The sequence below is a fragment of the Nonomuraea sp. NPDC049624 genome, from assembly GCF_040675255.1.
Taxonomy (GTDB): Bacteria; Actinomycetota; Actinomycetes; order Streptosporangiales; family Streptosporangiaceae; genus Nonomuraea.
The window spans coordinates 281,191-338,861 of record NZ_JBFAOR010000002.1; the positions used below are offsets into that span (position 1 = coordinate 281,191).

At 70.9% G+C, this 57,671-nt stretch carries 50 protein-coding genes (1 of these 50 running past the window's edge); 17 read left to right on the forward strand and 33 right to left on the reverse strand.

The features are described 5' to 3' along the window. The 19 genes from AB0J76_RS07605 to rpmE all read right to left on the reverse strand — a co-directional run. A protein-coding gene (locus tag AB0J76_RS07605) for a DUF2550 family protein (protein WP_364389097.1) crosses the window boundary here: on the reverse strand, positions 1–71 show its 5' end (the start). Its footprint begins 310 nt before the window's first position; the window shows 71 of its 381 coding nt (coding positions 1–71); its start codon is at positions 69–71; its stop codon lies beyond the left edge, outside the window. A 29-nt stretch (positions 72–100) separates the two neighbouring features. Further along, positions 101–502 carry a F0F1 ATP synthase subunit epsilon gene (locus tag AB0J76_RS07610; RefSeq protein ID WP_080042501.1) on the reverse strand — a complete coding sequence of 134 codons (402 nt, stop codon included), beginning with the start codon at positions 500–502 and terminating at the stop codon, positions 101–103. 68 nt (positions 503–570) lie between these two features. Next, on the reverse strand, positions 571–2,019 hold the full coding sequence (gene atpD / locus AB0J76_RS07615; protein WP_352320423.1) for a F0F1 ATP synthase subunit beta: 1,449 nt from the start codon (positions 2,017–2,019) through the stop codon (positions 571–573). 1 nt (position 2,020) lies between these two features. After that, complete coding sequence (locus AB0J76_RS07620; RefSeq protein WP_352320421.1) at positions 2,021–2,923, reverse strand: F0F1 ATP synthase subunit gamma; 903 nt, start codon at positions 2,921–2,923, stop codon at positions 2,021–2,023. Positions 2,924–2,926: 3 nt separating this feature from the next. Then, positions 2,927–4,576, reverse strand: a complete 1,650-nt coding sequence (atpA, locus tag AB0J76_RS07625; protein WP_352320419.1) for a F0F1 ATP synthase subunit alpha — start codon at positions 4,574–4,576, stop codon at positions 2,927–2,929. A 40-nt stretch (positions 4,577–4,616) separates the two neighbouring features. Continuing rightward, positions 4,617–5,426, reverse strand: coding sequence for a F0F1 ATP synthase subunit delta (locus tag AB0J76_RS07630; protein ID WP_352320417.1), 810 nt, complete (start codon positions 5,424–5,426; stop codon positions 4,617–4,619). Then, complete coding sequence (locus AB0J76_RS07635; RefSeq protein ID WP_352320415.1) at positions 5,426–5,977, reverse strand: F0F1 ATP synthase subunit B; 552 nt, start codon at positions 5,975–5,977, stop codon at positions 5,426–5,428. The genes AB0J76_RS07630 and AB0J76_RS07635 overlap by 1 nt, the downstream gene beginning before the upstream one ends. Before the next feature lie 32 nt (positions 5,978–6,009). Further along, positions 6,010–6,240: an ATP synthase F0 subunit C gene (gene atpE, locus AB0J76_RS07640; RefSeq protein WP_138666586.1), complete on the reverse strand. Its 231-nt coding sequence runs from the start codon at positions 6,238–6,240 to the stop codon at positions 6,010–6,012. 69 nt (positions 6,241–6,309) lie between these two features. After that, entirely contained in the window at positions 6,310–7,107 is a 798-nt protein-coding gene (gene atpB, locus AB0J76_RS07645; protein WP_352320413.1) for a F0F1 ATP synthase subunit A, read from the reverse strand. A 67-nt stretch (positions 7,108–7,174) separates the two neighbouring features. Then, entirely contained in the window at positions 7,175–7,390 is a 216-nt protein-coding gene (locus AB0J76_RS07650) for an AtpZ/AtpI family protein (protein ID WP_229824207.1), read from the reverse strand. Positions 7,391–7,455: 65 nt separating this feature from the next. Next, on the reverse strand, positions 7,456–7,878 hold the full coding sequence (locus tag AB0J76_RS07655) for a hypothetical protein (protein ID WP_352320410.1): 423 nt from the start codon (positions 7,876–7,878) through the stop codon (positions 7,456–7,458). Between the two features lie 131 nt (positions 7,879–8,009). Next, entirely contained in the window at positions 8,010–9,299 is a 1,290-nt protein-coding gene (locus AB0J76_RS07660) for an MraY family glycosyltransferase (RefSeq protein WP_352320408.1), read from the reverse strand. A 57-nt stretch (positions 9,300–9,356) separates the two neighbouring features. Next, positions 9,357–10,622, reverse strand: coding sequence for a serine hydroxymethyltransferase (gene glyA, locus AB0J76_RS07665; protein WP_352320407.1), 1,266 nt, complete (start codon positions 10,620–10,622; stop codon positions 9,357–9,359). Positions 10,623–10,809: 187 nt separating this feature from the next. Then, positions 10,810–11,184, reverse strand: a complete 375-nt coding sequence (locus AB0J76_RS07670) for a hypothetical protein (RefSeq protein ID WP_352320405.1) — start codon at positions 11,182–11,184, stop codon at positions 10,810–10,812. Further along, complete coding sequence (locus AB0J76_RS07675; RefSeq protein ID WP_352320403.1) at positions 11,184–13,505, reverse strand: hypothetical protein; 2,322 nt, start codon at positions 13,503–13,505, stop codon at positions 11,184–11,186. The genes AB0J76_RS07670 and AB0J76_RS07675 overlap by 1 nt, the downstream gene beginning before the upstream one ends. Before the next feature lie 88 nt (positions 13,506–13,593). Then, positions 13,594–14,241 (reverse strand): L-threonylcarbamoyladenylate synthase, encoded by a 648-nt coding sequence (locus AB0J76_RS07680; RefSeq protein WP_364389101.1) that lies wholly within the window; start codon positions 14,239–14,241, stop codon positions 13,594–13,596. 10 nt (positions 14,242–14,251) lie between these two features. Further along, positions 14,252–15,106: a peptide chain release factor N(5)-glutamine methyltransferase gene (prmC, locus tag AB0J76_RS07685; RefSeq protein WP_352320399.1), complete on the reverse strand. Its 855-nt coding sequence runs from the start codon at positions 15,104–15,106 to the stop codon at positions 14,252–14,254. Beyond that, complete coding sequence (gene prfA / locus AB0J76_RS07690) at positions 15,103–16,155, reverse strand: peptide chain release factor 1 (RefSeq protein WP_352320398.1); 1,053 nt, start codon at positions 16,153–16,155, stop codon at positions 15,103–15,105. The genes prmC and prfA overlap by 4 nt, the downstream gene beginning before the upstream one ends. Positions 16,156–16,240: 85 nt before the next feature. Next, positions 16,241–16,459: a 50S ribosomal protein L31 gene (gene rpmE / locus AB0J76_RS07695; protein ID WP_352320396.1), complete on the reverse strand. Its 219-nt coding sequence runs from the start codon at positions 16,457–16,459 to the stop codon at positions 16,241–16,243. Positions 16,460–16,680: 221 nt separating this feature from the next. Here rpmE and AB0J76_RS07700 point away from each other — a divergent pair, with 221 nt between their 5' ends. Further along, positions 16,681–17,751, forward strand: a complete 1,071-nt coding sequence (locus AB0J76_RS07700; RefSeq protein WP_352320394.1) for a hypothetical protein — start codon at positions 16,681–16,683, stop codon at positions 17,749–17,751. Between the two features lie 40 nt (positions 17,752–17,791). Here the strand turns inward: AB0J76_RS07700 and AB0J76_RS07705 are convergent, their stop codons facing one another. From AB0J76_RS07705 to thrC, 5 genes are all read right to left on the reverse strand, one after another. Then, positions 17,792–18,427 carry a response regulator transcription factor gene (locus tag AB0J76_RS07705; protein ID WP_352320392.1) on the reverse strand — a complete coding sequence of 212 codons (636 nt, stop codon included), beginning with the start codon at positions 18,425–18,427 and terminating at the stop codon, positions 17,792–17,794. Between the two features lie 10 nt (positions 18,428–18,437). Beyond that, positions 18,438–19,703 carry a sensor domain-containing protein gene (locus AB0J76_RS07710; RefSeq protein ID WP_352320390.1) on the reverse strand — a complete coding sequence of 422 codons (1,266 nt, stop codon included), beginning with the start codon at positions 19,701–19,703 and terminating at the stop codon, positions 18,438–18,440. A gap of 141 nt (positions 19,704–19,844) precedes the next feature. After that, on the reverse strand, positions 19,845–21,833 hold the full coding sequence (gene rho / locus AB0J76_RS07715) for a transcription termination factor Rho (protein WP_352320389.1): 1,989 nt from the start codon (positions 21,831–21,833) through the stop codon (positions 19,845–19,847). A gap of 454 nt (positions 21,834–22,287) precedes the next feature. Beyond that, positions 22,288–23,193, reverse strand: a complete 906-nt coding sequence (gene thrB, locus AB0J76_RS07720) for a homoserine kinase (protein ID WP_352320388.1) — start codon at positions 23,191–23,193, stop codon at positions 22,288–22,290. A gap of 44 nt (positions 23,194–23,237) precedes the next feature. Next, positions 23,238–24,296, reverse strand: coding sequence for a threonine synthase (thrC, locus tag AB0J76_RS07725; protein WP_352320386.1), 1,059 nt, complete (start codon positions 24,294–24,296; stop codon positions 23,238–23,240). A gap of 248 nt (positions 24,297–24,544) precedes the next feature. On the opposite strand from thrC, the gene AB0J76_RS07730 reads away from it, so the two are divergent. Continuing rightward, positions 24,545–25,933 carry a glycosyltransferase gene (locus tag AB0J76_RS07730; RefSeq protein ID WP_352320384.1) on the forward strand — a complete coding sequence of 463 codons (1,389 nt, stop codon included), beginning with the start codon at positions 24,545–24,547 and terminating at the stop codon, positions 25,931–25,933. 20 nt (positions 25,934–25,953) lie between these two features. Here the strand turns inward: AB0J76_RS07730 and AB0J76_RS07735 are convergent, their stop codons facing one another. Together AB0J76_RS07735 and AB0J76_RS07740 are read right to left on the reverse strand one after the other, a co-directional pair. Beyond that, positions 25,954–27,621, reverse strand: coding sequence for a glycosyltransferase (locus AB0J76_RS07735; RefSeq protein ID WP_352320383.1), 1,668 nt, complete (start codon positions 27,619–27,621; stop codon positions 25,954–25,956). Next, entirely contained in the window at positions 27,618–28,688 is a 1,071-nt protein-coding gene (locus tag AB0J76_RS07740) for a family 2 glycosyl transferase (protein WP_352320381.1), read from the reverse strand. Before AB0J76_RS07740 ends, AB0J76_RS07735 begins: the two co-directional genes overlap by 4 nt. A gap of 235 nt (positions 28,689–28,923) precedes the next feature. Here AB0J76_RS07740 and AB0J76_RS07745 point away from each other — a divergent pair, with 235 nt between their 5' ends. From AB0J76_RS07745 to AB0J76_RS07760, 4 genes are read left to right on the forward strand one after another with little or no spacing between them, the layout of a single operon-like run. Next, positions 28,924–29,361, forward strand: coding sequence for a hypothetical protein (locus AB0J76_RS07745; protein WP_352320379.1), 438 nt, complete (start codon positions 28,924–28,926; stop codon positions 29,359–29,361). Continuing rightward, the gene (locus tag AB0J76_RS07750; RefSeq protein WP_352320378.1) at positions 29,358–30,854 is read left to right on the forward strand and encodes a glycosyltransferase family 2 protein; all 1,497 of its coding nucleotides are present in this window, start codon (positions 29,358–29,360) and stop codon (positions 30,852–30,854) included. The genes AB0J76_RS07745 and AB0J76_RS07750 overlap by 4 nt, the downstream gene beginning before the upstream one ends. Beyond that, the gene (locus tag AB0J76_RS07755; protein ID WP_352320376.1) at positions 30,851–32,890 is read left to right on the forward strand and encodes a glycosyltransferase family 2 protein; all 2,040 of its coding nucleotides are present in this window, start codon (positions 30,851–30,853) and stop codon (positions 32,888–32,890) included. The genes AB0J76_RS07750 and AB0J76_RS07755 overlap by 4 nt, the downstream gene beginning before the upstream one ends. After that, positions 32,887–34,575 (forward strand): glycosyltransferase, encoded by a 1,689-nt coding sequence (locus tag AB0J76_RS07760; RefSeq protein ID WP_352320374.1) that lies wholly within the window; start codon positions 32,887–32,889, stop codon positions 34,573–34,575. The genes AB0J76_RS07755 and AB0J76_RS07760 overlap by 4 nt, the downstream gene beginning before the upstream one ends. A 16-nt stretch (positions 34,576–34,591) precedes the next feature. Here AB0J76_RS07760 and AB0J76_RS07765 read toward each other — a convergent pair whose 3' ends face one another. The 4 genes from AB0J76_RS07765 to AB0J76_RS07780 form a co-directional block, all read right to left on the reverse strand. Further along, complete coding sequence (locus AB0J76_RS07765) at positions 34,592–35,881, reverse strand: homoserine dehydrogenase (protein ID WP_352320372.1); 1,290 nt, start codon at positions 35,879–35,881, stop codon at positions 34,592–34,594. Further along, complete coding sequence (lysA, locus tag AB0J76_RS07770) at positions 35,878–37,218, reverse strand: diaminopimelate decarboxylase (protein WP_352320428.1); 1,341 nt, start codon at positions 37,216–37,218, stop codon at positions 35,878–35,880. Before lysA ends, AB0J76_RS07765 begins: the two co-directional genes overlap by 4 nt. Positions 37,219–37,381: 163 nt before the next feature. Further along, positions 37,382–38,014 (reverse strand): anticodon-binding protein, encoded by a 633-nt coding sequence (locus AB0J76_RS07775; RefSeq protein WP_352320370.1) that lies wholly within the window; start codon positions 38,012–38,014, stop codon positions 37,382–37,384. Positions 38,015–38,030: 16 nt separating this feature from the next. Next, entirely contained in the window at positions 38,031–39,875 is a 1,845-nt protein-coding gene (locus tag AB0J76_RS07780) for a hypothetical protein (RefSeq protein WP_352320369.1), read from the reverse strand. Positions 39,876–39,958: 83 nt separating this feature from the next. On the opposite strand from AB0J76_RS07780, the gene AB0J76_RS07785 reads away from it, so the two are divergent. Beyond that, entirely contained in the window at positions 39,959–41,581 is a 1,623-nt protein-coding gene (locus AB0J76_RS07785; protein ID WP_352320367.1) for an asparagine synthetase B family protein, read from the forward strand. Positions 41,582–41,845: 264 nt separating this feature from the next. Continuing rightward, positions 41,846–43,540, forward strand: a complete 1,695-nt coding sequence (gene treS, locus AB0J76_RS07790) for a maltose alpha-D-glucosyltransferase (protein WP_352320365.1) — start codon at positions 41,846–41,848, stop codon at positions 43,538–43,540. An 18-nt stretch (positions 43,541–43,558) separates the two neighbouring features. Here the strand turns inward: treS and AB0J76_RS07795 are convergent, their stop codons facing one another. The 3 genes from AB0J76_RS07795 to AB0J76_RS07805 are packed head-to-tail and all read right to left on the reverse strand — an operon-like array spanning position 43,559 to position 47,057. Beyond that, positions 43,559–45,829, reverse strand: coding sequence for an FtsX-like permease family protein (locus AB0J76_RS07795; protein ID WP_352320363.1), 2,271 nt, complete (start codon positions 45,827–45,829; stop codon positions 43,559–43,561). After that, complete coding sequence (locus AB0J76_RS07800; RefSeq protein ID WP_352320362.1) at positions 45,826–46,554, reverse strand: ABC transporter ATP-binding protein; 729 nt, start codon at positions 46,552–46,554, stop codon at positions 45,826–45,828. The genes AB0J76_RS07795 and AB0J76_RS07800 overlap by 4 nt, the downstream gene beginning before the upstream one ends. After that, a complete protein-coding gene (locus AB0J76_RS07805; protein ID WP_352320361.1) occupies positions 46,551–47,057 on the reverse strand; it encodes a PadR family transcriptional regulator in 507 nt (168 codons plus the stop codon). The genes AB0J76_RS07800 and AB0J76_RS07805 overlap by 4 nt, the downstream gene beginning before the upstream one ends. Before the next feature lie 130 nt (positions 47,058–47,187). On the opposite strand from AB0J76_RS07805, the gene AB0J76_RS07810 reads away from it, so the two are divergent. The 9 genes from AB0J76_RS07810 (at position 47,188) to AB0J76_RS07850 (ending at position 57,624) form a co-directional block, all read left to right on the forward strand. Then, positions 47,188–48,435: an ABC transporter substrate-binding protein gene (locus AB0J76_RS07810; RefSeq protein WP_352320359.1), complete on the forward strand. Its 1,248-nt coding sequence runs from the start codon at positions 47,188–47,190 to the stop codon at positions 48,433–48,435. 8 nt (positions 48,436–48,443) lie between these two features. After that, a complete protein-coding gene (locus AB0J76_RS07815) occupies positions 48,444–49,772 on the forward strand; it encodes an ABC transporter substrate-binding protein (protein WP_352320357.1) in 1,329 nt (442 codons plus the stop codon). A gap of 12 nt (positions 49,773–49,784) precedes the next feature. Continuing rightward, complete coding sequence (locus AB0J76_RS07820; RefSeq protein WP_352320355.1) at positions 49,785–51,158, forward strand: ABC transporter permease subunit; 1,374 nt, start codon at positions 49,785–49,787, stop codon at positions 51,156–51,158. After that, positions 51,155–52,054, forward strand: a complete 900-nt coding sequence (locus AB0J76_RS07825) for a carbohydrate ABC transporter permease (RefSeq protein WP_352320353.1) — start codon at positions 51,155–51,157, stop codon at positions 52,052–52,054. Before AB0J76_RS07820 ends, AB0J76_RS07825 begins: the two co-directional genes overlap by 4 nt. An 82-nt stretch (positions 52,055–52,136) precedes the next feature. Further along, positions 52,137–53,510 carry a M1 family metallopeptidase gene (locus tag AB0J76_RS07830; RefSeq protein WP_352320351.1) on the forward strand — a complete coding sequence of 458 codons (1,374 nt, stop codon included), beginning with the start codon at positions 52,137–52,139 and terminating at the stop codon, positions 53,508–53,510. Positions 53,511–53,579: 69 nt separating this feature from the next. Next, complete coding sequence (locus AB0J76_RS07835) at positions 53,580–54,257, forward strand: uracil-DNA glycosylase (protein ID WP_352320349.1); 678 nt, start codon at positions 53,580–53,582, stop codon at positions 54,255–54,257. A 10-nt stretch (positions 54,258–54,267) separates the two neighbouring features. Beyond that, a complete protein-coding gene (locus tag AB0J76_RS07840) occupies positions 54,268–54,597 on the forward strand; it encodes a hypothetical protein (protein ID WP_352320347.1) in 330 nt (109 codons plus the stop codon). A gap of 126 nt (positions 54,598–54,723) precedes the next feature. After that, complete coding sequence (locus tag AB0J76_RS07845; protein WP_352320345.1) at positions 54,724–55,014, forward strand: MTH1187 family thiamine-binding protein; 291 nt, start codon at positions 54,724–54,726, stop codon at positions 55,012–55,014. 1,008 nt (positions 55,015–56,022) lie between these two features. After that, complete coding sequence (locus tag AB0J76_RS07850) at positions 56,023–57,624, forward strand: FAD-dependent monooxygenase (RefSeq protein ID WP_352320343.1); 1,602 nt, start codon at positions 56,023–56,025, stop codon at positions 57,622–57,624. Positions 57,625–57,671: the final 47 nt, after the last annotated feature.

Genomic DNA, 57,671 nt, shown 5'->3' on the forward strand with positions numbered 1-57,671 from the left:
GCGAGCGTCACCCCTCGCAGGACCACGAGGACGACCAGCAGCAACAACAAAACCGAAACCGTCGCCACCATGGCCGCCCCCCTGAATCCCGTTGTATGTATTAAACCTCTTCGCCCGCCGCGCGCAGCCGGGCCCTGGCCCGCTTGGCCTCGATCGCCGCGTCGGCGTCCTCCTGGTTGGCCTCGATCGAGGCCTGAGCCCGGTCGAGAGCGTCTCGGGCGGCCGCGACGTCGACCTCGGAACCGAGCTCGGCGACCTCGGCGAGCACCGACACCTCATCATCGGCCACGGAGATGAACCCCCCGTGAACGGCCGCGACGAGCTCGGGCTCACCTTCCCGCTTGACGCGCAGCACGCCGCCCTCGACGAGGACGCCGAGCACGGGTGCGTGTTGCGGCATAATACCGATCTCGCCGTCAACGGTCTTGGCAATCACCATGTCGGCCTCGCCCGACCAGATCTCACGCTCGGGTGAGACAACCCCTACGCGTAGCTTCGCCACTTCAGCAGGTTCCTTTCCGATCAGGTAGCGGCACGGGTTCTCCCACCCGTGCCACTACCGTAGGGCGATCAGCGACGCTCGAGTTCCTTGGCCTTGGCCACGGCCTGGTCGATGCCGCCGACCATGAAGAACGCCTGCTCGGGCAGGTGGTCGTACTCGCCGGCGCACAGGCCCTTGAAGGAGGCGATCGTCTCGTCCAGCGGGACGTTCTCGCCCGGCTGGCCGGTGAACGCCTCGGCGGCGTACATCGGGTGCGACAGGAACCGCTCGATGCGGCGGGCCCGCTGCACGGTGACCTTGTCCTCTTCGGACAGCTCGTCGATACCGAGGATCGCGATGATGTCCTGGAGCTCGCGGTACTTCTGCAGGATCCGCTTGGTCTCCTGGGCCACCCGGTAGTGCTCCTCGCCCACGACCTGCGGGTCGAGGATCCGGGAGGTGGAGTCGAGCGGGTCCACCGCGGGGTAGATGCCCTTCTCCGAGATCGGCCGGGACAGCACGGTCTGCGCGTCGAGGTGCGCGAACGCGTTGTGCGGGGCCGGGTCGGTGATGTCGTCGGCGGGCACGTAGATCGCCTGCATGGAGGTGATCGAGTGACCGCGCGTCGAGGTGATGCGCTCCTGGAGCACACCCATCTCGTCGGCCAGCGTCGGCTGGTAACCCACCGCGGACGGCATGCGGCCGAGGAGGGTGGAGACCTCCGAGCCCGCCTGCGTGAAGCGGAAGATGTTGTCGATGAACAGCAGCACGTCCTGCTTCTGCACGTCGCGGAAGTACTCCGCCATCGTCAGCGCGGACAGGGCCACCCGCAGACGGGTGCCCGGCGGCTCGTCCATCTGGCCGAAGACGAGCGCGGTGTCCTTGAGGACGTCCGCCTCCTCCATCTCCAGCCAGAGGTCGTTGCCCTCACGGGTGCGCTCGCCGACGCCGGCGAACACCGAGGTGCCACCGAAGTTGCGGGCGACACGGCGGATCATCTCCTGGATGAGAACCGTCTTGCCCACACCGGCGCCACCGAACAGGCCGATCTTGCCACCCTGCACGTACGGGGTGAGCAGGTCGATGACCTTGATACCCGTGACCAGCATCTCGGTACGGGACTCGAGCTGGTCGAAGGGCGGGGACGGCCGGTGGATGCCCCACTTCTCGGTGACCTGGAGCGAAGCGGTCGGCACGTCGAGCGACTCGCCGAGCGCGTTCCACACGTGACCCTTGACGACGTCGCCGACGGGCACCGAGATCGGGTGGCCGGAGTCGGTGACGGCCGTACCGCGGACCAGGCCGTCGGTGGGCTGCATGGAGATGGCGCGAACCAGGTTGTCACCCAGGTGCTGGGCGACCTCCATGGTCAGGGTCTTGGTCTCGCCGCCGAGGGTCACCTCGACGTTGAGCGCGTTGTAGATCTCGGGCATCGCCTCGACGGGGAACTCCACGTCGACGACGGGCCCCTTGACGCTGGCCACACGACCGGCACCGGCCGACGTGGGCTCAACAGTCTCAACAGCCTCTGCAGTCATTTCACTCTTTCCCCGCTGCGGCGTCAGCCAGCGCGTTGGCGCCTCCGACGATCTCGCTGATTTCCTGGGTGATCTCGGCCTGGCGAGCCTGGTTCATCTGCATGGTGAACACGCGGATCAGCTCGTTGGCGTTGTCCGTGGCGGACTTCATGGCGCGGCGGCGCGCGGCCTCCTCCGAAGCAGCCGACTGCAGCAGCGCCGTGAAGATGCGGGACTCCACATAGCGCGGCAGCAGCGTCTCGAGCACGTCGCCCGCGGTGGGCTCGAACTCGAAGTACGGCGGGATCGTCTCGGTGGCCGTCGCCTCGGTCTCCTCGACCTCCAGCGGCAGCACGCGCTTGACCACGACGTTCTGGGTCAGCATCGAGACGAACTCGGTCGAGACGATGTGGATCTCGTCGATCCCCGCCTCTTCCTTGAAGGAGTCGATCAGCGTCTGCGCGATCTCCTTGGCGTCGGCGTAGGCCGGCTTCCTGGAGAAGCCGACCCACTGGCCGCCCATCGTACGGTTGCGGAAGCTGTGCCAGGTGACACCCTTCCGGCCGGTGACGAACGGCACCACCGTCAGGCCGCGGCTCTCCAGCAGCCCGCGCAAGGCCTCGGCCTCGCGCAGGACGTTGGCGTTGAAGCCGCCACAGAACCCGCTGTCGCTGGTGACGATGAGGACGCCCGCCTTGGCGGGGTTCTCCTTCGCCACGGTCAACGGATGGTCGACGCTGGCCGCGTTGCTGACGACGCCGGTGACGGCGCGAGTGATCTCACGCTCGTACGGCAGCGCCGCCTGCATCCGCATCTGCGCCTTCACGATCCGCGAGGAGGCGATGAGCTCCTGGGCGCGCGTGATCTTGGCGGTCGACTTGACCGACCTGATCCGCCGCCGCAGCAGCCTTAGCTGGGCACCCATGAGCTACTTCTCCGTCGCCGGACGGACGACCTTCTTGATCTTCTCCTGGCCGACCTCGTCGGCCTCGAGCGGCGCCACCGGCTCGTCCTTGACCAGGAGCTCGCCCGAAGAGGTGGTGAAGCCCTTCTTGAACTCCGTGACGGCGTCCTTGAGGCTGGTCACCGCGTCGTCGGACAGCTCGTTGGTCTCGCGGATGCTGTCGAAGATGCCCTTGTGGCTGCTCTGCAGGTAGTCGAGGAACTCCTGCTCGAAGCGGCGGATGTCCTCGATCGGAACCTCGTCGAGCTCACCCGTCGTGCCCGCCCACACCGACACGACCTGACGCTCCACGGAGAACGGCGAGTACTGCGGCTGGATGAGCAGCTCGGTCAGGCGCTGACCGCGCTCCAGCTGGGCGCGGGAGGCCGCGTCCAGGTCGGAGGCGAAGGCCGCGAAGGCCTCCAGGTCGCGGTACTGCGACAGCGACAGACGCAGCGTGCCGGCCACCTTGCGCATCGCCTTGATCTGCGCCGAGCCACCGACTCGGGAGACCGAGATACCGACGTTGATGGCGGGACGGATACCGGCGTTGAAGTAGTCGGTCTCCAGGAAGATCTGGCCGTCGGTGATGGAGATGACGTTGGTCGGGATGAACGCCGACACGTCGTTGCCCTTGGTCTCGATGATCGGAAGACCGGTCATCGAACCGCCGCCCATGTCGGCGGAGAGCTTGGCGCAGCGCTCCAGCAGACGGGAGTGGAGGTAGAAGACGTCACCGGGGAACGCCTCGCGGCCCGGCGGGCGGCGAAGCAGCAGCGAGACGGCGCGGTAGGCGTCGGCCTGCTTGGTGAGGTCGTCGAAGATGATGAGGACGTGCTTGCCCTGGTACATCCAGTGCTGGCCGATGGCCGAACCGGTGTAGGGGGCGATGTACTTGTAACCGGCCGGGTCGGAGGCCGGGGCGGCGACGATCGTGGTGTACTCCAGGGCGCCGGCCTCTTCGAGACGGGAGCGCACCTGGGCGATCGTCGAGCCCTTCTGGCCGACCGCGACGTAGACGCAGCGCACCTGCTTCTCGGGGTCGCCCGACAGCCAGTTGTCGCGCTGGTTGAGGATGGTGTCGACGGCCACGGCGGTCTTGCCCGTGCCACGGTCACCGATGATCAGCTGGCGCTGGCCGCGGCCGATCGGCGTCATGGCGTCGATCGCCTTGATGCCGGTCTGCAGCGGCTGCTTCACCGGCTGCCGCTGGACGACCGAGGGGGCCTGCAGTTCGAGGGCGCGCAGGCCCTCGGACTCGATCGCGCCCTTGCCGTCGAGGGGGTTGCCGAGCGGGTCGACCACACGGCCGAGGAAGTTGTCGCCGACCGGCACGGACAGGACCTCGCCCGTCCGGCGGACCGTCTGGCCTTCCTCGATCTTGCTGAAGTCGCCCAGGACCACGACGCCGATCTCTCGGGGGTCGAGGTTCAGGGCCAGGCCGCGCGTGCCGTCCTCGAACTCGAGCAGCTCGTTCGCCATCGCCGAGGGAAGGCCGGAGACATGGGCAATGCCGTCGCCGGCGTCGACGACGGTCCCGATCTCCTCGCGCGCGGCGCCTTCCGGTTCGTACGCCTGGACGAAGCGCTCAAGCGCGTCCCGGATCTCGTCCGGCCGGATCGTAAGCTCCGCCATCTCTACTCTGTCTCCCTATTCATTCGGCGCTCACTGCGCCTCAGCCGGCCAACCGGCGGCGGACTTCTTCAATTCGTCCCACGATCGTGGTGTCGATGATCTCGTCGCCGATGCGGACCGAGAACCCACCGAGCACTCGCTTGTCCACCTCGACGTTCAGGTGCACGTCGCGACCGTAGGAGGTGCGCAGCCAGTCGGCCAGTCGCTGCTTCTGCGCGTCGGACAGCTCGACCGCGCTGCGCACGACCGCCACCAGGCGCCGGCGCTGCTGGGCCACGAGCTGGCCGAACTCCTCCAAGCCCGTCTCCAGGCTACGCCCTCGCGGGTGCACCGCCAGCTGCGTGATCAGGCGCTGGCTGGTGGGGGCGACCTTGCCGCCGAGCAGGTCGCCCAGCAGCTGCCGCTTGCCCTCCGCGGGCGCGGCCGCGTCGGCGAGCGCGCGTCGGAGGTCGGGGTTGGCGGCGACGATGCGGCCGAAGCGGAAGAGCTCGTCCTCCACGTCGTCGAGCCTGGACTGGCCCTCCGCCTCGGCGGCCGCGGCGACGACGCCGAGCCGTTCGAGCGAGTCGGCCAGGTCACCGGCGCGCGACCACCGGACCGAGACCGCGGCCTCGGTCGTGGCGATGGCCGCCTCGGAGACCTTGCCGCCGAGCAGGGCGCGGATGGTGCCCGCCTTCTGCTCGGCGGGCCTGGCCGGGTCGGACAGCGCCCGGCGCAGGCCGTGCTCGCGGTCGAGCAGATCCGCGACGGCGAACAACTCGTCGGAGAGCGCGCCGAGGTCGGCGCTGCCCGCGACCGCGTTGAAGCGCTCCTCGACCTCTGCCAACGAGGTCCTGCTCAGACCTCTCATTAGCGCACCGCCTGCGCGTTGCTGCTCTCGAGCTCGTCGAGGAACCTGTCCACGATCCGGCTCTGGCGGACCTCGTCCTCGAGGGACTCGCCGACGATGCGGCCGGCCAGCTCGGTGGACAGGCGGCCGATCTCCGTGCGGAGCTGCGCGAACGCGGCGGCGCGGTCGGCCTCGATCTGGGCGTGCGCGGCCTCGACGAGACGACGGGCCTCGGCCTGCGCCTCCTCGCGGAGCTCCGCCTTGATCTGCGCGGCCTGCTCGCGAGCCTCTTCGCGGAGCCGGCCGGCCTCGCGGCGGGCCTCCTCGAGCTGCTGCGCGTACTGCCGCTGGAGGTTCTGCGCCTCGGCCTGGGCCTCCTCAGCCCTCTTGATGCCACCCTCGATCGCGTCGGTCCGCTCGGCCAGAGTCTTCTGGATGCGCGGAACGAGAATCTTGCCGACGACGAGGAGGACGACGAGGAACGAGAAGATACCGACGACGAGCTCGAACGTGTGCGGAAGGAGCGGGTTCGCCCCTTCTTCCTGCGCGAGGAGCGTAGCTGCCTTAATCATGGGTGCAGCCTTTCGTCAGAATTCTTCTGGTCCTAGATGCCCTGGAAGATGAAGGGCGCGACCAGACCGATCAGGGCGAGGGCCTCGGTGAGGACGAAGCCGAGGAGCATGTTCTGGCGGATCAGGCCGTAAGCCTCGGGCTGACGCGCGATGGCCTGCACGCCCTGACCGAAGATGATGCCGACGCCGATGCCGGGGCCGATGGCGGCGAGACCGTAACCGATGGCGGTGACGTTGCCGGAGACCTCAGCGAGAACGCTCATTGCTATTTCCTTTACTGGACGGCCGGTGAAGGGAGTCCCACCGGTCATGGATATTCCGGTATGTGGTTCTCAGTGATCCGGGTGCAGCGCGCCGCCGATGTACATCGACGCCAGCATCGCGAACAGGAACGCCTGCAGGAACTGGATGAACATCTCGAACCCGGTCAGGAGGATCGTCATGAGCACGCCCACCACGCCGACGGGTGCGCCCAAGGGCGTCAGCTTCTCGAACAGGAACCAGAAGCCGACCATGCTGAAGAACGCGAGCAGCATGTGACCGGCGAACATGTTCGCGAACAGTCGGACCGCGTGCGTGAACGGCGCGATGATCATGTTCGACAGGAACTCGATCGGCGCCAGAAGGAAGTAGATGGGCTTGGGCAGGCCGGGCGGGAACATCATGTTCTTGAAGTAGCCGATGCCGCCCTGGTGCTTGACGCCCAGGTAGATCTTGATCGCGTAGATCGAGAGCGCGAGGACGGCCGGGAACGCGATGTGCGAGGCGACCGGGAACTGCGCGAGCGGGATCACCCCGAGGATGTTCCAGAACAGGACCAGGAAGAAGAGCGTGACCAGCAGGCCCATCCACCGATCGGCGTCCTTGCCGAGGAACGGCCGGGCGATCTGGTCGCGGACGAACATGTAGCCGTACTCGACGACGTTCTGGGTGCCCCTCGGCACGAGCTTCGGCTTGGCGAAGGCCACCCAGCACACGGCGATCACCACGAGCGCGCTGAGCATCGCCAGCAGCACCGGCTTGGTGAACCAGGTCACCCCGGGAATGATCGGCGTGAACGAATTGAACAGCTCATCGGGCGATGGCGCCCGGAAGTTGTCTTCGGGGGCGAGGACCGTCAGCGCAATCACGCGGCGTTCCCTTCAACGTCGTAGTGGATCACAAGGGTTTCCTCAGCGAGGCGATCGCTGCGTCGGGTTAGCGACCGAACTTCCGGTAGACCGCGTAGCCGCCGAGCACGACCCCAAGGACCACGCCTATGGGGAAGAACGCGGACATGTCGAGCCACCGGTCCAGCAACCACCCGAGACCGCCATAGACCGCCATCCCGGCGAGCAGATAGCTGGGGACTGACCACATGGCATCGGAGAAGTCGCGACCGTCGTGTTCCGGCCGGCGTTCCTGTGCGCTCATCGCGGCCCCGACGATAGCAGGCGAGTGGAGGACTAGTCATATCGGACCCCATCCCTTTACCTGCCTCATGAGTCGCCCTTTCCGGGGACCGAGGCTTCGGGGTCGACGTAGAGCATCTTGGTCTTCATGAACGCGCGGACCTCGAACCCGGTCCAGACGAGCGTGCATCCGACCACGGACCACGCGAAGGCCTGGGTGTTCCAGGCGGTGGTCTCACGGAAGGCGGTGAGCACCGCCATGATGGCGATGACCTTGACGAGGTAGCTGACCATGGCCGCGATCGCCATCATCTGCGGGGAGACGCGGGCGGCATAGGAGACCGCTACCACGCTGATGCTGAAGAAAACCCCGACGAGCAAGGTGCCGAGGGCCGCGCCGAGCGCTCCCTTGCCGCCCGCGAGGAGGAACGCCACGATGACCGCGACCACCCCGACCGCGAAGGTCGGAACAGCGGCGCTCTTGAGTACGCGCACGTCGTTGGCCTGCATCGGTGCTCCATCAGCATGTTGTCAAGCGAGCGTTTGCTACCTCCAGAACATGTGCGTCCGGAGGTCCCTGCTCGTGAAAGATATCACAAGCTCACGGAAGACCGCTTTTACCTGCCGTTTCTAGTTCCCGATCACGGACGGCTCGGAAATGCAGGAATGACCGGTTTGCCCTCGGCGCTCGCGCGTTCCTGCGCCGAAGGGCCGCCCTGCGGCGGCATCTGCCGCCTGACCTGGGTGTCCGGGCCGATCGGCGGCATCGGGCCGGTGGGCGGGCCGTCGTCGTCGGGCTGCTTGTCGCGCGTGGCGGCGTGCGCGCCGCCCCTCCCCCGCCACCGCGGCGCGGCCATCAGGACGAGCACCGCCAGCGCCAGCACGATCACCACGACGAACAGCAGCACCGGCACGCCCTCGCGGGACATCGCCACCAGGCCGAAGGCGAACAGGAACGCCCACGCGTACATGATCAGCACCGAGCGGCGGTGCGAGTGGCCGATGTCCAGCAGCCGGTGGTGCAGGTGACCGCGGTCGGGCGCGAACGGCGACATGCCGTGGGACGTGCGCCGGACCACGGCGGTGATCAGGTCGATCAGCGGCAGGACCAGCACCGCCGCCGGCAACATCAGCGGCAGCAGCACCGGGACCTTGTTCATGTCCTCGATGGCGGCCGGGTCGAGCGGCGTCACCGTGACGATGGAGGAGGCGAGCACCAGCCCGATCAGCATCGCCCCGGTGTCGCCCATGAAGATCTTGGCCGGATGGAAGTTGTGCGGCAGGAAGCCCAGGCACGTGCCGATGAGCACGGCCGCGATGGCCGCCGTCGTGGTGATGTTCCCCACGCTCATGCTCTGGGCCAGCAGGATCGAGTACGCCCACGTGGCCATGGCGGCGATGCACACGATGCCGGCCGCGAGCCCGTCGAGCCCGTCGACGAAGTTCACGGCGTTGATGGTGACCACCACGATCATGATGGTGATGATCGTGCTCAGCGTGTAGTCGAGGCTCGTGGAGCCGCCCCAGTCCTTCGGCAGCGGGATGTAGAGCAGCCGCAGGTCGAAGTAGACCAGCACGCCCGCCGCCGCAATCTGCCCGCCGAGCTTGATGAAGGCGTCCATGCCCCACCAGTCGTCGAGGAAGCCGGTGAGCGTGATCAGGCCGCCGGCGACGATCAACGCGGTGACGGCTCTGCCGTCGTATCCCGACAGCGCCGCGCCCGTGTGTTTCAGCTGGCTGGCGACCAGCAGGCCGACCACCAGGCCGCCGTACATGGCCAGGCCGCCGAGCCTCGGAGTCGGCGTGGTGTGCACGTCGCGCTCGCGAACCTCGGGCATGGCGCCGATGCGGATGGCGAAGCGGCGCACCAGCGGGACCAGCAGATACGTCACCGCTGCCGAGATGAGCGCCATGAACAGGTATTCGCGCACGGACCTAGTTTCCCGGATGCTCCGGCCAGCTGTGACCGGAAACCGACACAGACCAGCTTAATATTCGCTGAGATATGGCTGATGGATGGCGAGAAGCGCCGCCACTCTTTCCCTGACCTCGGGCGCTGCGGCCGGGTCGCGCACGGACATCGACAGCAGACTTCCCAACTCCTTCATCTCGCGCGGGCCCATGCCCTGCGTGGTCACACAGGCCGTGCCCACCCGGATCCCGGAGGTGACGGCCGCCGGCTCCGGATCGTACGGGATGACGTTGCGGTTGAGGGTGATCCCGGCGGCCACGCAGCGCCGTTCGGCCTCGGCGCCCGAGACGCCCAGCTCACGCAGGTCGATCAGGGCCAGGTGGGTGTCGGTGCCGCCGGTGACCGGACGCATGCCCTCCCCGTCCAGCGCGTCGGCGAGCGTGCGGGCGTTGGCGACGACGCGGCTCGCGTACTCGGCGAACTCCGGCCGCAGCGCCTCCCCGAACGCCACCGCCTTGGCCGCCACCGCGTGCATCAGCGGCCCGCCCTGCACGAACGGGAACACCGCCCGGTCGATCTTGGCGGCCAGCTCCTCCGTGCACAGGATCGCGCCGCCGCGCGGCCCGCGCAGCACCTTGTGCGTGGTCAGCGTCACGACGTCCGCGTACGGCACCGCCGACGGGATCACCCCGCCCGCCATCAGCCCGATCGGGTGCGCCACGTCGGCCAGCAGCCACGCGCCCACCTCGTCGGCGATGCCGCGGAACACCGAGAAGTCGATCAGCCGCGGGTACGCCGTCGCGCCGCACACGATGACCTTCGGCCGGCGTCGCAGCGCCACGTCCCGCACCTCGTCGTAGTCGATGAGCTCGGTGTCGCGCCGCACGCCGTAGGAGGCGACGTCGAACCACCGTCCCGAGAAGTTCACCTTCGAGCCGTGCGTGAGATGGCCGCCGTGCGGGAGCGCCATGGCGAGCATGGTGTCGCCGGGCTGCAGCAGGGCGGCGTAGGCGGCCAGGTTGGCGCCGGCGCCGGAATGCGGCTGGACGTTGGCGTGCTCGGCCCCGAACAGCCTGCGCGCCCGCTCCACCGCCAGCCGTTCGGCCCGGTCGACGACCTCGCAACCACCGTAGTAGCGCCTGCCGGGGTAGCCCTCGGCGTACTTGTTGGTGAGGGTGGAGCCAAGGGCGGCCATGACCGCGGGGGAGGTGAAGTTCTCGCCGGCGATCAGCTGGATGCCGGTGCGTTCGCGTTCGAGCTCGTCGAGCAGCACCTGCGCCAGCTCCGGATCCTGCCGCCGCAACCGCCCGAAGTCGGGCCCGTAGAACGGCTCCCCACCCATTTCTCCACTGTACGACCGCATGTCCGTTTTGCCCAGATAGCTGGTCCCGTGACGGGCAGGGGGCCTTGAGGTCGTTTACCCACGAAAACCGGAGGACCGCGAAGCACCGGAACCGCAATGCTCCAGGGACGGCGAGCTCCAGGGAAGGCGAAGTGCCGGAACCGAGAAGCTCCGGGGAAGGTGGAGGTCAGGGGAAGGCGTGCGGTGCGCCGGTCTGGCTGGGGATCCACCTCGGGGTGTCGTCGGCCTCGTCGCTGATCGCGGTGAGCACGGCGTGACGGTAGAGAGCCAGTTTGGACCGCCATTCCCGGATGTCCTGCACATATCGATCGCCGACCGGTGCGTCCCAGGTCTGCGGGCTCTTGGCCAGCGCGTACGCCTTGTCGAGGGCCGTGCTGAGCTTCTCCAGCATGGGCATGACGGTGTTCCACGCGGTGACGAGACGTTCGTAGTCGGGGTTGAACTCGTAGGCCAGCGGCTGGTTGTCCAGCGGGCCCGCGGCGGTGACGGGCGGCATCTCGTCCCTGCTCCTGGGCCTGGGGGCGGGCGGGTCGACGTACATCACGCGCTCCTTCCCGACGTCCCGGGATCGACCTCACCCGATGGACCGTCCGGCCTGATGTCCCTGAGCCCCCAGTCACCCTCGCCGTACTCACCGGGCGGAACCTCCATGGACGGCATGTCGAATGGCTGAACGTCGCGGACATCGTCGATCAAAGTCCTGATCGCCTCCGGCCCGGCCGCGGAAACATCCACAGCCACAACCCCGTCCCCCTCACTCACCCACTTCCCACCGGCACCCCCGCCATCCAAGCCCTGCGCCCCACCATCCCCATGACTCCCGACACCATGCCCCCCGCCACCGTGAACAGCCGCGCCCTGCCCCCCTGTGACGCCACCACCAGCGGACACGTCTCCTCCACCAGAAACGGCCGCCCCTCCCCCGGGCGCCGTAGGCGGAATCCGCACCCCACCAGAACCGTCACCCCGCCCCGCCACACCACCATCCGCACCCGCCCGACCAGCGTCCACCGCCCCACCATCAGCCCGAGCGCCATCCGCCGCCCCGCCGTCAGCGCGACCGGCATCCGCCGCGCCGCCACCGGTACCTACACCGGCACGCCCACCACCCGCGCCCCCATCGGCACGCCCGCCGTGGGTGTTGCCGCCAGTGCCCCCGCCGGCGTCACGGCTGCCGTTGCCGGTGCCCGCGTCAGCGCGGCTGCCGTTCGCGGCCTTGTCGTCGGCGCAGGCGGTGCCGTCACTGCGGCCGGTGTCCGTAGCGCCGCCGTCGGAGCGGCCGTTGTCGCTGTTCGCGCCACCGCCGGAGCCGTCACCGCGGCCCGTGTCCGTAGCGCCGCCGTCGGAGCGGCCGTGGTCGTTCACGCCGCCGCCGGAGCCGTCGGCTCGGCCTGTGCCGGTGTCCGTGTGGCCGTTTGCGCCGTCGGCTCGGCCGTGGTCGCCGATGGGCTGGTTGCCGGTGGCGTCGGGGCGGGTTGGGGTGGAGGAGGCGCCGTCGGCGTGGGTGCCGTGGGCGTTGCCCGTGTCTCCTGGGATGCCCTGGTGGGCGCCTGTGTCGCCCGTGGTGCCGCGGTAGGTGTCTCCTGTGGTCCCCGAGTGGGTGGCCGCATCGCCTTGGGTGCCGTTGGGGGACATGGTGTCCCCTGCCGTGCCGAAGTGGGCGCCCGTGCCTTCTGACGTGCCATGGTGGTGGCCGGTCGCCGTTGTGGTGCCGTGCGGGTGGGCGGTGGTGCTGTCCGAGGTGGTCGCCGAGGGGTCGGTGCCGCCCTCTCCTGTCGGCACCGACAGCCCTTCGCCTCCGCCCCCCGTCGCCCCGGCGCCATCGGCGCGCACGGTCGGCATGTCGGCGGGTTGCGCGTTGTCGACGTTCTTGAGCAGGGATTCCAGTTGTTCGGCCGTGGGCGGGTCGATGGGGACCTGGAGGACCTTCACGCCGTCGACCACCACGACCTTGGGCTTGTGCGCATCGTCCGGCTGGTCGTTCGCGGGGACGTTGGCCGTGCCGGTGTCGGCCTCCGCTCCCCGATCGCGTCTGCTGTCCTGGTCGGGGGCCTTGGGGTCGTCGCCGGCCGGGGTGTCGCCAATTCGGTCGCCGATCCGGTCGCCGGTGCGGCCGTCTGCGCGGTCGCCGGTCCGCTCACCGGTCCGGTCGTCGGTCCGGGTGTCGTTTCCGCTGGTCCCGGTGTCCTTGTCGGCGCCGTCGCACGCCTTCCCGTCCCCGTCGGCCCTGGCACCGTCGTCACCGGTCTTGCTGTCGGGTTCCTTCGGCGTCGGCGGATGCGTCGGCTTGGGATCGTGGTCCCTCGACGCAGGCGGGTCCGTCGGCTTGGGGTCGTGGTCTTTCGGTGCGGGTGGGTCCGTGGGCTTGGTGTCGGGGGTTTTGGGGGGTGGGTCCGTGGGTTTCGGGTCGTGGTCCTTCGGGGTCGGGGGATGCGTGGGCTTCGGGTCGGCGGGGTGTTCCGGAGTGGCGGGGTCGGTGTGCTTGGGCGGGTCGTCGGCGCGGGGGTTGCCGTACTTGTCGTCGCGGCTGCCCGGCGACTCCTTGGGCTCGTCGGCCGTGCCGCCGCCGCCCGTTCTCGCCGTGTCGCCCGTTTTCGCTGTGTCGCCCGTTTTCGCCGTGTCGCCCAGTTTCCCGTCGGCGCGCTTCTCCAGGACGGCCAGCCGCGCGTTGACGTCCTTGACCATGTGATCGGCGAAGTCGGCCACCTGGACCGGACGGTGGGTGCTCCGCGTGGACAGCCCGGCACGGCTCAGCACCGCCCTGACCTGGTCCTCGGCCGTGCGCAGCGCCGAGGACGCGTGCTTGACCTCGGTCAGCAGGTCACGGACCAGCTGCGGATCCATGCCGTCGAACTTGCCCATGGGCCACTCCCGGACGTGTCGCCGTTCCGGGACTCACGGTAATCGCGGCCGCGGCGTCGCCGCAGCCGGGATGCAAAGACGGTATACGTCAGTCGTCGGTGGCGACGTAGCCGATGATGCCGCGCAGCTTCTCGACGGGGATCGCGCCGCGGCGCAACATCCGGGGCACCGCCGTGGTGAGGTCGAGGATGGTCGAGGGCGTGTTGTCGGTGGTCTTGCCGCCGTCGAGGTAGACCGCGACCGAGTCGCCGAGCTGCTCCTGGGCCTCCTCCGCCGTCGTCGCCGCGGGGGCGCCGGAGCGGTTGGCGCTGGAGACGGCCATCGGGCCGGTCTCCTTGAGCAGGTCGAGGGCGACCGGGTGGAGCGGCATGCGGACGGCGACCGTGCCCTTGGTGTCGCCCAGGTCCCAGGAAAGGGCCCTGTTCGCCCTGCAGACCAGCGTGAGCGGCCCGGGCCAGAAGGCGTCGATGAGATCCTGCCCGTAGGGCCCGAGGTCGTCCACGAGCGCTGTGGCGGCTCTGACGGTGCCCACGAGCACGGGCGGCGGCATGTCGCGGCCGCGCCCCTTGGCGTCGAGCAGCGCGGTGACGGCCGGCGGCATGAACGCGTCGGCGCCGATGCCGTAGACGGTGTCGGTCGGCAGCACGACCAGCTCGCCGCGGCGCACGGCGGTGGCGGCCTCGATCAGGCCCTCGGCGCGCTGGTCGAGGTCGGAGCAGTCAAAGCGTCTTCCCACGGCGTGCATCCTAGTCCTGGCCGAGTCTGGCCGTGACGAAGCGGTCCCTTCGGGTGAGGTCCTGGCGCAGGCGTACGTCGCGCCAGCCGTTGTCCTCCGGGAAGGTCAGATAGACGGCCCTGCCCTGCTCGTCGGCGTGTTCGACGGCCACCCAGCCGCCGGGGCGCAGCAGCCGGCGGGCGGTGCGTTCGACCGCGCGCACCTCGCCGAGGCCGTCGTCGCCGGAGCCGTAAAGGGCCCTGGAGGGGTCGTAGTCGCGGACCTCGGGGTCGCGCGGGATGGCGCCGGGCGGGATGTACGGCGGGTTGGAGATCACCAGGTCGACCTTGCCGTTGAGCTCGGGAAGGGCTTCGGCGAGGTCTTCCGGGTGCAGGTGCGTACGCCCCTGGCCCAGCTCGGAGATGTTGCGCTTGGCCCAGGTGTAGGCCGCGGGGTCGACCTCGACGGCGTGCACCTCGGCGAGCGCGACCTCCTGGGCGATCGACAGCGCGATGGCCCCCGAGCCGGTGCCGAGGTCGACGACGAGCGGCGCCGTCACGTCCATGGCGCGCAGGGTCTCGATCGCCCACCCGGCCATGACCTCGGTCTCCGGCCGCGGCACGAACACGCCGGGGCCGACCGCGAGCTCCAGGTAGCGGAAGTACGCGTGGCCGGTGATGTGCTGCAGCGGCTCACGCGCCTCGCGCCGGGCGATGCCCTCCCAGAACAGCGCGTCGAAGTCGGAGTCCTTGACCGTGTGGAGCTCGCTCCTGCGCACGCCGTGGACGAACGCCGCGATCTCCTCCGCGTCGGTGCGCGGCGAAGGCACACCTGCCTCGGCCAGCCGGGCGGTGGCGAGAGCGATCTCGTCCAGCAGAAATGTCATGAGTGTTGTGCGAGCTTCTCCGCCATCTCGGCGTCGATGAGTGCCTGGGTGACGGCGTTGAGCTCGCCGTCGAGAACCTGGTCGAGGTTATACGCCTTGAAGCCTACGCGGTGGTCGGAAATCCGGTTCTCGGGAAAGTTGTACGTGCGGATGCGCTCGGAACGGTCGACCGTGCGGACCTGCGACTTGCGCTCGGCCTGCGCCGCGGCGTCGGCCTGCTCCTGGGCCACGGCCAGCAGCCGGGCCCGCAGGATGCGCATCGCCGACTCCTTGTTCTGGAGCTGGCTCTTCTCGTTCTGGCAGGAGACGACCACGCCCGTGGGCAGGTGGGTGATGCGCACGGCCGAGTCGGTCGTGTTGACGCTCTGGCCACCGGGACCGCTGGAGCGGTAGACGTCGATGCGCAGGTCGTTGGGGTCGATCTGGACGTCGACCTCCTCCGCCTCCGGGTAGACCAGCACGCCCGCGGCGCTGGTGTGGATGCGGCCCTGGGACTCGGTGACGGGCACCCGCTGCACGCGGTGGACGCCGCCCTCGTACTTGAGCCTGGACCACACGCCCTCGTCGCCCTTGGCCTTGATGCCGACCGTGACGTCTTTGTAGCCGCCGAGGTCGGAGGGCTGGGTGTCGATGATCTCGGTCTTCCAGCCGAGGCGCTCGGCGTAGCGCAGGTACATCCGCAGCAGGTCGCCGGCGAACAGCGCGGACTCCTCGCCGCCCTCGCCCGCCTTGATCTCCATGATGATGTCTTTGTCATCGTTGGGGTCGCGCGGGATGAGCAGGTGCTTGAGCTTCTCCTCAAGCTGCGGGATGCGCTCCTCGATCTCGGCCGCCTCGGCCGCGAAGCCCTCGTCCTCGCCGGCCAGTTCCTTGGCCGCCGTCAGGTCCTCGCGGGCGGTGTCGAGCTCCCGGTAGGTGCTGACGATCGGGGTGAGCTGGCTGTAGCGCCGGCCGAGTGTGCGGGCCTTGTTCTGGTCGGCGTGCACGGCGGGGTCGGCAAGCTGCAGCTCCAGCTCGGAATACTCCTTGAGCAACTCGTCGAGGTTCACCGTGGGTCCTTCAGTGGTTTGAATGCCGTTTCACCAACAACGCCGACCCGGCGCACGTGGTGCGGCCGGGTCGGCGTCGGTGAAGCTACTTGCCCGTGGCCTTCTTGCCGAAGCGCTTCTCGAAGCGAGCCACCCGGCCGCCGGTGTCGAGGATCTTCTGCTTGCCCGTGTAGAACGGGTGGCAGGCCGAGCACACGTCGGCGTGGATGACGCCGTTCTTCGCGGTGCTGCGGGTGGTGAACGTGTTGCCGCAGGAGCAGGAGACCTGCGTCACGTGGTAATCGGGGTGGATGTCGGGCTTCATGGCTGTCCTTTCGGGCTGCGGCCGCCGGGTCGCCTTCACGCATGGCGTGAACCGGAACCGCAAAATGGTCAGCTACCAGTGTGCCAGATCGTGCAACCTGCCCAGGCCATGGGGCATTCCCGCGATCTTCATGACGCGGCCGCACGCGCCACACTAGGCTCCCTCGCACAAAACCATCACTTTTCCCACAAATGGGACTTAGCCAAAGGATCATCCAACTGATGAAGAGAAGGGTGCGGCTGCTCCTCGCGGCCGCCACGGGGGCCGCCGTTCTCCTCGGAGGCGCCGGTCTCTCGGCCACCGGCGCGTCGGCCTCGGCCCACGCGCTGGCGGACGACTTCGCGGGGGACGCGTCGGCGAGCGCGTACGTCCCGCTGGAGAAGGACGTCGACGCCACCGTCACGCTCAGGCTCAAGAACCCGGGCAACGTGACCAGCGTGACCGGCTCCATCGAGCCGCCCGGCAAGTCGGCCAGGGCGGTGTCGTTCGACTTCACGCCGAGCACCTCCACCACCACCCCGACCCCCACCCCGTCCCCGGCGACCGAGAAGACGGTCACCGGCAAGTGGACGATCACCAAGGACGACCCGGCGGGCGACTGGAAGCTCACCGTCAACGTCGCCCGCAGCGGCTCGAGCTACTCCACCCCGTTCACCGTCAAGGTCTCCGGCAAGCAGGGCATCTCCGGCGCGAACGTCACGCCCGACCCCGTCCAGCTCGTCAAGGGCAGGGACACCAAGGTCACGGTCGAGGCGTCGGTGAAGGACGCGGGCACGGTCTCGGCCAAGCTCGTCAGCGACACCACCAGCGAGTACTACGACCTCGGTGCACTGGCCCAGGAGTCGGACGGCTACTACCGCGGCGTCACGTACTTCACCGACGACACCACCGAGGGCGACTGGACCCTTGAGGTGTACGCCACCCGCGGCGGCCAGACGCTCAAGGGCGAGGCGTCCTTCTCGGTCGTCGCCCCGACCGGCGGCGCGTCCAAGAAGGCCAAGACCAGGGTGACGATCTCGGCGCCGAACAAGGTCACCAAGGGCCGCGCGTTCAAGGTCTACGGCAAGGTCTACCGCGGCGCCAAGGCGTACAAGAACAAGATCGTGGAGGTGTACTTCAAGACGAAGGGCACCAAGACGTACAAGTTCATGGGCTACGCCAAGGCCACCTCGGCCGGCAAGTACAGCAAGACCTTCAAGGCCAAGAAGGACGGCTACTTCCAGGTCAAGGTGCCCGGCACGAGCAAGACGCGCACCTCCCTGTCGCCGCAGGAGTTCGTGGACGTGAGGTAGCGGGTACGGCCCGCATCCCCAACCCCGGGTGCAGGCCGTATCAGCGACCCAGATACGTCAGGACGGCGAGAACCCGCCGATGGTCCTCGGGCGCGGGCCCGAGGGCCAGCTTGGCGAAGATGCCGGACACGTGTTTCTCCACCGCCCCTTCGGTGACGACCAGCCTGGAGGCGATCGCGGTGTTGGAGCGGCCCTCGGCCATCAGTGCCAGGACCTCGCGCTCCCGGGGGGAGAGCAGGTCGAGCGGCGCGCCCCTGCGCCTGCGGCTGAGCAGTTGCACGACGACCTCAGGATCGATCACCGTGCCGCCCGCCGCCACCTCGCGCACCGCCTCCATGAACTCGGCCACGTCGGCCACCCGTTCCTTCAGCAGGTAGCCGACGGCCTTGCCGATCAGCTCGCCCGCGTAGCGCTCCTCGACGTACTGGGACAGGACCAGGATCGGGAAGTCGGGCCTGGCCTCGCGCACCCGCAGCGCCGCCTTCAGCCCCTCGTCGGTGTGGGTGGGCGGCATGCGCACGTCGACGATCGCCAGGTCGGGCTCGTGTTCGTGGACGGCGGCCACCAGCGCGGGCCCGTCGGAGACCGCAGCGACGGTCTCGAAACCGCCGTCGGCGAGCAACCGCGCCAGCCCCTCGCGCAACAGTACGGAATCCTCGGCGATGACCACGCGCATGTGCACATGACTACCATTCGCAGGGCAGCTCCGCACGCACGATCGTCGGCCCACCGACGGGGCTGTGCAGCACGAGCACGCCGTCGATGGTGGCCGCCCGGTCGGCCAGGCCCGACAGCCCGCCGTCCGGCGTGACGACGGCGCCGCCGATGCCGTTGTCCCACACGTCCACGACCACGCCGCGGTCGCCCTCGAACACCGCCACCGACGCCTCCGTCGCGCCCGAGTGCTTGGCGAGGTTGGTCAGGGCCTCGGCGACGATGAAGTAGGCGATGCTCTCCACCGCGGCGGGCGGCCGTTCGGCCAGTTCGACGGAGACGTCCACGTGCACCGGGGCCCGCGCGGCCAGCCCGGACAGCGCCGCGTCGAGCCCGCGGTCGGTGAGGATGGCCGGGTGGATGCCGCGGGCCAGGTCGCGCAGCTCGGCGATGGCCGCCTTGGTGCCCGCGTGGGCCTGGACGATCAGCGTCCTGGCCTCCTCCGGCTCGGTGTCGAACTTGGCCTGCGCCCGTCCGAGGTCCACCGCCACCGACAGCAGCCGCTGCTGCGCGCCGTCGTGCAGGTCGCGCTCGATCCTGCGGCGTTCGGCCTCGGCGGCGTCGATCCCCCTGGCCCGGCTGGCCCGCAGCCGCTCCTCCTCGCTGCCGCCGAGCAGCACCGTGGCCAGGGTGCCGTGCAGCCAGGCCATGCCCCGTACGAGATAGGCCGTCACGACGAGCAGCGCCACTCCGGCCGCGCCCGCGACCAGCACGCCCGCCCAGTCGTCGATGATCAGGCCGGTGCGCCCGTCGCTCAGGACGTACAGGACGCGCGCCAGGGGCGCGAGGAGCAGCACCGCCGTCGCCGTCCACAGGGCGAGCGACAACGCGGACTCGACCAGGCCCAGCGGGAGGAGCATGAGGAGGTAGCCGAGGTCCTGCCAGGTGGCCTTGTCGCCCAGCAGCCAGGTGAGGTGCGCGAGCAGCCCGCCCTCGGGCCTGCTCCGGTACGGGTCGGCGATCCGCACCCCGAACGCCGCGCCCATCAGCCGCCGCTCCAGCATCGCCCCGCCGCGCCACATCAGCACGGTCGCCATCGTCAGCGGCAGCCCCACCCAGACGATCACCAGCGGCACCGCCACCGTCGTCGCCATGGCCACCACGACGAACCAGACCAGCCCCAACCCCGCGCTGACCAGCAGGTACGGAGCCGCCCGCCAGGTCATCGGGTCCACCAGCACCCCTAACGGCCCCTTCGGCCCGAACCGCACCCTGTCCTTCAGCCTCACCGATCGCATGCCCCCAGCCTGCCGGGCGCCGCGGACGGGGTGAATGGAGCAGACGTCCGATCCGCAGGTGGGGTTAACCCCACCCCGCGCCCTGACATGCGAAAGGGGCGGCGGGAGAACCTCCCCGCCGCCCCTCAAGGCGCGTGGCCGCTAGTCGCGGTCGTTGCTCACCGTGGTCTTCTGCACCTGCAGAAGGAACTCGGCGTTGGACTTGGTCTCCTTCATCTTCTCCAGGAGAAGCTCCAGAGCCTGCTGCATGTCCAGAGCGTGCAGCACCCGCCGCAGCTTCCAGACGATCTGCAGCTCCTCCTTGGCCATGAGGATCTCTTCCTTACGCGTGCCGGACGCGTCGACGTCGACCGCGGGGAAGATGCGCTTGTCGGCCAGGGAGCGGTTGAGCTTGAGCTCCATGTTGCCGGTGCCCTTGAACTCCTCGAAAATGACCTCGTCCATCTTGGACCCGGTCTCGACCAGGGCCGTGGCGAGGATCGTCAGGGAGCCGCCGTTCTCGATGTTGCGCGCGGCGCCGAAGAAGCGCTTCGGCGGGTAGAGCGCCGTGGAGTCGACACCACCCGACAGGATACGACCGGAGGCCGGGGCCGCCAGGTTGTAGGCGCGGCCGAGACGCGTGATCGAGTCGAGCAGGACGACCACGTCGTGGCCCAGCTCCACCAGGCGCTTGGCGCGCTCGATGGCCAGCTCGGCGACCGTGGTGTGGTCTTCGGCCGGACGGTCGAAAGTCGAGTGGATGACCTCGCCCTTGACCGACCGCTGCATGTCGGTGACCTCTTCGGGACGCTCGTCCACGAGCACGACCATCAGGTGGCACTCGGGGTTGTTGCGGGTGATCGCGTTGGCGATCGCCTGCAGCACCATCGTCTTGCCGGCCTTCGGCGGCGAGACGATCAGACCACGCTGGCCCTTGCCGATCGGCGAGACCAGGTCGATGATCCGCGTGGTGAGGATGTTGTGCTCGGTCTCCAGGCGCAGGCGCTCCTGCGGGTAGAGCGGCGTCAGCTTGTTGAAGTCGGGCCGGTTGCGGGCCTGCTCCGGGTCCATGCCGTTGACGGTGTCGAGGCGGACCAGGGCGTTGAACTTCTCGCGGCGCTCGCCGTCGCGCGGCTGGCGCACCGCGCCGGTGATGACGTCGCCCTTGCGCAGGCCGTTGCGGCGGATCTGGGCCAGCGAGACGTAGACGTCGTTGCTGCCCGGCAGGTAGCCGCTGGTCCTGACGAACGCGTAGTTGTCGAGGATGTCGAGGATGCCGGCGATCGGGATGAGCACGTCGTCGTCGCCGATGACGGGCTCGGTGCTGTCGAAGCGGTCACGGCCGCGGCCGCGGTTGCGCTCCCTGAAGCGGCCCCTGCGGCCACGCCCGCGCTCGTCGTCGTCGCCGCCGCGCTGGTCGCGCTGGTCGCCGCCGCGCTGGTCGCCGCCGCGCTGGTCACCGCGCTGGTCGCCGCGCTGGTCGCCCCTGCCGCCGGTGTCCGTGGCGCGCTGGTCGCCGCGGCTGCTCTCGGCACGGCCGCCCTCACCGCGGTCGGCACGGTCGCCGCGCTCACCGCGGTCGCTGCGCTCACCGCGCTCGCCGCGGTCGCTGCGCTCGCCACGCTCACGGCGCTCGCCGCGGCTGCGCCGCTCGCGGCGGCTCTCGCGCTCGCCCCGCGTGTCGGCCTGACCGGCGTCCACGACCTGGGCCTGCTGCTCGACGGCCGGCTCGGCCGGCGCGGCCACGGGCTCGGGGGCCGCGGCCACCGGCTCGGCGGCCTGCGGTGCGGCCTCGTCGGCGGGCTTGGTGCGGGAACGTTCCCTGCGCGTACGGGTGGGCCGCTCGGCCACGGGAGGCGCGGCCTCCGTCAGGACGGGCGCCGCCTCGACCGCGGCCGCCGCCGGAGCGCCGTCTCCGGAAGCGCCACCCTGCTTCTCCTGGATGGCCGCGATGAGCTGGCTCTTCCGCATGCGCCCGGTGCCGCTGATGCCCAGCTCAGCGGCCATCTTCTGCAGCTCGGGCAGCACCTTGGCGGACAGGCCGGTGCCGGAGCGACGCGCACGAGGCTTGGCCGCGGCGCGGGTGGGGGTGTCGCCGGACGCGGGCTGAGCGCCTGGTGCGTCGGAGAGGAGTTCGGTGGTGTCGCTCAACTAAAAGGTCCTTCCCAGGGGTCGGGCGCCGGTTTTGTTCTGCCGGGCGTCCCGGAGGTGCTTGCGACCCGGCGGGACAGACCGGGTCGGGGTGCACGTTGCGATCTTCGGCTGTCGCGGACGGCCGCCACTCTTGGGGAGGGGTTCGTCCAGGCCGCCACAGGACCGTGGCGCGTGGCTGACACCCCCCAGATTGCTGTCGCCAACCAGATGTCGATGTGCGTCGAACGCGCAGGTCCCCGTCGTCGCCGCCTCACGTTGGGCCAACCGGGTGTGGGCCAACCGGAGGCAACGGATTCCGGGGAGACAGCCGCGCTGCTCACGCCTCGCGACGTGAAGCATGATGCAGCGATGTATGGCTGACAAGCACGCACCCACCAAGGGGGCATCTGGTGCGGCTATCAGCCTAACATCACCAGCGCACACGGCTATTCCCTGAAGGTCTAAAGAGGCATCAGCGTGTCTCGGGGAACTGAACGTTCGCACCAACCGGGTCGACGTCCATTTGCTGGATGTGCCAGTCATTACCCACTTCTGGCGCGATCAAATCCTGCGTATCCGGTGACGAAAACGCAAGAACCGTGGGACCCGCCCCCGAAACGACCGCGGGCACGCCGACTGCACGCAGACGTTCTACCAGACGCGCGCTCGCCGGCATGGCAGGCGCGCGATAGGGCTGGTGGAGACGGTCTTCGGTGGCGGCGAGCAGCAGCTCTGGTTCCGGCCGCGAGGTCAGCGCGGCGATCAGCAACGCGGCCCTGCCGGCGTTGAAGGAGGCGTCCTTGTGGGGCACGTCCTTCGGCAACAGCCCCCGAGCGGTCTCCGTGGCCAGCCGCGTCGAAGGAACGACGGCGACCGGGCGGACCCTCTCGTCGGGGGCCAGCTTCACCATACGCGGTACTCCCGCATGGTCGGTCCAGGCCACCGTCAGGCCCCCGGCCAGGCACGGAGCGACGTTGTCCGGGTGGCCCTCCATCTCGGTGGCCAGCGCGAAGACCTCGTCGTCGGACAGGCCGCCGTCGCTCAGCGCGCGGGCGGCCAGGATGCCGGCGCAGACGGCGGCCGAGGACGAGCCCAGGCCGCGGGCGTGCGGGATGCGGTTGACGCAGCGCAGGTCGATGCCCGCGGGCTGCGGCGCCCCCATGCGGGCGTACGCCTCGCGCATCGCCCGGACGACGAGGTGTCCCTCGCCGAGGTCGACCTCGCCCGCGCCTTCGCCCTCCACGCTCACGCGCACGCCGGGCTCGGCGGTGAGCGTGGCCTCCACGTCGTCGTAGAGGGTGAGCGCCAGGCCGAGCGCGTCGAAGCCCGGCCCGAGGTTGGCCGACGTGGCCGGCACGCGGATTCGCACCGTCGTCATCAGTTCACTGTTCCCTTGTCATTCGCTCACTGCCCGTGCGCCTCTCAGGCGAGGTTGAGCGCCGCGGCGGCGGCGTGCACGTCGATCGGGATGACCACCGGGGCGGGCGCGCCCGAGATGGCCCAGTCGGGGTCCTTCAGGCCGTTGCCGGTGACGGTGCAGACGATGCGCTGCCCGGCCGCCACGAGCCCCTGGGAATGCGCCTGGAGCAGCCCCGCGACGCTCGCCGCCGAGGCCAGCTCCACGAACACGCCCTCCTCCTGGGCCAGCAGCTTGTACGCCGCCGCGATCTGCCGGTCGGTCACCGCCTGGATGACGCCGCCGGACTCGTCGCGGGCCGCGGTGGCCAGGCCCCAGGACGCCGGGTTGCCGATGCGGATGGCGGTGGCGATCGTGTGCGGGTGGGTCACCGGGGCGCCCTCGACGATCGGCGCGGCGCCGCTGGCCTGGAAGCCGAACATGCGCGGACGCTTCGTCGAGACGCCGTCGTCGGCGTACTCCTGGTAGCCCATCCAGTAGGCCGAGATGTTGCCCGCGTTGCCCACCGGGATGCAGTGGATGTCGGGGGCGTCGCCGAGCGCGTCGACGATCTCGAACGCCGCAGTCTTCTGGCCCTGCAGCCGGAACGGGTTGACCGAGTTGACCAGCGCGATCGGGTAGCTGGAGGACAGCTTGCGGGTCATCTCCAGGCAGTCGTCGAACGACCCCTCGACCTGCAGCAGCGTGGCCCCGTGGACGAGCGCCTGGGCCAGCTTGCCCATCGCGATCTTGCCCTTCGGCACCAGCACGGCGCAGGTCAGCCCCGCGCGTACGGCGTAGGCCGCCGCGGAGGCCGAGGTGTTGCCGGTGGAGGCGCAGATGACCGCCTTGGCGCCCTCTTCGACCGCCTTGCTGATGGCCATGGTCATGCCGCGGTCCTTGAAGCTGCCGGTCGGGTTCGCGCCCTCGACCTTGAGAAAGACCTCGCATCCCGTCAGCGCCGACACGCGGTGCGCCGGGACGAGCGGGGTGCCGCCTTCGAGGAGCGTGACGACGGGCGTCTTCGTGGTGACCGGAAGACGCTCTCGGTACTCCTCGATGAGGCCACGCCACGACCTGCCCATGATGACTCCCTACCTGCGGTGTTGGCCACCGAGTGTACGGGGTGCTCGACGCGGACGCGGAGCCGAGTCCATTGGGTGGACAGGTACGTGGACAGGTCGTTGGACAGCGCCACTATTCAGGAAATTCTCAGCATCTCCCGATAAGGTCTCGGCAGGGGGTCACCATGAACGCGCGTCCTGCTTTGAGGCAGAACGACTATTCACCAGTAGTGCCGCCGGAACTCGGGGGCTGGTCGCCGGGGTTGTCCGTGAGCGTGGTGATACCGGCGCACGGCGGGCAGGACAAGCTGGACCTGACGCTGGCCGCGCTGGCCGCGCAGACGTACCCGGACCATCTCATGGAGGTCCTGGTCGTCGACGACGGCAGTGCGCCGCCCATCCGGCTGCCGGAGATCCGGCCGGTCAACACCAGGATCGTCCCGGTACGCGACGGCTGGGGGATCTCCAACGCGGTCAACACCGGCGCCAAGGCCGCCGACGGGGAGATCATCCAGCGGCTGGACGCCGACATGGTCGCCTGCCGCGAGCACATCGAAGCCCTGGCCCGCTGGCATCACGTGACCGACTACCTGGTCACGATCGGGATGAAGAAGTTCGTCGAGGCGCCGCCGGTCACCCCGCGGCAGGTCTACGGCGCCGGGCGCCTGGACGAGGTGTTCGACCTGGCCGGGGCCGTGTCGAGCTCGACCGAGGCGACGATCGAGAAGACCGACGGGCTGCGCAGCAGCCGCAATCCGTACCACGTGTGCACCGGGCCGACCTTCGCCCTGACCCGCGAGGTCTTCGACGCCGTGGGCGGGCTCGACCCGACCGTGGTGCGCGGCGAGGACACCGAGTTCTCCTACCGGCTGGCCATGCACGGCGTGGTGTTCGTGCCCGACCCGGCCGCCCAGGCGGTGCACCTCGGACTGCCGGCGCAGCACCGCGACCGGGAGCGGGCCGTGCGGGCGGTGGAGCCGTACCTGGCGCACCGGATCCCGCTCCGCCGGGACCTGCGCAAGGACCGCGGGCGGCGGTGGCTGGTGCCGTACGTGGAGATCGTGCTGGACGTCACCGACACCTCCGAGTCTGTGGTGCGGCGCGCGGTGACGGCGGCCCTGGACGGCAAGCTCCAGGACGTCGTGCTGACGCTGGTGGGCCCGTGGTCGCGGCTGGACGACGGGCGGCGCGCGGTGTTGTCGGACCCGTGCTTCGAGCTGCGGCTCATGCGCGACCTGTTCGCGCACGACGAACGCATCCGGCTCATCGACGAGGCCGCCCCCACGCCCGCGCCCACGCCGTTCCGCTACCGGGGCCCGGTGGACGTGCCGCTGCACCGGGCGACGCTGGAGCGCATGGTCGAGTCGGTGCAGAAGGACCTGGCCGGGGTGCTCGTCGTCGACCTGCCCGACGGGCGCACGGCCCGGCTCGAACGCACCTCGGCGCTGGGCCGGGCGCTGCTGCTGGCCGGCCCCGGCGCCGACCTCGACGACGTCATCGACACCACGCACGGCGTACGGCACGAGCCGCCGGACCGCTACTGGCCCGCGCCGCCGCAGCCGGAGCCGGTCACCATCCCCGCCACGGTCGCGGTGCCGGCCGAGTCCGCCGACAACACCCTGTTCAGGCGGCTGAAGTCGGCCCTGCGCCCGAACTGACCGCCGCCGGCGGGACGCGGTCAGCCGCGCAGGCGGCGGCCCAGCGCCCGTTTCATCGTGGCCGACAGCAGGGTGCGCAGGCTCTGCTGGGCGCGGTTCGCCGCGGCGAGCTGGCGGCGCAGGGTGCTCACGTCGCGCCGCAGCTCGACGGCCGTCCTGCGCCACCGGGTGGCCTCGTCCCGCCACTTGGTCACCTGGGCGCGCAGGCGGTCGGCCTCCGCCGCCAGCCGCTCGGTCTCGGCCTGGGCCTCCAGCCGCGCCCGGTACGCCCCGCGCCGCCCGATCAGCGGCGCCGCCTCCGTGGTGAACCCGTAGGTCTCCCCCTCGACCCAGGACACGCCGGACACGGCGTCCACCACGTCGTCGAGGTCGCCGGGCTCACCGTGCTCACCGTGCTCACCGGGGTGGTCGGCGGCCACCATGCGGGCCCTGGCGAAGGCCGAGCAGCGTTCCAGGCGGGCCGCCACGACACCCTGCGACGACTCCCGCAGCAGCACGGCGACCAGGCCGAGGCCCTCGTCGCGGGCCAGGTCGAGCAGGCGGGCGAGGGTGTCCTCGCCGGGGATCCAGCCGGGCGGCAGGCGCAGCACGAACGGCGTGGCCGGGTCCACCTCCTCGGCCGTGGCCAGGCGCACCCGTCCTTCGTGCAGGTAGTGGCCGTGGACGAGGGCCAGGTCGAGGGCGGGGTCCTTGAGCGGGGAGCGGTGCTCGCGCTCCAGGTCGTCCCAGGGGCCGAGCAGGAGCACCGACAGGTCGGGAACGGTCCCGGCGAGCAGGGCGTCGACCGTCGCGCGCACGCTGTCGTAGCCGGCCGTGCCGTCCACGACGGCGGTGACGTACGGGATCTTCCACTGGCGGGACGGATGGGAGCGCAACCACCGGTACGCCGGGATGCGGTCGGCCACGAACGCGTGGCTCACCCGGTCGATGGACTCCTTGTCGCGCATGCGCATGGTCGGGCCCAGATGGTAGGCGCGGGCGCGCGGCTCGGGCACGAACACCGCGCCCGCCTGGCCCAGCCGGTAGCCCATCTCGGTGTCCTGGCCGAGGATCAGCTCGTCGTCCATGGGGCCGGCGGCCTCGATCAGGCGGGCGCCGACCGAGGTCGCGCCGCCGACGTGCAGGCTGAAGGGACGCTGGGGGTTGGCGGTGAGGCCGTCGGTGCGTTCGACGAGGTCGACGATCCAGGTGTGCGGCTCGGCGGGCTCGAAGTGCTCCTCCAGGTCGGCGGGCAGCTCGGCGGGCAGCTCGGCGTCGGTGAACCTGATGTAGCCGGTCACGACCAGGTAGGGGGCCGTGTGGTGCCAGCGCATGTGGGCCTCGATCGCGCCCGGGGTGAGGACGACGTCGGAGTCGAGCCAGTGGATCACGTCGCCGGTGGCCTCGGCCAGGCCGGCGTTGCGGGCGTTGGCGCGGCCGGGCCGGTCGCAGACGATCAGGCGGGTGCCCTCGGGGCGGACGGCGGGCAGCCGCAGGGGCGGCAGGCTGCCGTTGTCCACGACGATGACCTCGGTGAGGGCGGCCGGGTAGGTCTGGCGGGCGAGGCCGGCCAGCACCAGGTCCAGCTTGTCCTGGCCGCCGTAGGCCGGGATGATCACGCTGACCGTGAGCGACGGGGTGAGGTCCTCGCCGGGCCGCAGCACGCGATAGTCGTTGCCGCGCACCGGCGGCTTCTGGCCGTTGTTCATGCGGCTTCCATCAGCAGGCTCGGCCGGAAGCCGTGCCATTGGTTCGTGGCGATCCTGACGAAATGGGCGAGGGGCAGCTGCCAGGTGTGCTCCTCGGTGAGACCCCTGCGCAGGACGTAGCCGAGGCCGTGCGTGCGATAGGTGCGCGCGCCGATCTTTTGCGCCGCTTTCAGGAACTCCAGATCGACCGCACGCGGGAGCGCAGGAAACCCTCCAATTTCCCGAAATTTCGCGCTTTGGAGCAAAATTGTGCCTCCAGCTACGTGATCCGCCCAAACCTCGCTAGGGTACGCCGCTCCGCTCGCGAACGTCGTCCGCCGGATCGTGGCGCGCAACGGCTCCAGGTAGAAGAACTCGGCCGTCGTGCCCACCACGTCGGCCCCCGCGTACGAGCGGGCCATGAGCAGGTCGGACAGGTGGCAGGGGCCGTACCAGTCGTCGTCGTCCCACTTGGCGAGGTAGTCGCCCGAGGCCATGGCGGCGGCCCGGTTCAGCACCTCGCCGAACGGCACCGTCCGGTCCGCCTCGACCCACCTGACGGGCAGCGAGCACGCCTCGACGGCCGCGCGTACCTGCTCGAACGCCACCCCGTGCAACCCGAGCAGGACCTCGGCCTCGACGCCCCGCTGCCGCTCCATCTGCGCCAGCGCCGCGCCGACCAGGGCGGGCCGCTTGGTCGACATGACGATGCTGACCGTCGCGCGAGGGGGCCGGTGGACCAGCCGCCGCAGCCGTACGCTGTGCTCCTCGCGCCGCAGGTCGGCCAGGGAGCGCCCGGTGCCGTCGGCGGGCTCGGCGAGCCAGTCGCGGTCGGTGAGCAGCGCGGCCAGGTCGCCCGGCACCCAAGCGGGGGCGTCCTGGGCGGTCAGCGGGATCCCGGCGCCGGCCAGCTCGGTCAGGCCGTCGAGCGGCACCGGCGCGGCGGGCCAGTCGATCTCCAGCCCGCGCCGGGGACGCAGCTCGGGCACGTCGGGCGGCCCGCCGTCCACCTGCCATCCGTCCGCCCAGTGCAGCCGGGCGAACCCCTTGCCCGGCGTACGCGTGAAGCCGCAGGGGGTGACGGACATGGACGATGCTCCTCGACCGGACGGGACTGGATCGGCGCCTACCTTACGCCCGTTTTTACACGTCAGTAGACAGACAGGCAGGTATCGCATGGCGGCGGCACGGGTCCCGAGGCGGCGGTTCCCAGTTTTCCTCCAGGAACTTATGGCACGGTAGTGGTCAGGTTTTATTAGGGTGGCAAATATCCCGCCCATCCTCCTATGCCCGACTCGTCGTGACTATGAAAGGTTTGCGCGGATGCTCTCGCCCCGCCGACTGGCAGCGGCCGCCGCACTTCTCTCAGTCGTGGCCGCCGGGGTGCTCACCCTCCTCGTCCTGGCCGGCCTGCTCACCCTCGGCGCGGCGGCGGCCGTCGCGGCGTTCGCGGTCACGCTGGCCGCCCTCGCCCTGCTGCTGCTCACCGTCCGCCGCGTGGACGGCAAGGCGCACCGGATCGACCTGCGCATGAAGAAGCACGAGGCCGAGCTCGCCCGTGCGACGACCGCGGTCAAGAATCTCGAATCCCGGCTGGAGCTGCTGGTCCAGGCGGTCGAGGAGTCGGCCGCGCGGCGGGCCGACGACATCGGGGCGATCCTCGCCTCGCTCGGCGAGGACCGCGTGAACGCCATGACCAGGGCCCGGGAGGTCGAAGAGCTGCGCGAGGAGGTTCGCGCGCTGGCCAAGGGCCTGGCATGAGCCGCGTCCGGCACAACGACTACGGGGTGCTGCGCCCGCCCGCGATCGGGGACTGGACGCCCGAGCTGCGCGTGTCCGTGGTCATCCCGGCCTACGACTGCCAGGAGGCGCTGGAGCGCACGGCGTCCGCGCTGGCCGCGCAGTCCTACCCGGCCGAACTCGTCGAGATCGTGGTCGCCGACGACGGCAGCACGCCGCCGGTCGAGCTGCCGGGGGCCCGCGTCGTACGGGTGACCGGCGGCTGGGGACGCGGCGCGGCCCGGCAGACCGGGCAGCTGGCCGCCACCGGCGAGGTGATCCACTGGCTGGACTCCGACATGATCCTGGCCCCCGACCACCTTGAGGCGCACATGCGCTGGCACCACCTGCTCGACCACGCGGTGGTGATCGGCGACATCCGGTTCGTGACGGCCCCGGGCGAGGAGGGCACGCAACCGGAGTACACGCGCAGAACCCTGGAGTCGACCCGGATGCTGAAGGACGCGGGGACGAGCGCGTACCTGCTGCACACGGGGGCCTCCACGTCGGTGCGCGCCGAGCTGCTGCGCGCGGCCGGCGGCGTGGACGCCTCGCTCAACATGGCCGAGGACACCGAGCTGGGCTACCGGCTGGCCCAGGCGGGGGCGGTGTTCGTACCCGATCCGCAGGCCAGGGCGTGGCACGTCGGGCCGTCCACGGTGATGCTGCGGGAGAAGGAGGTGCACCGGCACAACTGGTCCTTCCTGGGCGATCTCGTGCCGGATCTGCGCTGGCTGCGCGGCCATCCCCGGCGTCACTGGCGGGTGCCGTACGTGCGGGTCGTGGTGCGCGCGACCACGTACGAGGAGACCCGGGCGAGCGTGGACGCGGCGCTGGCGGGCACGCTGCCCGACGCCGCGGTCACCGTCGTCGGCCCCTGGGGCCGGCTGACCGGCGAGCGCCGGTCCAGCCTCGACGACCCGCTGCTGGACCTGCGGCTGCTGCACAACCTGTACGCCCACGAGCCGCGCGTCACGTTCGCGGAAAGCGAACCGGTCAGCGCCGCCCCCACCCCGTTCCTGCTGCGGCTGCCCCCCGGATGGGTCCTCGGGGCCGACACCCTGGCCGGGCTCGTGCGACTGGCCGACAAGGACGTGCTCGGCCTGCTCTGCGTCGCCCTGGCCGAGAACGCGGACGGCGTCGTGGCCGCCCGGCTGGAGCGCACGGCCGCCTTCGCCCGCGCCGCACGCTTCGACGGCCCCACCGACGACCTGGTGGACGAGCTGTTCGGCGTCCTGTGGGTCGAGGGCGGCGAGCACGGCTTCGGCACCGCCGCGGAGCCGCCGCCGCTGGCCGGCGACCCGGCCAAGTGGCGTGCGCTGGCGGCCCGGCGGCTGGCGGAGACCAAGGAGCTGCGGGCCCAGGTCGACCGGCTCTCCGCCGAGGTCGAGCGCCTGTCCCGCGCGCAGGACGAGGAGGACCCCGCTCCCGGGCCGCTGAGCTCCCTGATCCGGCACCTGCGGAGCGCCGGGTGAGCGCAGAGCGGCGGACGGTCACCGCGCTGCTGGCCGAGCTGCCGGACGCCCGCGTGTTCCTGGCCGGCATCGAGGGCCACACGTTCGTGGACGGCGGCGAGGGCCGCGCCGGGCTGCCCGCCGGCGCCGTGGACCTGGACCGGGACCTGCTGGAGCCGCCCGCCGAGCCGGAGTCGGCCGACCACGTCCTCGTGCTCGCCAGGACGCCCGCCGACCTGCGCAGGGTGGCGACCCTGCACAAGCTGCTCCCGCTGGCCGGGCGGGTGGTGGTGTGCGTGCTCGACGCCCCCGCCTCGCACCCCGCGCCGGTGCCCACGCCGACCCCCGCCCACCGCTGGCGCTCGCTGACCGACCTGCGGGTCTACCAGCCCAGGAGCCGGGTGTGGGTGGTGGACGCCCGCTTCTCGGCCGCGACGCCCGCCGGCCGTACGGTGACGGCCACCGCCCGCGCCTTCGCCGGTCACCGCCTGGACGTGATCGCCGCGCCCGCCGCCGGCATCGCCGGGATCGGCTCGGCCGACTGGCGTCCCGGCGACCCGAACGCCACGCCCGCCGAGGTGAGCGGCCCGGTCCCCGAACGCGTCGGCGCCCCCGGCAGCGACGTCGTGCTCCGCACGCTGGGCGACGTCGCCCTGCGCGGCCTGCCCGGCGACGCCCTGCGCCCGCCGGGCGACAGCCGGGTCCCGGACGCGCCCCCGGCCCCCACGCCGGGCGGGTCCGCCGAGCCCGGCGGGATCGGCTGGGCCGGGGATCAGGCGCCCGTCGAGCGGCCCACGATCGTCGCGGCGAGCTGGGAGAGCATCGGGCGTCCCGGCGGGACGGGGTCGCCGCTGGCCGACCCCGACGTGCTCGGCGAGCCGTCGATGGTCCCGCCCGTGGACGAGCGCCTGGTGAACCCCCAGGGGTTCGTGACCACGCCGTCCCGGGGCATGGCCGCGCTGGCCGAGCGCGACGGCCGCTGGTCGGTGCTGCTCGACGGCAAGGTCGTGACGACGTTCGCCGAGTCGGGCGGGGTCACCGACGCCGACGTGGCCAGGCTCCGGCAGATCCGCGGCGTCGAGGTGAGCTGGCAACATCCGCACAGCGGCCCGCTGGCGGCCGTGCGGGTGCTGGCCGGGCTGGCCGCCGCCGGGGTGCCGCTGGTCACCGGGACCGTGCCGCGCTGGGCGGGCGCTCTCGGGGACGAGCTGGTCGCGCTGCTGCCCGCCGCCCCCGACCTGTCCGACGAGCTGCGGCGCGAGGAGCACAGCATCCGGCTGCGCCGGGCCGCCCTGCGCACCCACGGCGTGGCGGCGCGGTGGGAGCAGCTCGGCGCGCCCGCCCCCGCTCCCCCGCTCACCTCCGTCCTGCTGGCCACCCGGCGCGCCGAGATGGTGCCGTTCGCCCTGCGGCAGATCGCCCGCCAGCGCGACGCGCAGCTCGAAGTGGTGCTCGCGCTGCACGGCGTCCCCCGGGAGCACCCCGACGTCGCCGCCGCCCTGGCCGCCTTCGCCGGCCCGCTGACCGTGTACGAGGCCGACCCCGCGGCCGTCTTCGGCGAGGTGCTGAACGAGGCCGCCGCCAGGGCCTCCGGCTCGTTCCTGCTCAAGATGGACGACGACGACTGGTACGGCCCCGACTTCCTGGCCGACCTGCTGCTCGCCCACGCCTACTCGGGGGCGCAGGTGGTCGGCACGGTGCCCGAGTTCGTCTACCTGGCCTCGATCGACGTCACCGTGCACCGCAGCCAGGTCACCGAGCAGATCACCAGCTTCGTGGCGGGCGGCACGATCCTGGTGGAACGGTCGGCGTTCCAGGCCGTGGGCGGCTTCCGGCCGCTGCGCCGCTCGGTGGACACCCAGTTCCAGGAGGCCCTCCAGGCGGCGGGCGGCCAGATCTACCGCACCCACGGCCTGGGCTACATCCTGCGCCGCGGCCCGGCCGCCGCCCACACCTGGCAGGAGCCGATCGGCACGTTCCTGCGCCGCAACCGGCGCCAGTGGCGTGGGTTCCGCCCGAACGCCCTGATGGAGCTGGAGGGGAGCAGCCGCCCATGACCGTCCCGCGCATCCGTGGCAACGATTTCGGCGTCCTCGACCCGCCCGAGCTGGGGGCCTGGGAGCCGGAGCTCGCCGTCACGGTCGTCATCCCGGCGCACGACCGCCAGGAGACCCTGGACCTGACGCTCGCCGCCCTGTCCGCGCAGAGCTACCCGGCGCACCTGCTCGACGTGATCGTGGTGGACGACGGCAGCGCCACCCCCATCCGCCTGCCCGGCCTCGCCCCCGGCGGCACCAAGCTGATCTCCAGCCCTCCCGGCGGCTGGGGGCGCGCCTGGGCCGTGCAGGCGGGCCTGGACGCCGCCGCCGGCGACGTCGTCCTCGTGCTGGACGCCGACATGGTCCCGCACCGGCGGCACGTCGAGGCCCAGCTCCGGTGGCACCACCTGGCCCCGTACGTGGTGGTGCTCGGCTGGATCGACTTCACCTCGGCCGGCGAGCCGCCCACGCCGGAGCAGGTCGTCCGGGCCCTGGACGCGGGCGCCGAGGACGACCTGTTCCCCCTGTCGCCGCACCGGCACGACTGGGCCGAGAAGATCATCCACGATCACGACGGCCTGCGCACGGCGTCCGGCGCGACGGCCGCCCGCGTGCACGTGGGGGCCACGGCGTCGTACCCGGCGGCGCTGCTGCGCTCGATCGGCGGCCTGGACACCTCGCTGGTGCTGGCCGAGGACACCGAGCTGGGGTACCGGCTCGTGCAGGCGGGGGCGGTGTTCGTCCCGGACCCGCAGGCGCGGGCCTGGCACGTCGGCCTGCCGACCGCGATGCGCGACGTCGCGGAGTTGAAGCGGTACAACGACCCGTACGTGGCCGACCGGGTTCCCTACCGGCGGTACCTGCGTACGGATCCGGGGCGGCAGTGGCTGGTGCCGTACGTGGAGGCGGTGGTGGCGGCGGACGGCTACGAGGACACCCGCGCCACCGCGGACGCCGTGCTCGCCTCCTCCATCCCCGACGTGCGCCTCACCCTCACGGGCCCCTGGACCGCGCTGCCCACCGGACGCCGCTCGCCCCTGCGCGACCCCGACCTGGACCTTCGCCTGCTCAAGGCCACCTTCCAGCACGACCCGCGGGTCCGCCTGGCCGCCGAGCCGCCTCCCGGGCCGCCCGCCGGCACGACGGCCCCCTTCCGCCTGACCATGCCGCCCGGCTGGACCCTCTCCCCCGGCACGCTCGAACGCCTGATCGCCCACCTGGACGAGCACGACCTCGGCAGCCTGTGCCTGGCCCTGGACGAGACCCCGCAGGGCGTGGTCGCCGCCCGCCTCGACCGTACGGCCGCCCTGTCCAGAGCCGCCCTGGTCGCCGCCCCCGGCGACCACCCGGACGACCTGATCGACGCCCTGTACGGCCTGGAATGGGCGGACGGCGCGTCGTGGGGCCTGCGCCGCCGTCCCGACGTCTACCCGCCGCGCAGGCCGCCGGTCGCGGAGCTCGCCCTGCTCACCGCCCGCCACGAGAAGGACCTGGCCCTCCACCGCAAGCGCGTCGCCGCCCTGCGCGCCGAGCTCGCCCAGCTGCGCCGGGAGGCCGCCAAGAACGGCAGGGACGCCTCCCGCTGGCGGGAGAAGGCCGAGAGCTGGCGTCGCGAGGCGGTGCGCCTGGCCCGCGAACAGGACCGCACGGTCCTGAAACGCGCCGTCCGCCGCGTCCGCGACCTGGCCTTCCCCGCCCACTGACCGGGCGGGGCGGCTGTCAGTCGTCGCCCTCCACGCGCATCACGCCGGCGACCGCGCGGACGATGTCGAGCTCGCGCAGCCCCTCCATGGTCGCCGTGAGGGCCGCGTCGGTGGCGCGGTGGCTGACGATGACGAGCTGGGCGTCGTCGCCGTGCCCCTCCTGGCGGACGGTCTGGATGGACACGTCGTGCTTGGCGAACAGGTCGGCCACCCGCGCCAGCACGCCGGGCTTGTCGGCCACGTCGAGCGCCACGTGGCAGCGCGTCACCGTGTCGCCCATCGGGTGGACGGCCAGGTCGGCGTAGGTGGACTCCTCGGGCCCGTGGGTGCCGGCCAGCCGGTTGCGGCCGACGGCCACGAGGTCGCCGAGCACGGCCGAGGCCGTCGGCGCGCCGCCGGCGCCCTTGCCGTAGAACATGAGCTGTCCGGCCGACTCGGCCTCCACGAACACCGCGTTGTACGCCTCGCGCACCCCGGCGAGCGGGTGGGTGCGCGGGATCATCGCCGGGTGCACCCGCACGCCGAACGAACGGCCGTCGTCGGAGCGCTGGCAGATGGCCAGCAGCTTGATGACGTAGCCCATGGCCTTGGCGGAGGCGACGTCGGTCGCGGTGATCTCGGTGATGCCCTCACGGTGCACCTTGTCGGCGGTGACCCGGCTGTGGAAGGCCAGGCCGGCCAGGATCGCGGCCTTGGCGGCGGCGTCGAAGCCCTCGACGTCGGCCGTCGGGTCGGCCTCGGCGTAGCCGAGCGTCTGGGCCTCCTCCAGGGCGTCGGTGAAGGACGCGCCCGTGCTGTCCATCTTGTCGAGGATGTAGTTGGTGGTGCCGTTGACGATGCCGAGCACGCGCTTGACGTGGTCGCCGGCCAGCGACTCGCGCAGCGGGCGCAGCAGCGGGATCGCGCCGGCGACGCTGGCCTCGAAGTAGAGGTCGCCGCCGCCCCGGCGGGCCGCCTCGTGCAGGGCCGAGCCGTCCTCGGCCAGCAGGGCCTTGTTGGCGGTGACGACCGACTTGCCGCGTTCGAGGGCGGCCACGATGAGCGTGCGGGCCGGCTCGATGCCGCCGATCACCTCGACGACGATGTCGATGTCGTCGCGGGTGACCAGGGACTCGGCGTCGGTGGTCAGCAGCGCCGGGTCGACCTCGATGTCGCGCTTGCGCCCGAGCCTGCGCACGGCCACGCCGGCCAGCTCCAGCGGGGCGCCGATGCGCGCGGCCAGGTCGTCGGCCTGCTCGTGCAGGAGCCTGATGACCTGCGAGCCGACGACGCCGCAGCCCAGCAGAGCCACTTTCAGCGGTTTCACAGCTGCCCCCTCAACAGGTCGTCCTCGGTCTCGCCCGCCACGATCACCCGGGCCGCGCCGTCGGCGACGGCGACCACGGCGGGCCTGGGCAGGTAGTTGTAGTTGCTGGCCAGCGAGCGGCAGTAGGCGCCGGTCGCGGCCACGGCGACCAGGTCGCCGGGCGTCAGGTCGGCGGGCAGGTGGCAGTCGCGCACCAGGATGTCGCCGCTCTCGCAGTGCTTGCCGACCAGGCGGCTGAGCATGGGCGCGGCGTCGCTGGCGCGGCTCACCAGGGCGGCGGTGTACTCGGCGCCGTAGAGGGCGGTGCGGACGTTGTCGCTCATGCCGCCGTCGACGCTGACGTACGTGCGCAGCCCCTCGACGTCCTTGACCGTGCCGACCTCGTAGAGGGTGATGCCGCCCGGGCCCACGATGGTGCGGCCCGGCTCGACGGTCAGGCGCGGCACCGGCAGGCCGGCGTCGGCGCAGACCTTGGTGACGATCTCGCGCAGGCCGTCGGCCAGCTCCTTGATGTCGGGGGCCTCGTCGCCCTCGACGTAGGCGATGCCGTAGCCGCCGCCGAGGTCGAGCTCGGGCAGGACGACGCCGTGCTCGTCCTTGATCTGCACCAGCAGCGTGGCCAGCCGTCGCGCGGCCACCTCGAAGCCGGCGGTGTCGACGATCTGCGACCCGATGTGGGAGTGGAGGCCGACCAGGTCGAGCTGCGGCAGCGCGAGAATGCGGCGCACGGCCTCGGCGGCGGCGCCGGTGTTGAGCGACAGGCCGAACTTCTGGTCGTCGTGGGCCGTGGCGATGAACTCGTGGGTGTGGGCCTCGACCCCGGTGGTCACCCGGATCATCACCTTGGGCCGCTTGCCGAGCTGCTCGGCGAGGTAGCCGAGGCGGGCGATCTCCTCGTAGGAGTCGACCACGATGTGCCCGACGCCGCACTCGAGGGCGCGGGTCAGCTCGGCCTTGGACTTGTTGTTGCCGTGGAGGGTGATGCGCTCGGGCGGGAAGCCGACGCTGAGCGCCACCGCCAGCTCGCCGCCGCTGGCGACGTCGAGCCCGAGGCCCTCCTCGGCCAGCCAGCGCACGATCTCCTTGCACAGGAACGCCTTGCCCGCGTAGTGGACGTCCGAGCCCTGGAAGGCCGTGGCGTAGTCGCGCATGCGTGAGCGTACGTCGGCCTCGTCGAGGACGTAGAGCGGCGTGCCGAACTCGCGGGCCAGGTCGCGCACGTCGACGCCGCCGACCGTGAGCGTGCCGTCGGTCCGGGTCGACGTTCGGGGCCAGATCGCGGGGTCGATCCGGTTGAGGTCGGCGGGCGCCATCGGCGGGCGCTCGTGGGGCAGCATCTCGGCGTGCCGGTCCCCGGCTGGATGGACGAAGCTCACCCGATCGAGGCTATCGGAACCGCCGCCCCTCCCAGGACCGCTGCCCACGTATCGAGACGCGATCAAGGTCAACAAGCAACATTTTCACGATTTTTCGCGCTTTAGCCGGATATTTTACGATCCATCACCATCTTTCCGGCCCAACCAGTACCCCCCGGACGGCCTCCGCCAGCCGCACCCGCGCCGTGTGCACCGGCCGGACCGGCTCGTCCCCCATCGGGACGGCGGGGGCGTGCTCGTGGGCGTCGTGGTAGGCCAGCGCCAGCCGGACGGAGAAGGCGTCCCAGCCGGGGTCGCGGCTGACGGCGCGTCCGGGCAGCTCGGCCAGCACCCGCAGCACCCGGCGGTCGTGGGGGCCGTCGAGCAGCTCCGGCCGGAAGCCGGTGAGCGGCACCCCCAGCTCCCCGGCCCACCGCCGCACCGCGCAGGCGCGGGCGCGGGCGTACCGGACGACGAAGCCGGGGTTGTCCCACGTGCGCGGGAAGTCGGGCCAGCCGGGTTCGGGCAGGACGGGCGGGTCCAGGGACTCGACCAGCCGTCCCGGCACGTCCACGACGATGCGCAGGAAGCCGTTCGGCCGCGCCTGCGCCTCGGCCACCCCGTCGAGCGCCCGCACCCCCGCGGCCAGCTCGTCCGGCGGGACGCGGCGGCGCAGCGCGGCGGCCGATACGTAGACGGCCTCCCGCTCCCAGGTGCCCTCGGGCGCCGGCGGCTCCCCCAGCACCTCCTCCAGCGACTGGGCGAGCAGGTCGGTCATCGACTCAGCGTAGGCGTCAGATCAGCGCGTGCGGCTCCGCGGAGCCGTACTCGACCAGGTGGGCCGCGCCGAGCAGCCAGCGGTCCTCGTCGCGCACCCGCACGTAGCCGAACCGGTCGGCGGAGAACACCTTGACGCCGTCGGTGCGGCACTGGCGCATCATGACCTCGTCCCAGCCCTCGGTGAGGTCGGCGAAGCCCACCTCGCGCAGGGCGTTCCTGCGGGCGAGCAGGGTGGCCCCGGCGATCTCGGGGAGGTAGGAGTACTCGGCCTCGGGCTGCTTGAGCAGGGTCGCCTGGGGCTTGCGCAGGTGGGCGTAGAAGGCGGCCTTGCCGACGATGTCGGCCGTGCTGAACAGGAAGGCCCGCCGCAGGTCGGACAGGTAGTGCGGGCCGTAGACGTCGCGCGGGTCCATGACCGCGACCAGGTCGGCCTCGCACAGGTCGAGGCCCTTGGCCAGCATCGCGCCCTCGCTCATGGCCGGGTGGGGCCGCCGGTACAGCACCTCGGCGTCGGTCAGCACGTCGCGGGCGCGCAGCTCGGCCTCGGGCGGCCCGATGACGATCACCTGGGCCACGCCGGACTGCCTGGCCACCTGGGCCAGCGCGTGCTCCATGCGCGACGGGTCGAGGATCGGCAGCAGCACGGAGGTGTCGAGGGTGGCGCGGGCGCTGGGCAGGCCGATGGCCTCCAGCAGCTCGTCCACGCGCTCGGTCATCGTCCCCGTGTCGTAGGCCCGGCGCAGCGCCACGTGCGCCCGCCGCGAGTCCGGCTCGGTGCCGATCGGCGTGCCGCAGGCGGCGATCTCGGCCAGCCGCCACTGCGGCGTTCCCGGCGGGCAGTCGGCCGCGGCCGGCCAGCGGTAGGAGGTGAGCGCGTCGGGATAGGCCAGGTGCGGCGGCAGGAGCTGGTCGAGCGTGAGCACCCGGTCGACCCGTCCGCCGGCCAGCGGCAGCGGGTTGTGCACCCGGGGCTGCACGCCGAAGTGCAGGCGCGGCCACGGGACCGTGGTGTCGGCGGTGAAGCGGTGCTCGAACAGCTCGGCCGCGGCGGCGTAGTCGGCCACGTCGCCCTGGGTGTGCCAGAAGACGGTGCGGATGCCGCGCTCGGCGCACCAGGCCAGCAGCGCCCTGAGCCCCTCGCCCGGCTCGCCGGTCAGCTCCTCCAGCCAGGGCCCCTGCGTGACGGACTCCACCACGAGCAGGTGGGGCACCTCCAGCGGCAGCACGCGGGCGAAGTCGCGCGGCGTGAACCCGGTCGTCTGCCGCCACTCGTAGCGCAGCAGCGCCTCGACGTGCGGATCGGCGACGACGGCGGCGGTCAGGTGCGGCCGGGTGTTGGGCCCGGTGGGAATCCGGTACGGCTTGAGCTTGAACGACGCCCCGCCCAGCGTCCTGGTCGTGCTGGTGGCCTGGAACGACGCCCCCGGACGCGCCTCCTTGGCCCCCTGGACGGCCACCGGCCGGCGCTTGGGCGCGCTGGGCCGCTTGACCGGCCTTGCCGCGCCCCTGAGCCCCTTGGCCAGGCGCATCGGGTTGTTCTTGCCGCTCTTGATGGCGTCGCCGAGCCGGTTCCAGCGGGCGACCTTGATCGAGGACAGCTTCCAGTTGGCGACTTCGGCCTGGAAGCGCTGCTCGGCCAGCTCCTTGCGCAGCCGGTCGGCCGCGGCCCGCTCGGCCTCCAGCCGCTCCTCGGTCTCGCTCAGCTGCTCGGCCAGTTTCCTGGCCTCCTCGGCGCTCTGCTCGGCGGCCGCCAGCCTGGACTGCGCGGCGTCCAGCAGCCTGGCCAGTTCGGCCGCGCGCTCGGCCTGCGCGACAGCATCCCGCAACGCCCGACGCGTGCTCTCCAGCTCGGTAGACAACCGGACCTCCGCTCTCTTAGCCCGGCAAAGGATACTCTTTTGCAGGAAGCGTCTCGAAGGGATGAGATCCGGTGCAGTTCAACGTGCGACCCTACGTATGCGGCGCTCTCGGCCGGATCGACATCTCCATACTGGGCAAACTCGCCGCCGCGGGCCCCAAGGTGCGGCCCGCGCTCCAGACGGACGAGGCCGCGCTGTTCAGCTCCGCGCCGCTACCGCCGTACCACCGGGCGGGCGGCGCGTTCGCGTTCTCGTGGGGCGAGCGCAAGCCGGCCGCCGCCGAGGACTGGATGACGGTCGCGGAGACGTACGAGACGCCCGGGCTGATCGGCGACGGCGCGCGGGTGACGCTGCACGGCGGCGCGCTCGGCCTGGTCGACGTCTACTACGTCCGCCAGGGCGACGCGGTCTACTTCTCCTCGCTGATCCAGCCGCTGCTCAGCCTGGTGCCCATCGAGATCGACTGGGCCGCCTGGGCCTCGATCATCCAGGTGACGTTCCCGCTGGGCGAGGCGACCCCGTACCGGGAGGTCAGGCGGCTGCCGGGGTCGAGCGCGCTGGTGTTCGAGCACGGCCGCCTGGCCACCGAGCGCCGGTTGCCGCGCTGGCTGCGCACGGAGCCGTACGAGGCGTGGACCAGCCCCGAGGAGATCGTGGAGCTGCTGCACCACGTCTACGAGGACTACGACGGCCGCAGGCTGCTCGTGCCGGTCAGCGGCGGCTACGACTCGCGCCTGCTGGCCAGCGTGGCCGTGGCCCGCGGCGCCGACGTCGAGTCGTGGACCACCAGCCCCGACGACGGCACCGACACCGACATCGCCTTCGCCAGGGCGATCACCCGCGAGCTGGGCATCCCGCACCGGGTCGTCACCCAGGACGCCGCCGCCTACCCCGCCGACGCCGCCGAGGTGGCCCGCCGGCTGGAGTACCTGACGCCGCACCACGCCTGGTACGCGCCGTTCGCCAAGGAGGTGCACGGCTCGGGCCGCATCCTGGTCGACGGCCTGGCCGGCGGCCCGCTGCTGAAGAACTTCATGGTCAGCGGCGCCGCGCTGGAGGCCAGGACGCAGGCCGAGCGGTCCGCGGCGCTGCTGGGCTCGCTGTCGCTGGGCGCGCCCGCGCAGCCGTTCCTGTCCAAGGCGGCCGCGCAGTGGATGGAGGAGACCGTGCGCGAGCAGTTCGCGGCGGCCACCTCGATGCTCCACGGCCACCGGGCCGAGCTGCCGCTGTCGGTGCTGCACACCAGGACCGTGCGCGGCATCGCGCGTTCGGCGGTCAACCTGGTGGGGCCGGAGGCGTCGTTCGCGGCGCCGTTCATCCATCCCGCCTTCTTCGACGCCGCGCTCAGCGTCGGCGTCGCGCGCAAGGACAAGGGCCGCTTCTACCGCGAGGTGCTGCACGCGGCCAATCCGAGGGTGGCCGCGCTGCCCTCCACGAACGTGGTCAAGCAGCCGCTCCAGCGGGTGCCCCTGCGTTCCACGGCCGCGCCGGCGCGGGCCTATTCCCACGCCATGCTGGAAGTCGTGGCCCGCCGCGTGCCCGCGATGCTCTCCGACGAGCTGCACGAGGTGATCGCCGGCGGCCCGGACGCGCTGACCCGGTTCAACGGCTGGAACGACCGTTTCTGGGTGCGCGGACTGGTGCTTTTCGGACTCTGGCTGAACGACTTCGAGAACGACCTGCCGGACGTCACCGCACCTTTTTAGTGAACTCTGGGTAACAGGGCGATTACATACGGATCTCGCGGGTATTACACGTCGCACAGCAGAAGCGGGTTCCGGAAAGCCACCGGGCTGGTAGTGTTCGGCCCGTAAGCGCCGCAACAAACGGGCACCAGATCACAAATCCGGTCTCGTTCGAGGGCATGGAGTTCGCAGGGATGACGACTCCACGCGGCGCGGTCACCAGCTAAGAACGCCGGGGTAACCGGTGACTTCGTCCTGCCCACATCTCTTCCTGTGAGCGACATCATGATCAACGCATCCCCATCACCTGAGTCGATCTCTGAGGCTTTCGTCTCGGAAGATCCGCGATGGTACAAGCGGGCGGTGTTCTACGAGGTTCTCGTCCGGGGGTTCAAGGACTCCAACGGTGACGGCACGGGCGACCTGCGCGGTCTCATCGAGAAGCTCGGGTACCTGGAATGGCTCGGCGTCGACTGCCTCTGGCTGCTGCCGCTGTACGAGTCCCCGCTGCGCGATGGCGGTTATGACATCTCGGACTATATGAAGATCCTTCCGGACTTTGGTGACCTGGGGGACTTCGTCCAGTTGATCGAGGCCGCGCACGAGCGGGGCCTGCGGATCATCACCGACCTGGTCATGAACCACACCAGCGACAGGCACCCGTGGTTCCAGGCCTCCAGGCACGACCCGGAGGGGCCCTACGGGGACTTCTACGTCTGGTCCGACGAGCCCACCGGCTATCCGGACGCGCCGATCATCTTCATCGGCGCCGAGGAGTCCAACTGGACGTACGACCCCGTGCGCAAGCAGTACTACTGGCACCGTTTCTTCCACCACCAGCCGGACCTGAACTATGACAACCCGGCGGTGCAGGAGGCCATGCTGGAGGTGCTGCGGTTCTGGCTCGACCTGGGGATCGACGGCTTCCGCCTCGACGCGGTGCCGTACCTGTTCGAGCGCGAGGGCACGGCGTGCTCCGGGCTGCCCGAGACGCACGCGTACCTGAAGAAGATCCGCGCGGAGGTCGACCGGCTCTACCCCGACCGGGTGCTGCTGGCCGAGGCCAACGGCTGGCCCGAGGACGTCGTGGAGTACTTCGGCGACCCCACCACCGGCGGCGACGAGTGCCACATGGCCTTCCACTTCCCGCTGATGCCGCGCATCTACATGGCGGTGAAGAAGGAGACCCGCGAGCCGATCTCCGAGATCATGTCCCGCACCCCCAAGCTGCCCGACACGGCACAGTGGGGCATCTTCCTGCGCAACCACGACGAGCTCACGCTCGAGACGGTGACCGAGGAAGAGCGCGACTACATGCACAAGGAGTACGCCAAGGACCCGCGCATGCGCGCCTACCTCGGCATCCGGCGTCGCCTGGCGCCCCTGCTGGACAACAACCGGGACCTGATCGAGCTGTTCACGGCGCTGTTGTTGTCGCTGCCGGGCTCGCCGGTCATGTACTACGGCGACGAGATCGGCATGGGCGACAACATCTGGCTGGAGGACCGCGACTCGGTCCGCACGCCGATGCAGTGGAGCCCCGACCGCAACGCCGGGTTCTCCTCGGCCGACCCGGGCCGCCTCTACCTGCCGGCCGTCATGGACCCGATCTACGGCTTCCAGGCGGTCAACGTGGAGGCCCAGCAGCGCCACGCGGGCTCCCTGCTGCACTTCACCCGCAGCATGCTGGAGATCCGCAAGAACCACCCGGTGTTCGGCCTGGGCGCCTACACCGAAATGTGGTCCTCCAACCCGTGCGTGCTCACGTACGTGCGCGAGGACCGCGACGACGTGATGCTCTGCGTCAACAACCTGTCGAAGTTCCCGCAGCCCGTCGAGCTGGACCTGCGCAGGTTCGAGGGCATGGTGCCGGTCGAGGCCCGCGGCGGGGTGCGCTTCCCGAAGATCGGTGAGCTGCCCTACCTGCTGACCCTGCCGGGCCACGGCTTCTACTGGTTCGCGCTGAAGGCCGGGGACTGAGCACAGCCCCCGGGCGGATCAGCGTGACGTGACAGGCACCTGGGCACGGGCCGCGCGGCGGGCGGGAATGAGCGCCACCGCGAGGGCCGTGCCCACTGCCGTCACCACGGCCACCGCCAGCGTCACCGGCGAGGGCGCGCGGCCGATGCCCGCGCCCACGCCGCTCGTGTGACCCTGCAGGTCGATCAACCCCACCACCACGGACGCCCCCACCGCCGTGCCGGCGCCGACGCCGAGCACGACCAGCAGGCCGGTGCCGGTCACCAGCGTGGCCATCACCTGGCGTGGCGTCAGCCCCATGGCCTTGAGCACGGCCAGGTCGAAGGCGTGGTCGCGCAGGCCGATGGCGCTCGCGGTGAGCAGGTTGGCCAGGCCGATCAGGGCCAGCACGGCGATCAGCGCCACGATCACCACTCTGATGATCGACAGCCGGTCGGCCGGGTTGACCGCGGCCTGCACGTCGAGGTTCTCCCCCGACTCGGCCAGCAGCCTGGCGCGCACCTCCGCCTTGTTGGCGCCCGGCCGCAGGGCCAGCGCGTAGTACTGGGGTGGCACGGAGTCCTTGGCGGCCAGGCTGTCCAGGCCCACCGAGAGCACCTCGCCGTCCAGGTCGGGCTCGACGGTACGGCCCACGATCCGGACGATCAGCGGCGAGCCGCCCACGGTCAGCCGCACCCGGTCGCCGATCCTGACCCCCAGCAGGTCGAGCAGCCCCTGCCCGGCCACCGCCTCGCCGCGCTCGGCGTAGCCCCTGCCCTCCATCACGGGGAACGGGTAGGGGTCGGTCGAACTGCCGACCGCCCGCACCCGGACCGACCGGGCCTCGCCCGGGGCCAGGGCGTTGACGTCGCTGCCCGGGTAGACAGCGCGCACGTCGCGGTCGCGTTCGGCGATGCGCTGGGCCTCGTCCGACTCCATCTGCTTGCCGGGGCGGACGTACAGGCCGGCGTGCTGGCCGACCTGTTCGGGGTGGCTGAGGAAGTTGTCGAGGGTGGCCCAGACGCCGAGGCCGATCGTGATCATCATCATCGGCACGGCCAGGCCGAACGCCGTCAGGAACGCCGGCACGCGCCTGGTGAAGGCGTCGCGGGTGCCCAGGATCAGGGCGGGCGGGAGGCGTACGAGCAGGCCGAGCCGGGCCAGGCGGGACAGGTGGCCGCGCGGCGGCGAGGCCGGCACGGCGGGGATCGGCGGCGTGCGCGCGCCCCGCCAGGCGGGCACCCCCACCGCCCCCAGGACGACCAGCGCCGTGCCCGCCACGATGGCCAGCACCGGCACCGGCGCGGCCGAGTACGTGCCGAGCACCACCGCCGTGGCCCCCCAGCCCGCCAGCGCGCCGAGACCGACGCCGAGCAGGCCGAGCGCGCCGTGCTCGACCAGGAGCAGCAGGGCGACCTGGCCGCCGGTGAAGCCCATGGACTTGAGCGTGGCCAGGTCGCGGAGCTGGCCGAGCACCCGGCCGCCGGCGGCGTTGGCCAGCGCGAGCGCCGCGGCGACCATGCCCACCACGCCGAACAGCGCGAGCAGCGTGCCGAGCAGCCGGTTGTCCAGCTCCATGGCGGCCCTGACCTCGCGCCAGGTGTAGACGCGCTGGAGCTTGTCCTCCAGCATCACCACGACGCGCTGGGCCACGACCTGGCTGGCGTCGGGGTCGGACAGGCGCAGCCCGGTGACCCATTCGCTGCGGCCCAGCATGGGCTCGACGCGGTCGAGCGTGGCGGGCAGCACCCAGGCCAGGCCGGGCGTCCATTCGGGGTAGAAGCCCTGGTCGGCGGAGTCGGCGATGCCGCGCACGTACAGCGTGTGGCGTTCGCCGTTGAGCGCGATGACGGTGAACGGCGAGCCGATCGCCAGGCCCAGCGACCTGGCGAAGGAGTGTTCGACGACCACGCCGTCGGGCTGCGAGCCGTCGAGCCACCTGCCCTCGGCCAGCACGGGATGGGCCACCCGGGGCGGCGAGGCGGGCATCGCGCGCAGCGACGCGGGCTCCTTCTTGCCCTCCTGGGCCACGGTGACGGGGGCGGAGCGGTAGGGGCCCGCGGTGCCGGTGACGCCGTCGATGCCGCCCAGGGCGACGTCGGGGTTGTCGTCGGTGTAGACCCAGACGTGGGCGCCGTCGGTCTGGGCCGACAGGCTGCGCCACGGGTTGGTGCCGTCCTCCAGGAGGGTCGCCGCGGTGATCAGGGCGGCCACGATCCCGGCCACGACCAGCACGGTGAGCACCGCCTGGCCCTTCCTGGCCCGCAGGTCGGCCTTGATCCACCGGCTTCCGGCCAGGGTGGTGCTCATCGGAGGTCGATCACCTCGCCGGCGGTGCGGGTGCGGCGGCGGGCGATGCGGCCGTCGTCGACGATCTCGCCGTCGAACAGCGACACCAGCCGGTCGGCCAGGCCCGCCACCCGGGCGTCGTGGGTGACCATGACGATCGTCTGCCCCTCTTTGTGCACGTCGCTGAGCAGGCGCAGCACGTCGCGCGTGTTGCGGCTGTCGAGGTTGCCGGTGGGCTCGTCGGCCAGCAGCAGGCTGGGCTTGTTGGCCAGGGCCCTGGCCAGCGCGACGCGCTGCTGCTCGCCGCCGGAGAGCTGGGCGGGCGAGGCCGCGGCGCGGTCGGCGAGGTTGAGCGCGCCGAGCAGGCTCTCGCGCCGCTCGCGCGCCACCTTGGGCGAGGCCCCGGCCAGCAGCGCGGGCAGCTCGACGTTGTCGCCGACGGTCATGTTGGCGACCAGGTTGAAGAACTGGAAGACGAAGCCGACCTTCTTGCGCCGCAGCAGCGCCCAGGCGCTCTCGGAGAGGGTGTCGACCCGCTGCCCGTCGAGCCAGATCTCGCCGCTGGTGCGCGCGTCGAGGCCGCCGAGCATGTGCACGAGCGTGGACTTGCCCGAGCCGGACGGCCCCATCACCGCGACGAACTCGCCCGGCTCGACCTGGAGGTCCACCCCGCGCACGGCCGGCACCGGCACTGCGCCATCTTGGTAGATTTTGACCAGATTGACCGTTTTTAGGACCGAGCTCATGCCAGATCCTCCTGGCATCGCTCCAGCCAGTCAAGATCGGCCTGAAGGTGCAGCATGGCCCCTTCGATCAGCAGCAGCGCCACCCGGTCGGCAGGCGCCGTACGGGAGAGCAGGTCGTTGAGGTCGCCCATGAGCGACAGGTAGTGGCGGCGCTGGCGGTTGATCAGCGCCATCCGGTCGGCGATGCCGGTGAGCGGCGCGAGCACGAGCTTCATGAAGAACTCGTCGCGCACCCGAGGCCCCTCGGTGGGCTCGTCGACCCAGATGGTGAGCAGGTCGCGGCCCTTGGCGGTCAGGTAGTAGACCTTCTTGTTCGGCCGGTTGGACTGCTCGACGTCGACGGCCCGGACCAGCCCGTCCTTCTCCAGCCGGCCGAGCGTCACGTATATCTGCCCGATGTTCGGGGAGGGGTAGGCGCTGCCGAACGTCTGTTCAAGGGCCTGTTTGAGCTCGTAGCCGTGGGCCGGTTCCTTGGCCAGGAGCGCCAGCAGGTGAAGCCGCACGCCTCACCTCCCCGCTTTGTGTTACGTGAGCGTTACGTAGGTATCCGTTGACCATCAGATTACAGGTGTGCATAACATGAATGCATCTACCTAACACGTATGTAACCCCGCTGATTGTGGAGGAAACAGAGTGCTGCGCCCGCTTTCGTTCGCTCTGGTCGTCGTGCTGGCGGCCGGATGCACGGTGGCGGGCGACGAGGGCGGCGGCGAGAAGGGGACGGGCGGCACAGGCCCGATCACCTTCGCCACCGGACGCGACACCACGGCGTACCTGCAACCCTTGCTGGACCGCTGGAACCAGGCCCACCCGGCCGAGAAGGTGACGCTGCTGGAGCTGCCCGAGGCCGCCGACGAGCAACGCGCCCAGATGGTGGCCAACCTCCAGGCCCAGAGCAACCGCTACGACGTGCTGGGGCTCGACGTGGTGTGGACCGCCGAGTTCGCGGAGAACGGCTGGATCATCCCCCTGGAGCGCGGGTTGTTCCCGCTCGACAGGTTCCTGCCGCCCGTCGTGGACACGGCCGTCTACAAGGGCAAGCTCTGGGCCGTCCCGTACACCAGCAACGCGGGACTGCTCTATTACCGGACCGATCTCATCAAGAAGCCGCCGCAGACCTGGGCAGAACTTCGCGATGAAGCACGAGAAGTAACGAAAAAGCGGGATATCGGAGGCTATGCGGCCCAACTCCTGGCCTACGAAGGCTTGACCGTGAACTTCTCCGAGGCAGTGCAGTCGGCGGGCGGGCAGATTCTCAACCACGACGGCACGGAAGTGACCCTCGATCCGGCCAAGGGGAAGATCGCCCTCGACTTCCTGATGCAAGGGCTGCGGGAACGCTGGATCACCGGCGACTCGCTGACCTTCAAGGAGGAGGAGACCCGGCTGGCCTTCCAGGACGGGAAGCTGGCCTTCGCCCGCAACTGGCCGCACGCCTACGGCCCGGCCAGGGCCAAGCTGGGCGACCGCTTCGCGGTGACCCGGCTGCCCGGACTCAACGGCCAGGGATCCAGCTCCCTCGGCGGGATCAACCTGGCCGTCAGCGCCTACTCCAAGCACCAGCAGACCGCACAGCAGTTCATCCGCTACTTCACCAGCCTGGAGAACGAACGCCGCGTCCTCACCGAGGGCTCCTTCCCGCCCGTGTGGACCGAGCTGTACGACGACCCGGCCCTGATCAAGCGGTTCCCGTACCTGCCCGTGCTCAAGGAGAGCATCCTCGCCGCCAAACCGCGGCCGGTGAGCGCCAACTACAACCAGGTGAGCCTGGTGATCGCCAGCTCGGTCGCCAAGGCCCTGGCCGACCCCGAGAACGAGTCCGCCGACGACGTCGCGGCCTCCATGAAGTCAGAACTCGAAGAGATCATCAGAACCCAGTGAGGCAAGCCATGCGTAAAGCCAGAGCAGCAGTAGTCCTGGCAGGGCTCGCGGTAGCCGTCGCCGCCTGCGGCAACGCCCCGACGACGACGACCCCCACCGCCTCGGAGTCGGCGCCGGCCAGTTCCGCCGCCGGCGCCAAGACGCTCGAAGGCGTCAAACTGGAGGTCGCGGCCAAGTGGACCGGCGCGGAGCAGAAGAACTTCGAGCAGGTGCTCAAGGCCTTCTCCGACAAGACCGGCGCCACCGTCACCTACGCCTCCACGGGTGAGGACACCGGCGCCTACCTCGGCCCGCGCATCCAGGGCAAGAACCCGCCGGACGTCGCCATCCTGCCGCAGCCGGGTCTGGTGCAGCAGTACGCCAAGCAGGACGCGCTCAAGCCGCTGTCCGCCGAGGTCACCCAGGAGATCGACACCAACTACACGCCGTACTGGAAGGAGCTCGGCTCCGCGGACGGCAAGGTGTACGGCGTGCTGATCAAGGCGGCGCACAAGTCGCTGGTCTGGTACCGCTCCGAGGCGTTCGAGGAGGCCGGCGTCCAGGTGCCGACGACCTGGGACGAGCTGATCAAGGCCGGCCAGACCATCGCCGACTCCGGCACCCCGCCCTTCTCCCTCTGCGGCGCCTCCGGCTGGACGCTGACCGACCTGTTCGAGAACGTCTACCTGTCCAGCGCCGGCCCGGAGAACTACGACAAGCTCTCCAAGCACGAGATCCCCTGGACCGACGCCAGCGTCGCCACCGCCCTGGAGAAGATCGCGCAGATCGCGGGCAAGAAGGAGTTCGTGCTCGACGGCGCCTCCGGCGCGCTGCAGACCGACTTCCCCACCTGCGTCACCAAGGTCTACGGCAACAAGAAGGCCGCCATGGTCATCGAGGCCGACTTCGTCGCCACCCAGGCCACCCAGGACGGCGCCAAGGTCGGCGAGGGCGCCAAGTACTTCCCGTTCCCGAAGGCCGGCGACACCGCCCCGGTCGTGCTCGGCGGCGACGTGGCCGTGGTCATGAAGGACTCCCCCGGCGCGATGGCCCTGGTGCAGTTCCTGGCCTCCAAGGAGGGCGGCGAGATCTGGGCCAAGCTCCCCGGCTACCTGTCGCCCAACAAGAACGTCTCCCCCGACAACTACCCCGACGAGCTGACCAAGCAGCTCGGCCAGACGATCGTCTCCGCCGGCGACGCCGTCCGCTACGACATGTCGGACCTGGCCCCGAGCGCCTTCGGCGGCACCGACGGCAAGGGCGAGTGGAAGGTCCTCCAGGACTTCCTGCGCAACCCGAGCGACGTCAAGGGCGCCCAGGCGGCGCTCGAGGCCGAGGCCAAGAAGGCCTGGAAGTAAAGAGGTAAGGCCGTGACCGAACGGTTGGACGGCCCGGCGGCCCCGCCCGCGAAGATCGCGGGCGGGCCTTCCGCAGGACCGGCTGAAACCCCCCGTACGAGACGACGCCTCGGCCCATCGCCGGCGGTCGCCATCGCCTTCCTCCTGCCGGCGGCCCTGCTGCTCGGCGTCTGGGTGGTCTACCCCATCGTCTACTCCATCTTCCGCAGCCTGTTCGACGCCTCGGGCAGCGGGTTCGTGGGGCTGGGCAACTACGCCACGATCTTCAGCGACCAGGGCATGCTGGTCACGATCCGCAACAACCTCATCTGGGTGGTCGTGGCGCCGATCGTCGTCACCACGATCGGCCTGATCTTCGCGGTGCTGACCGAGCGCATCAAGTGGGCGACGGCGTTCAAGCTGATCGTGTTCATGCCGATGGCGGTCTCGCTGATGGCCGCGGGCGTCATCTTCCGCCTGGTGTACGAGGAGAGCCCCGACAAGGGCCTGGCCAACGCCGTGCTCACCACCGTGCACGACACGTTCTCCTCCTCCAAGGGCTACCCCGAGGCCCGGCCGCGCGGCGGCGACGACTCTCCGGTGACCGAGCAGAACGGCGCGGTCGTCACCAAGGAGCCCGCCCAGGCGGGCCGGCCGGTGCTGATCCCGATCGTCGGCGTCAAGCCGCAGACCATGCCGTCCAACGCCCAGCCCGCCCGCGCTCCCTCGGGTGACGGCCTGGCCGGGACCGTCTGGTTCGACTTCACCCAGGGCGGCGGCGGCCAGAGCGGCGCGGTCGACCCGACGGAGAAGGGCCTGCCCGGCATCACCGTCGAGGCGGTCCAGAACGGCAAGGTGGCGGGCACCGCCACCACCGCCGACGACGGCACGTTCCGCTTCGAGGGCCTGCCCGCGGGCTCCTACGTCGTACGGCTGCCGGAGTCGAACTTCCAGGCCAGCTACGGCGGCCTGACCTGGCTCGGCCAGACGCTCATCACGCCGGCGATCATCGGCGCGTTCGTCTGGGTGTGGGCCGGGTTCGCGATGGTGCTGATCGCCGCCGGCCTCGCCGCCATCCCGCGGGACGCCCTGGAGGCCGCCCGCATCGACGGCGCGACCGAGTGGCAGGTGTTCCGGCGGATCACCGTGCCGCTGCTGTCGCCGGTGCTGCTCGTCGTCTTCGTGACGATGATCATCAATACGCTGAAGGTCTTCGACCTGGTCTACATCATCGCGCCGGCCTCGGTTCAGCCGCAGTCGAACGTGGTCGCGCTGGAGATGTGGCGCGTGTCGTTCGGCGGCGGGAACAACCAGGGGCTCGGCAGCGCACTCGCGGTGTTCCTGCTCATCCTGGTCCTCCCCTTCATGATCATGAACATCCGCCGGTTCAGAAGGGAAGACACATGACGACCGCGACCGTGAACGCGCCTCACGGACTGGAGTCGGGCGCGCCGCGCAGGGGCGTGGCGAGCAGGATCGTGGACCGCCTCGGCGGCGGGGCCGTCCAGGTGATCATGATCGTGCTCGGCCTGTTCTGGCTGGTGCCGACGCTCGGCCTGCTGGTCGTCTCCCTGCGCACGGTGAAGGTGAACAACGCCGAGGGCTGGTGGACGATCTTCACCAAGCCCGCCGAGCTGACCCTGGCCAACTACAAGAACCTGCTGGCCAGCGGCTTCACCTCGTCGTTCTGGAACACGGTGGCCATCACCGTGCCGACCACGATCCTGGTGATCGGCATCGCCGCCATGGCGGCGTACGCGTTCGCGTGGATGGAGTTCCGCGGCCGGGACACGGCGTTCCTGGTCGTGGTGGGCCTGCTGATCGTGCCGATCCAGATCGCGCTGATCCCCGTCGCCGCCTTCTACGGCGGCATCGGGATCTTTGGCACGATCCCCGGCGTGGTGCTGTTCCACACGGCGTTCGGCCTGCCGTTCGCCATCTTCCTGCTGCGCAACTTCTTCGTCGGCATCCCGGCCTCGCTGCTGGAGGCGGCCAGGATGGACGGCGCACCCGAGTGGAAGATCTTCGCCCAGGTCGTGTTCCCGCTGGGCAAGCCGGCCATCGCCTCGCTGGGGATCTTCCAGTTCCTGTGGGTGTGGAACGACATGCTCATCGCGCTCGTGTTCGCCAACACCGACAACCAGCCGATGACCAAGGCCCTGCAGTCCCAGATGCGGCAGTTCGGATCGAACGTCGACATCCTCTCCTCCGGGGCGTTCCTGTCACTGATCATCCCGCTGGTGCTGTTCTTCGCCTTCCAGCGGTACTTCGTCCAGGGCATGATGGCCGGTTCCGTCAAGTAGGCCATTCCCGGCGGGCGCCCGCCTCCCGAGGGGGGCAGGCGGGCGCCCGTAACATGTCCTTACGGACCTCCGATGATTGTTCATGAAGCGTCTTCTCGCCCTCGCCGCAGCAGCCTTCATCTCCCTCCCCCTCACCCCCGCCGCCGCGCTCGGCGGCACCCCGGGCGCGCCCGGGGCGGGCGACCCGTACTTCCCCGGTCAGGGGAACGGCGGCTACGACGCCGGCCACTACGACCTCGCCCTCGACTACGAGCCCTCCTCCAACGTCCTGACCGGTCTCGCCACCCTCACCGCCCGCGCCACCCAGGCGCTCAGCCGCTTCGACCTCGACCTGTCCGGCTCGCTGTCCGTACGCTCGGTCACCGTGGACGGCCGGCCCGCCGCCTTCACCCGCAGCGGCGACGAACTGGTCGTCACCCCCGCCGCCGGGCTCGCCTCCGGGCAGGGCTTCTCCGTCGCCGTCCGGTACGACGGCAGGCCCACCCACGTCCTCGACCCCGACGGCTCCAGGGACGGCTGGATCAGGACCAGCGACGGCGTCTTCAACGCCAACGAGCCGCAGGGCGCGATGACCTGGTACCCCGGCAACCACCACCTGTCGGACAAGGCGACGTACCGGTTCTCGGTCACCGTGCCGAGCACCAGGGTCGCGGTGGCCAACGGCGACCTGGTGGCCAGGACGTCGGCCGGCGGCCGCACCACCTACGTGTGGGACGCCCGCGAGCCCATGGCCAGCTACCTGACCACGGTGTCGATCGGCAAGTTCCAGCTCACCGACACCAGGTCCGGCGGCTACCGGGTGATCACGGCCGTGGACCCCAAGTTCGCCGGCAAGGCGACGGACTTCGCCGCCCGCCACGCCCCCGTCCTGGACTACTTCAGCTCGCTCTTCGGCCCGTACCCCTTCTCCTCCACGGGCGGGATCGTGGACCACGAGCCGAACGTCGGCTACGCCCTGGAGACCCAGACCCGGCCCATCTACCCCGCGGTGCCCGGCGAGTCGCTGCTCGCGCACGAGCTGGCCCACCAGTGGTTCGGCGACTCGGTGACGCCGACCTTATGGCGGGACATCTGGCTGAACGAGGGCTTCGCGACGTACGCCGAATGGCTCTGGCTGGAGAAGATCGGCAGCCGTACCGTCCAGGCGTCCTTCGACGGCGTCTACGCCAGGCCCGCGGACGACGAGTTCTGGCAGACGCCCACCGCCGACCCCGGCGGCGCCGCCGCGCTCTTCCACGACCCCGTCTACGACCGCGGCGCGGCCACCTTGCACGTCCTGCGCCGCACCGTCGGCGACAGCGCGTTCTTCACGATCCTGCGCACCTGGGCGAACGACCACAAGTACGGCAACGCCGACACCGCCGCCTTCGTCGCCCTGTCCGAACGCGTGTCCGGCAGGCAGCTCGACGCCCTCTTCGACGCCTGGCTCTTCCAGCCCGGCAAGCCGTCGTTGTGATCATTCCGGTACGGCCTGCGTGTCCGTTCGGGCGGCAAGCCGTACCAGACCTAGATAAGCTTCACGGCCATGGCCGGTCGTCCTTTGCATGAAGTCGTCGAAGCCGGATGGGCTCAGGCTCTTGAGCCCGTATCCGAGCAGATCTCCTTGATGGGTGAGTTCCTGCGCAACGAGATCGCCGAGGGCAGGCAGTACCTGCCCGCGGGCCCCAACGTCCTACGCGCGTTCAACCAGCCCTTCGACGACGTCAGGGTGCTGATCGTGGGCCAGGACCCCTACCCCACGCCCGGCCACCCCGTCGGGTTGTCGTTCTCGGTGGCGCCCGAGGTGCGGCCGATACCCGGGAGCCTGCTCAACATCTACAAGGAGATGGAGTCCGACCTCGGCCTCCCCCGCCCCGCCAACGGCGACCTGACCCCGTGGGCCGAGCAGGGCGTGCTGCTGCTCAACAGGGTCCTGACCGTCATGCCCGGCAAGCCCGCCTCCCACCGGGGCAAGGGCTGGGAGCAGGTCACCGAGCAGGCCATCCGCGCCCTCGTGGCCCGCGACAAGCCGATGGTCGCCATCCTGTGGGGCCGCGACGCCCGCAACCTCGCGCCCATGCTCGGCAGCGTGCCGCGCATCGAGTCGGCGCACCCGTCCCCGCTGTCGGCGCGCAGCGGCTTCTTCGGCTCGCGGCCGTTCAGCCGGGCCAATGAGCTGCTCACCCAGCAAGGCGCCGCACCTGTCGAGTGGAAGCTGCCCTAGCATCGTCGCCATGAGTGATGAACCGAAATACCTGCGCCTTACGGTCGAGCTGACCGTCGAGGTGCTCGACGTGAACGCGCTGCAGGCGGCGGCGCTGGCCGAGATCCGGCATCCCGACGCCGACCTCAGCGACGAGGAGCGCTCCGAGCAGGCCGACCTCGTCAACTCCGACGAGACCGGCGCCTCGGCGCTGCAGTGGCTGATCGAGCCGGACCACGTGCTGCAGCTCGTGGACCACATCACCGAGATCGAGCCGCGCGAGGCCGTTCTCGGGGTGGAGCCGTCCGAGGGGCCGAGCGAGGACGAGGACGAAGACCACCACGACCACGACCACGCGTGACCTCTCGCACGTGACGTGACGTGACGTACGGCGATCAGCCACGACGCCCCACCCGCGTCGTGGCTCTTCGCCCCGGATACGATCGTCTCGTCCGGGCTCTTTCCGTTCTCCGAGGGATCTGTCGCCATGATCGTGGCTTTCTCCATCACCCCGCTGGGCGTCGGCGAAGGGGTCGCCGAACCGGTCGCCCGCGCCGTCAAGGTGGTCCGCGAGAGCGGCCTGCCCAACCGCACGGACGCGATGTTCACCACGATCGAGGGCGAGTGGGACGAGGTCATGGACGTCGTCAGGCGCGCGGTCGACGCCGTCTCGGAGGTCGCCCCGAGAGTCAGCCTGGTCCTCAAGGCCGACCTGCGTCCGGGCGTGACGGACGGCATGACCACCAAACTCCAAAGCCTCGAACGCCACCTCCCCTGACCCACCGCCCCACCGCAGAACAGCTCAACCCCACCAGGGACACCTGGGACCTGGGTCCCAACAGGGACTTTGCGCCGGAGTCGCTCCCCGCAATCCGCCCTCGCCAGCGCCCCGACACAGAAGCACCCGCTGGAAACCGACACCCGCCCCATGCCCGGCACCCCACCCATGTCCGGCACCCGCCCCCCGGCCCAGTAGCCACCCCCGGCCAGCGCCTGAGCGGCGGCCCGAAACTCAACATGCTCGAAGCCCTCGGACGCGGGCGCGTACCGCGGAGCCCGCAATGAGCACACGGCGCGCGGCCCCGCGCGGCGGCAGGAGGGCAGGGCACCTCCTGTGGCGGGCACATGCTGACGAGTCCCGCACCAGGCACCTGGCCCGCAAGCCCCCACGACGGACACAGGACTCGGAGCCCCGACCCAGGCACGTACCGCGGAGCCCCGCAGCGGGGCATGAGAGCGGCTCCACGGCGTTCAGGGTGGCGACGGCCGGCGCCCGCGCGTGATGCGAACCCCCGGGCCCATGCGTAGCGCAAACCCCCGGGGCCCATGCGTAGCGCGCACCCCCGGGCCCGTGCGTAGCGCAAACCCCCGGGGCCCATGCGTCGCGCGCACCCCCGGGCCCGTGCGTAGCGCGCACCCCCGGGCCCGTGCGTAGCGCGAACCCCCCGAGGCCCCTGCGTAATGAGAAGCCCCCCGAGGCGCGTGCGTAGCGCGAAGCCCCGTAGCGGACGCATCGGACCGAGTTCCAGATCGGGCACGTGTGCTGACGGCCTGCCTCAATGTGCCACAACGCGGCCTCCTTGGGATGTCAGCGCTGCACGATTCCCGGGTTGGGCGGACATCGCCCGTTGGGCCGTGGCTCCGAAGGCGGAGCGCTTCTTCACGCAGCCGGAGAGCTCCGATGAATGGCGGGATTCGCGATATGTCTTGACCGGCTGTGTAAACGCGACATATCGTGTCGCTTGATCGGCGAACGCGATACTACTCGTGCCCGGAGGTGGAGGCAATGAGACAAGAGCGAGTGCCCGTGCTGGTGGTCGGCGGCGGGTACGCGGGCCTGAGCGCTGCCGCGCTGCTGGCGTGGCGCGAGGTGCCCGTCATCCTGGTCGAGCGGCACCCGAGCACGTCCATCCAGCCCAAGGCGTTCGGCATGGGACCACGAGCCGTCGAGCTGCTGCGGCCGCTGCCAGGGATCGAGCAGACGTTCGCCGACATCTGGATCGGCATCGGCGACTCCATGCGCATCGCGATCGCCAGATCGCTGGCCGACCCCGACCCGCAGATGATCTTTGAGGACACGGGCGAATCCGACGCCCTGGCCGACCTGACCCCCGTGCCCCGCGTGGGCGCCCCCCAGTCGGAGGTCGAACGGGTGCTGCGCGCCTACGCCGACGAGCTCGGCGCCGACCTGCGCTTCTCCACCGAGCTGATCTCCCTCGACCAGGACGACGACGGCGTCACCGCCGTGATCCGCGCCGCCGACGGCGAGGAGAGCATCGTACGGGCCGACTACGTGGTGGCGGCCGACGGCCACCGGAGCCCGCTGCGCGAGCGGCTGGCCGTGCCCACCTCCGGCAGGGGCGACCTCGTGCAGATGTGCTCGATCATGTTCGACGCCGACCTGACCGGCCTGGTGAACGAGCGCGAGGTCATCATCTGGTACCTCCACAACGACGCGTTCACCGGCGTCATCGTGACCGGCACGGGCGTCGGCGCACACGTGCTCGGCATCAACCAGACGCCCTCCGCGGACGGCGGCGCCGAGCCCCTCACCGAGGAGCGCTGCGTCGAGCTCATCCGCGCCGGAACCGGCATTCCGGACCTGGACGTGCAGGTGCTGGACACGGCGACGTTCAGCCTGGCGCACGTCGTGGCCGACACCTTCCGCGCCGGACGCGTCTTCTTCGCCGGCGACGCCGCCCACACCATGCCGCCCACCGGCGGTCAGGGCGGCAGCACCGCCCTCCAGGACGGCTGCGACATCGCCTGGCGCCTCTGGCTGGTGCTCAGCGGGCAGGCCGGCCCCGGCTTCCTGGACACCTACGACGCCGAACGCCGCCCGATCGGCGCCCTGACCGCCGACGCCCAGCTCGCCAACCTCAGCGTGCGGATGCCCGTGGACAAACGCTCCGACTACCCCGAGCCCCTGGAGGACTTCCTGCAGGCGATGCTCGGCTACCGGTACCACTCCGCCGCCGTCCTGGAGGAGCCCGGCGACGACGGCTCGCTGCTGGAGGACCCGCGCGTTCCGAGCGGGCGGCCCGGCAGCCGCGCCCCGCACGTCGTGCTCGACTGGGAGGGGCAGCGTATCTCGACCATCGACCTGTTCGGCTCGGGCTTCGTCCTGCTGGCCGACAAGAGCGGCGGCCAGGTGTGGATGGACGCCGGCCGCGTGGTCAAGGAGCGCCTGGGCGTGCAGCTCACCCGCATCCTGGTGGACGACGAGCTGGTGGACGTGGAGGGCCGCTGGCGAGAGCGGTACGGGGTACGGGAGGGCGGCGCGGTCCTGGTGCGGCCCGACGGGTACGTGGCCTGGCGCGCCCCTCGCCCCACGCCGGACCCCATGTCCACGCTCGACCAGGCTCTCACCCGGATTCTGCACCGCTGACCACCTGCCTCTCGCCGGACCCGGGCCCGATGGCCTTCGCCGGGGTC

What these genes read in the sequence shown, in the direction of transcription:
- atpD (WP_352320423.1), bottom strand. Translation starts at nt 2,019, where the DNA reads ATGACTGCAGAGGCTGTTGAGACTGTTGAGCCCACGTCGGCCGGTGCC.
- AB0J76_RS07620 (WP_352320421.1), bottom strand. Translation starts at nt 2,923, where the DNA reads ATGGGTGCCCAGCTAAGGCTGCTGCGGCGGCGGATCAGGTCGGTCAAG.
- atpA (WP_352320419.1), bottom strand. Translation starts at nt 4,576, where the DNA reads ATGGCGGAGCTTACGATCCGGCCGGACGAGATCCGGGACGCGCTTGAG.
- AB0J76_RS07630 (WP_352320417.1), bottom strand. Translation starts at nt 5,426, where the DNA reads ATGAGAGGTCTGAGCAGGACCTCGTTGGCAGAGGTCGAGGAGCGCTTC.
- AB0J76_RS07635 (WP_352320415.1), bottom strand. Translation starts at nt 5,977, where the DNA reads ATGATTAAGGCAGCTACGCTCCTCGCGCAGGAAGAAGGGGCGAACCCG.
- atpE (WP_138666586.1), bottom strand. Translation starts at nt 6,240, where the DNA reads ATGAGCGTTCTCGCTGAGGTCTCCGGCAACGTCACCGCCATCGGTTAC.
- AB0J76_RS07650 (WP_229824207.1), bottom strand. Translation starts at nt 7,390, where the DNA reads ATGAGCGCACAGGAACGCCGGCCGGAACACGACGGTCGCGACTTCTCC.
- AB0J76_RS07655 (WP_352320410.1), bottom strand. Translation starts at nt 7,878, where the DNA reads ATGCAGGCCAACGACGTGCGCGTACTCAAGAGCGCCGCTGTTCCGACC.
- glyA (WP_352320407.1), bottom strand. Translation starts at nt 10,622, where the DNA reads ATGGGTGGGGAGCCGTTCTACGGGCCCGACTTCGGGCGGTTGCGGCGG.
- AB0J76_RS07670 (WP_352320405.1), bottom strand. Translation starts at nt 11,184, where the DNA reads ATGTACGTCGACCCGCCCGCCCCCAGGCCCAGGAGCAGGGACGAGATG.
- AB0J76_RS07675 (WP_352320403.1), bottom strand. Translation starts at nt 13,505, where the DNA reads ATGGGCAAGTTCGACGGCATGGATCCGCAGCTGGTCCGTGACCTGCTG.
- prmC (WP_352320399.1), bottom strand. Translation starts at nt 15,106, where the DNA reads ATGACATTTCTGCTGGACGAGATCGCTCTCGCCACCGCCCGGCTGGCC.
- rpmE (WP_352320396.1), bottom strand. Translation starts at nt 16,459, where the DNA reads ATGAAGCCCGACATCCACCCCGATTACCACGTGACGCAGGTCTCCTGC.
- AB0J76_RS07700 (WP_352320394.1), top strand. Translation starts at nt 16,681, where the DNA reads ATGAAGAGAAGGGTGCGGCTGCTCCTCGCGGCCGCCACGGGGGCCGCC.
- AB0J76_RS07705 (WP_352320392.1), bottom strand. Translation starts at nt 18,427, where the DNA reads ATGCGCGTGGTCATCGCCGAGGATTCCGTACTGTTGCGCGAGGGGCTG.
- AB0J76_RS07710 (WP_352320390.1), bottom strand. Translation starts at nt 19,703, where the DNA reads ATGCGATCGGTGAGGCTGAAGGACAGGGTGCGGTTCGGGCCGAAGGGG.
- thrB (WP_352320388.1), bottom strand. Translation starts at nt 23,193, where the DNA reads ATGACGACGGTGCGAATCCGCGTGCCGGCCACGTCGGCCAACCTCGGG.
- thrC (WP_352320386.1), bottom strand. Translation starts at nt 24,296, where the DNA reads ATGGGCAGGTCGTGGCGTGGCCTCATCGAGGAGTACCGAGAGCGTCTT.
- AB0J76_RS07735 (WP_352320383.1), bottom strand. Translation starts at nt 27,621, where the DNA reads ATGAACAACGGCCAGAAGCCGCCGGTGCGCGGCAACGACTATCGCGTG.
- AB0J76_RS07740 (WP_352320381.1), bottom strand. Translation starts at nt 28,688, where the DNA reads ATGTCCGTCACCCCCTGCGGCTTCACGCGTACGCCGGGCAAGGGGTTC.
- AB0J76_RS07745 (WP_352320379.1), top strand. Translation starts at nt 28,924, where the DNA reads ATGCTCTCGCCCCGCCGACTGGCAGCGGCCGCCGCACTTCTCTCAGTC.
- AB0J76_RS07750 (WP_352320378.1), top strand. Translation starts at nt 29,358, where the DNA reads ATGAGCCGCGTCCGGCACAACGACTACGGGGTGCTGCGCCCGCCCGCG.
- AB0J76_RS07760 (WP_352320374.1), top strand. Translation starts at nt 32,887, where the DNA reads ATGACCGTCCCGCGCATCCGTGGCAACGATTTCGGCGTCCTCGACCCG.
- lysA (WP_352320428.1), bottom strand. Translation starts at nt 37,218, where the DNA reads ATGCTGCCCCACGAGCGCCCGCCGATGGCGCCCGCCGACCTCAACCGG.
- AB0J76_RS07775 (WP_352320370.1), bottom strand. Translation starts at nt 38,014, where the DNA reads ATGACCGACCTGCTCGCCCAGTCGCTGGAGGAGGTGCTGGGGGAGCCG.
- treS (WP_352320365.1), top strand. Translation starts at nt 41,846, where the DNA reads ATGATCAACGCATCCCCATCACCTGAGTCGATCTCTGAGGCTTTCGTC.
- AB0J76_RS07795 (WP_352320363.1), bottom strand. Translation starts at nt 45,829, where the DNA reads ATGAGCACCACCCTGGCCGGAAGCCGGTGGATCAAGGCCGACCTGCGG.
- AB0J76_RS07800 (WP_352320362.1), bottom strand. Translation starts at nt 46,554, where the DNA reads ATGAGCTCGGTCCTAAAAACGGTCAATCTGGTCAAAATCTACCAAGAT.
- AB0J76_RS07815 (WP_352320357.1), top strand. Translation starts at nt 48,444, where the DNA reads ATGCGTAAAGCCAGAGCAGCAGTAGTCCTGGCAGGGCTCGCGGTAGCC.
- AB0J76_RS07825 (WP_352320353.1), top strand. Translation starts at nt 51,155, where the DNA reads ATGACGACCGCGACCGTGAACGCGCCTCACGGACTGGAGTCGGGCGCG.
- AB0J76_RS07830 (WP_352320351.1), top strand. Translation starts at nt 52,137, where the DNA reads ATGAAGCGTCTTCTCGCCCTCGCCGCAGCAGCCTTCATCTCCCTCCCC.
- AB0J76_RS07835 (WP_352320349.1), top strand. Translation starts at nt 53,580, where the DNA reads ATGGCCGGTCGTCCTTTGCATGAAGTCGTCGAAGCCGGATGGGCTCAG.
- AB0J76_RS07840 (WP_352320347.1), top strand. Translation starts at nt 54,268, where the DNA reads ATGAGTGATGAACCGAAATACCTGCGCCTTACGGTCGAGCTGACCGTC.
- AB0J76_RS07845 (WP_352320345.1), top strand. Translation starts at nt 54,724, where the DNA reads ATGATCGTGGCTTTCTCCATCACCCCGCTGGGCGTCGGCGAAGGGGTC.
- AB0J76_RS07850 (WP_352320343.1), top strand. Translation starts at nt 56,023, where the DNA reads ATGAGACAAGAGCGAGTGCCCGTGCTGGTGGTCGGCGGCGGGTACGCG.